Raw genomic sequence first — 57,671 nt, 5'->3', positions numbered from 1 at the left:
TAAGTGAGGCAAAAACTCGCGCCAGAACTGCTCAAGATCGGAAAGATTTTGAATGAAGCGCTGGCTGTTTAAGATCATTTTAAAATTTTACGCATCTTTCTGACCGACTGTTCAAGTCCTTCTTCAAGTGCATAACAAATCAATGAGTGACCGATGTTCACTTCTTGAAGATGCGGAAGCTTGTTGATCAAACGAGAGTGTTCGTAATCCAAACCGTGACCCGCGTGAACATTGAGACCCAAGTAGTTTGCCCACTCAGCGGCTTCAACCAAGCGTTTCCATTCTTTTTGCTTACGCGCACCTTTGAGCATCACCCATTTTCCCGTGTGAAGCTCAACAGCATCAGCCCCTACTTCATAAGATGCTTCAACTTGTTCAATAGAAGGCTCGATAAACATCGAAATCTCAATTCCGATCCTTTGGAGCTTATCCACCATCGGACTGATTTTCTTAAAGCCTTTCTTTACGTCAAGGCCGCCTTCAGTTGTTAGCTCCGCGCGCTTTTCAGGCACAAAACAACACCAATCAGGACGATATTTTTTAGCATACGCGACCATTTGAGAAGTCGCGGCCATTTCAAGATTGAGTGGCACTGAACATTCTTTAGAGAGCTTTTTCAAGTCATGTAATTGAATATGACGACGATCTTCACGCAAATGAATTGTGATTTGCTCAGCCCCACCTTTGATGGAAGCTTTGACCATTTTACCAAGATCTGGATAAGGCGTAGTTCCGCCGCGCACCTGACGAAGAGTCGCCACGTGATCGACGTTTACACCCAAACGAATTTTATGTTTCATTAACTTAGTTCTTTCTCTAGGAAGGACGCGATTTCTTCGGCGTATTGATTGATCGCTGTTTTATCCGGCCCCTCAACCAGAACACGAATCACCGGTTCTGTTCCAGAGAAACGAACAAACAAACGGCCATCGCCGTCTAATTTCTTTTCAATAGATTTAATCAACTCGTTGTAGCCTTTGATCTCATGCAAGTCTTTGCGATGGCGAACGCGGCAGTTGATCAACACTTGTGGCACGTCTTCAAAAACGTGATTGAGTTCACTCATTTTCTTTTTCGTTTGCTTCATCACCGCCAACACGCCAAGGGCAGCGATACAGCCGTCACCTGTCGTTGTGTGATCCAAGAAAATAATATGACCTGACTGCTCGCCACCTAAGTTGTAGCCATTTTTACGCATTTCATCGACAACGTACTTATCGCCAACCCCGGTTTTAATCACTTGAATGCCAGATTCGTTCATGCGTTTTTCAAGACCGAAATTCGACATTTGTGTCGCAACCAAAGTGTTTTTCTTAAGCAGCCCGCGCTCTTTCATATGAAGAGCACAGATCGCAAGAATTCTATCACCGTTTACGATCTCACCTTTTTCATCCACCATGATCACACGATCAGCGTCACCATCAAGACTGATTCCAACATCAGCACGATATTGCAAGACAGCTTCAGAAAGTTTTGCCGGATACAAAGCCCCGACTTTATCATTGATGTTCGTTCCGTTTGGATCATCACCCAATTGAATAACTTCCGCACCCAACTCTTGAAATACAGACGGAGCGACCTTGTAAGAAGCACCATTCGCTGTATCTAGTACAATGCGCATGCCATCAAGTGTGTACTCAAGTGGAAACGTTCCTTTGACATAAACGATGTAACGACCCTGAGCATCTTCAATACGACGAGTGCGACCGATTTCGCGACTTGGAGGCAAAAATTGCGTCAGGTCTTCATCGAGAACCAAACGCTCAATTTCTCGTTCCATATCTTCAGAAATTTTAAAACCATCTGGACCGAAAACTTTGATCCCGTTGTCATGAAATGGATTGTGCGAAGCCGAGATCACAATGCCGGCAGCCGCACGCATAGTACGTGTGAGGTAACCAATACCTGGAGTTGGAAGCGGACCTACAAGCTGAACGAAAATTCCCATCGAGTTCAAACCACTCGCCAAGGCTTGTTCAATCATATAACCAGACAAACGCGTGTCTTTACCGATAACGACTTTTCTTGCGCCAGCAGCACCCGCTTGCTTTTGCAAGATGTAACCGATGGCTTGACCGATTTTAACAACTGTTTCTGGAGTCATTGGCCACTGATTGGCAGTGCCACGAATACCATCTGTACCGAATAATTTACCTGATTTTTTCTCTGCCACTTTACTGACCTTTTTGTTCGTCATGACTCGGTTCCTTTACAGGCACTACTTCCGCTTGAATTTGGTTCGGGCGAATTCCCAAAACCTTCACCCCGAGGGGGACTTCAATCTTATTCAACGGAATGTCGACGTAAATAACGCCTTCGCCTCTCTGTGAAATATCAATTGTGATATTCTGCGAAAGAGAACTATCTATAAACTTTTTTAATGCTGAACGAGGACCTGAAACTTTTACTTTGATGTGGTCCGCCGTCTGTGCCACCACTTGTTTACCAGGGGCTGTTACCAAATCAATATCAATGTTTTTACTAAGTACAAAATCCCTACGACCGAGGATTGTAAGCCACAGTATCAGGGAGATAAAGAGAGCCACTACCTTGTAGCTGAAGTTCTCTGTGACCATATTGGACATACGGCGCTTCATGAAATTTCTCCCTGCTGAGAGAAGGCTTTATATTTAAGCCCGAAGGTCTCATACAAGGCTTTACGGATATCCCCCAGCTCCACATTTGTGCTGAGGTGTCCCCCTTGAACGATACCAATAGATTTATTTTCTTCAGAGATAACAAAAACCAAAGCGTCGGTTTCTTCCGTCAAGCCGATCGCAGCTCTGTGACGAGTACCTAAGTTTTTATCGAGCGCTGGGTTCTTACTGAGCGGCAAGAAACAGCCCGCTGAATGAATTTTACCGTTACGAATTAATACCGCTCCATCATGCATAGGGCTCTCAGGATGGAAGATCGAAGCTAACAATTCCGCAGAAACTTTGGAATCCATCTCCGTTCCGAATTCAATATGGTAGTCGATCACGATTTCGCGCTCGACAACCACCAAGGCACCAAAACCTTTTTGGGCAGTGAGGATAATACCCTTTGCAATTTCTTCGACCACTTGGGTTTCTTGAATAGCTGAAGCATCGCTAAAGAACGGATTCGAACCAATATGAGCCAAGGCACGGCGAATCTCACCCTGGAAGAGAACGACTACGATGACGAATAAATTTGAAAAGAATTTTTCAAGGATCCAGTTAAACGTAAAAAGTTCGAGCCAAATACTGAGGATGTATCCGATGGCCAGAACCCCAAGACCTGAGAGCATCTGGATGGTGCCTGTGCGCTTAATCAGCACAAGAATTCTATAAACCACCATCCAAACAAGCAGCATGTCGATCGCGTCTTGCACACGCAAGTGCTGAATAATGAAGACGAGATTATCGCCAAACTGCTGCAACATCGAGATGCCTCTACAAAGTTAAGTACAAACTAAAATTAAACAGTTACAGGACCCGTGTTTCCAACTGGGTCATTGCCTGAATCTTTCTTACCAACAGCTGCTAGGGCCGCAAGACCTGCGTCTTTTTTATTGCTGCGATATTTTTCAATCTCAGCAACTGCAGCACCGTTCACAAGCATATCTACCTCGTGACCGTCGATAGTTTCGTATTCAAGAAGCGCCAACGCCAAACGCTCAAGCGCATCTTTATGATCCGTCAAGATTCTCACAGCTTCTGTGTAACCATGGTCGATAATTTTCGAAACTTCGGCATCAATCTCTTGAGCTTTAGAATCAGAATAATCTTTACCTGTGTGACCATATTGCATTCCTAAGAACACTTCGCCTTGGCCTTTTTCAAACGCCAAAGGACCAAGCTTACTCATACCCCATTGAGTGACCATGCGACGAGCAAGGTCTGTCGCTCTTTCGATATCGTTACCAGCACCCGTCGTGATGTCTTTAAAGATCACTTCTTCTGCTGCACGACCACCGAACAAGAACGCAATCATGTTTTCAGCTTTTGTTTTCGACAAGCTCACAGATTCTTTTTCCGGCAACGTTTGAGTCACACCCAACGCCATACCACGAGGGATAATTGTCACTTTGTGGATTGGATCCAAGCCTTGTAGCTTTTTACCAACAAGCGTATGTCCCGCTTCATGGTAAGCAGTGACTTTTTTATCTTCGTCAGAAATGACCATTGATCTTCTTTCAGATCCCATGATGACTTTGTCTTTTGCTTTTTCGAAGTCTTCGTTTTCCAAATATTTTTTATCAGTACGAGCAGCGATCAACGCCGCTTCGTTCACCAAGTTCTCAAGGTCTGCACCAGAGAAGCCCGGAGTCCCACGAGCAATTTTTTGCACGTCCACATCAGGACCCAATGGAGTCTTACGCATATGAACGCCCAAGATTTGCTCACGGCCTTTTAGATCTGGCTTATTCACGATAACACGTCTGTCGAAACGACCTGGACGTAACAAAGCAGGATCCAGAACGTCAGGACGGTTCGTCGCTGCGATCATGATCACACCTTCAGAAGATTCAAAACCATCCATCTCAACTAGCAACTGATTCAGAGTTTGTTCACGTTCATCGTGACCACCACCCATACCAGCACCACGGTGACGACCGACAGCATCGATCTCATCGATAAAGATCAAGCATGGCGCATTTTTCTTACCTTGTTCAAACAAGTCACGAACACGGCTGGCACCGACACCGACGAACATTTCGACGAAGTCAGAACCTGAGATTGTAAAGAATGGAACGCCTGCTTCACCCGCTACTGCACGTGCAAGCAATGTTTTACCTGTACCAGGAGAACCTACTAGCAACACACCCTTTGGAATACGACCGCCGAGTTTTGTGTATTTTTTCGGATCTTTCAAGAAGCTCACGATTTCTTGCAAGTCTTCTTTTGCTTCATCAACACCCGCGACTTCTTTAAACGTCACACGATTTTTGTGTTCAGTTAAAAGGCGCGCACGTGATTTACCGAAAGACATTGCTTTGCCGCCACCCACTTGGATTTGGCGCATGATGAACATGAACATCGCAACGATCAGAATTAACGGCAACCAATTCACCAATAGTGATTGGAAGAATCCGCCATTGTCAGCGCGTTCATAGTTTGGAGTGATTCCGTTTGCTTGAAGGAATTTGTAACCCTCATCTTGAGTGTTACCCACGATTACGAAATGAGTTCCGTTATACTTTTTCTCGTACTCAGGTTTCATTTCACCGATCACTTCACTTGTGTCTTGACGGAAAGTAACAGTGGCTACTTCACCCGCTTTCACAGCTTCAGTGAATTTAGAGTAGTTAAAATCACCAATTACTTTTTGGTGCTTGCTCTCGTAGGCTTGGAATAAAAACACAGCCATGATGATCAGGAAGAACCAGAGAGCTAGCGTTTTTTGTGTGGACCGCATTGAGAATCCTTTCATTTACAGGTCTAGTCACCCTCAAGGGTAACACGATTGCCACGCGCTTTAAAAGGAACTTCGTAGAGGTTTTTTTCACTCTCAAATCAGGACTGGACCTTGATTTGCTCTGCGTTAATTTCCCAATGAAAACCGGCAACTTTAAATGTGATCACTTTTTTCGAGTTGTCCAGTCGCTTTTGAACTTCCTCGAGATGAGATTGGGTAAAATCTTTTTTCCCGAGGGAAAATAAGTACTGTGCGAGCATACGACGCTGTTCAATAGGGCTCAAAGTCAAATAAAAGGCCCTAGAGAGACCTTGTGTCTTATAGTCCTCATTCTGACTGAGAAGCTCGCCCCATACTGAGGACTCTAAATCTCTCGCAATTGTCTCTAGAGAGCGAGCAAAAACGCCACTTGCTCCAGCAGATTTTTTATCAAGGGCCTTTAGCCAGTCTTGGCGAATCCAATTACGCAGAGGGTCCAGAGAAGCATTCGAAGGATCCTCAAATGCTCGGATTTTTTCCTCTCGCAAATATTTTTTAAGTTCCTTCTTTGAAGTTTCTAAAAAAGGTCTAAAGAGAGGTGCCTTGTAAATATACATGGCATGAAGACCTTGCCCACCAGTTCCACGAATAAGGCGCATCAGACGAGTTTCCAAGAGATCATCTTGATGATGCCCAGTTGCGAGGCAGGTAAAACCTTGCTCCTCCATCAGACGTGAGAGAGCTGCATAGCGAAGGTCGCGATATTGCGCTTCTGATTTTGCGAGCTCGGAACTTTTCAGATGAAAATACGTGAGCCCCCATTTTTTTGCGAATTTTTCGGTGAAGACTTGTGCTTCTTTGCGATACTCGCGATTGCTGTCTTCGCCATGATGATAATAACAAAGCCCGAGAAGTTCTGGTTTGTGAATTTTAGAGAGCACGCGCACGAGCGCCGTTGAATCAACGCCGCCGGAAAAGGCAATCAAGATCTTTTGATCTTTGAGGTTATATTCTTTGATCAGCTTCCAAACCTCATGATCGAGATTGCGCTTTTCTGCCTTTTTTTCGCTCACTAACTTCCTCCGATAGCGACGGTTTTCACATTCACAAACTCATGAATACCAAAGGTTCCAAGCTCTCGACCGTAACCTGATTCTTTGATTCCGCCAAATGGAATTCGCGGATCTGATTTAACTTGATCGTTCAGAACGACGAATCCCGCCTGCATTTCGTAGGCCAGAAGCTTCTTTCCATTTTCAATATTTTTCGTAAAAAGCGCTCCACCCAGCCCATACGGAGAGGCATTAGCCACTTCTATAGCTTCTTGTTCATTTTTAACGACGATGATGCTTGCGACCGGCCCGAAAACTTCTTCGGCGTGCATGTCGGGATTATTTTTTTCAAAAACGACAACCGTTGGCGGATAGAACGCGGTTGGCCCTTGCGGAGCTGTTCCGCCGAGAATGACTTTACCACCCCAAGATTTTAACTTTTCAACTTGTTCGATGATTTGTTTTTTGAATTTTTCACTGGCCAGAGGTGCGATTTCAGATTTTCTCATTTCCTCGACGTAGTTTTTGATGAATTCCGACGCTACTTTTTCTACTACGATAAAGCGTTTAGCAGCAACACAGCTCTGCCCCGCATTTACCAATCTGGCTTTGACGCAAATTTTTGCGGCGTTAGCGATGTCAGCGTCTTCAAGAACGACGTAGGCGTCACTGCCACCCAATTCGAGAACTGTTTTTTTCAAGTTACCCGCAGCTGTTTTTGCAACTTCTTTTCCACCGCGAGTACTTCCTGTAAACGTCACGCCTCGAACGAACGGTGATGCCATCGCTTTCTCTGCAGTCTCGTGATCAACTTGGCAATTTCTTAGAAGCAACGGACTTGAGGACACTTCGGCGAAAATTTTTCCGATCCACTCCGCTGTTCCCGCCGTGAGGTCGGCGTGCTTAAGAACCACAACATTTCCTGCCATAATGGAAGGCGCAGCAAAACGAATGACCTGCCACAGAGGGAAATTCCACGGCATGATGCTAAAAATAACTCCAAGAGGTTCAAAAACCACTTCCGCTGATTTGTAGGGAGAATCTGAAGGCACAGGCTTTAACATTTTGGCACCTTCTTTGGCGTAGAACTCGCAAGTAACGGCGCATTTTTCAACTTCGGCTTTTCCCTCAGCAATGAGTTTACCCATTTCTTGTTGCATACTTTCGGCGATTTCGGTTTTGTGAGCTCTTAATTTTTCCGCGAGCTTCATGAGGAAACCAGCGCGTTCATCAAAACTGGTTTTACGCCACTTCAAAAAATCTTGATGTGCTTCTTTGATTGCTTGTTCGGTTTTTTCCCAACTGAGATGTTGGTAAGATTTAATCACGTCACCGGTCGCAGGATTGACGGTTTGAAAAGTAGCTGCCATGACAACCTCCTCATGCTGCAAGGACTAGGTTGCCACAAAGGCGCCATCAAAGCACCTTGGCATCACTCAAAGCGTCGTAAATACTTGATAGAAAGAGAAGGTCGTTCCCACAAGGAACATGCCGGTCATCACACCCCAGGCTGCGCTCTTATAAACCTTGCCAAGGCGCATTGCCCCACGAGCGTAAACTCGTTCGGTTTTTAAAAGTGGAATGGGCGCCAAAACCGCTTTGATAAATTGATCGCAGCAGAGGCAGAAGAAAATGACTGATAGAAGTGTGAGAATCATTTGTTCCATGCACTTCTTATCGGTGGAATTTGTGTCAACTTGAGACGAGGGGCGCTTAACTGGATGTTGGTTTTGGCCCATCTTGGAAAGGCCTACTTGCTGACCATCGTGGTCAGCAAGGTAAGTTACTGTGGCCTTTAGGTGTCTTCGGAGTTTTTCTTTTTAACTATATCGATTTCGGCTGTGATTTTGAACTTGTGAGTTTCTGCGAACTTTGAGAACTCTTTTACGAAATCGATTTTTTGGATAATCCCAACGGCTTCTTTCGTGACTCGTTGAGTGATTTCATCTTTGCTCTTGTTGGCACTTTGAATAAGTAAATTAAGTGCTTCTTTCGGAAGCTTTAATTCAGAAAGATACGCGCGCAGACTTTCTTCAGTCATGAAAGCCGCACTAACCCCTGCTGTGAAAACCTTTTTCACAGTGTCGCCCAGCAGACCTTTTAGATCTGCCGATTCTTTTTCGTCTTTTTTCGAAGACTCATCAGACGCCATAAAGTTGTTTTACTCTTTTGTGATAGCTACTAATCATATTCGGAAGATTCACACTGACCAACGCATTTGCGATGGGACCTGGAACAAACATACTGAAAGTCGCCTCAACCGTGTAAGTCGCACGCACTTTGCCAGCTTCGTCTTCTAATTTCCAAGAGCCAACAGAAGTTTTAAAGATATCACCGGAAGCAAATTCCCAAGTGATAGATTTCGGCGCGGTCTCTGTCATCCAAAGTTGATATTTGAAAGTTTTCATAACTTGCACGTTGTATTCGACAAGTTTTTTATTACCTTCAGATTTAACAACTTTGCATTGTTTCACTTCAGCCAAGAACTCATGATATTTCTCATAATCCGAAATGATTTTCCAAAATTGATCGACGCTACAGTTGAATACTTCAGTGGTTGATGCTTTTGCCATATAGGTCGAGTGTGACTTTTAGTTTGCAGAGAGTCAATCCTGGACCAATGTCGGTATTGTTTCATTCGATAGATGCGCTTTCAGTTCAAGAATCCATTTTTGCAATTCTTCGCGCGCACGTTCTCAGCATAAGCATTTCAATTATAAGTTTTTACAACAACCAACCTCGCTACGAGGGCGCGTTGTGTTGAAATAATATTGTAATGAAATTGTGCTTGCGATGAAAATCGTCTTCACTACTTGCAGCCTATTGGGTTTTCAAATCATATGCACGATTCACCTCAAAGTAAAAAAAATCTCTTTACTATGAAGCTCTAATGAACAACTCAGGTTTATAACTTCCAATTTAGAGCCTCCGTTTCAATTGCTAAATTCCTCAAAAATTAAATCTAAAAAACCGTGATATAAGAATCCATCAGGAGGTTTCGATGGAAAATCTTAAAAGCGTTTCGAACAGTGACTTAATTTCTCGAATGGAAAAATTGGTTCGCACGGAACGCAAGATTACTCATTTGGTTTTGCTTCATATTGCGGAAATTGAAGAGCGTCGGATTTATGCGGAATTGGGATTTGATGGGATGTATACTTATCTTACTCGTGGACTTGGATATTCCGAAGGCGCGGCTTATCGTCGACTTCAATCTGCTCGACTTCTTAAACAGGTTCCTTCTGTTGCTGCAAAAATTGAAGATGGCAGCTTGAACCTAACACAACTGACTCAGGTTCAGAAGTGTGTTTCTGAATCTATCAAAAATGGCGCAGCAATCTCTCAAACCCAAACACTTCAAGTTTTAGAGAAGCTTGAGAATAAGAATTCGTTCGAAACCCAGAAAACGTTGGCTATTGAGATGGACTTACCTGTACAAACTCACGACAAAATCAAACCTCAACAAGACGACTCTGTTCGTATTGAAGTTACTTTAACAGCCGAGCAATTCGCAGAACTTCAGCAAGCGCAAAGTCTTATGTCACACAGTTGTCCGAACGGATCTTGGGCAGACGTGATTTCGGCTTTGGCGGCAAACTTTAATAAGAAGAAACTTGTAGGGCGATCAACTCAACCCGTCATCGCTACGAGGGTTCATTCTCAGAAATCAGAAAAACACAAAAATCGCAGAGAATATATTTCCGTTCATACAAAAAGATTTTTGCTAAATAAAGCACAACACTGCTGTGAATACGAAAATCCGCAAACAGGTCATAAATGCGGAACTAAATTTCAGCTTCAAACCGATCATATTCAGGCGGTTGCATTAGGTGGAACAAATGAAATTGGGAATCTTAGAGTATACTGCCGAACGCATAACCTTATGGCAGCTGAAAAGGCCGGACTCAAAAAAAAGAAGCGGCAGCTGATTTAGGTTACTGCTTGAAATCCAAAAATCTTATTCCTAAAGTCCGTTACAAATCTCAATTTTTCCGAAATTCGGCGGACCCATACGATGAGTCGCAGAAAAGTCACCAGGCACCTTTAAGGCACCTTTTAAGGCACCCATGCCGGGTTAATCCGAGGTTCGGCGGACCGGCGCGATGCGTCCCCGAAAAGTCACCGGGCACCTTTTAGGATTTTAAAAAACAAGACATTATTAATATTAGCTCAAATGCTTGTTTATGGAATTTTAGGACTTCTTAAACAATGCTTCGGCCGCAGCACGCAATGCCGCCGCTTTATCGATGGTGCCGGGGCCGCCTTTTCTTGGAGAGAAATAGTCGCAGAAATTGGCGCGGTCTTTTTCGCGGACGACGTCTGCTTGGGTTTCGCGGCATTCGTTGTAGACTTTGGAATCGTAGTGCTCGCAGTTTTTGCAAACGTGAACATCGGCACGGCAATGTGGACACTCTTCACGGCGTCCAATCAATCCCGTAAACGTCAGTTCTTTATTGCAGCTAAAACAAACGAGCTTTGTATCCACGATTAAATTCCTATTTCATCAAATTCGGCTTACGGCCCAAATCATGATGGGCTTCAATAGTACGAATTGTACCAGTCGCAGATCTCATCACAATAGAATGTGTTTTTGCCTGGCCGTTGGACAAGAAACGAACTCCGCGAAGTAACGGACCGTCCGTCACGCCGGTCGCGATAAACATCACAGAACCTGAAGCCAATTCATCAATCGTGAATTTTTGTTCCGGATTTTTAAGGCCCATTTTCACGGCGCGCGCTTTTTCTTCTTCATTTCTGAATTTCAAACGACCTTGGAAGTCCCCACCCAAGCATTGCATTGCTGCTGCTGAGATTACACCTTCTGGTGCGCCACCGATACCGATTAACAAATCAATACCAGAATCAGGCCAAGCTGCAGAAACCGCCGCCGACACGTCACCATCACCAATCAAGTTGATACGAGCGCCCGTGCGACGAACTTCTTCAATCAATTCTTTGTGACGAGGGCGATTCAAAATCACAACTGTCATGTCGCTCACTGGTTTATTTAAAGCCGCTGCCACACGTTTGATGTTTTCAGTTGGCGACAAGTCGATATCGATTTGACCACGAGCCGCAGGACCACACGCAATTTTATCCATATAAGTATCAGGCGCATGTAGGAAATTACCTTTTTCAGCAACCGCAATCACAGAGATCGAACCCACACCACCTGTTGCACAGATCGTTGTTCCCTCTAGAGGATCCAAAGCGATATCCAAGGAAGGAGCGTCGTCAGATTTTGCTCCCACTTTTTCTCCGATGTACAACATCGGAGCTTCGTCACGTTCACCTTCACCGATCACAACAGTGCCATCCATACGGATGATATCGAAAGCTTTTCTCATGGCATCGACGGCGGCGGCGTCAGCCGGTTTTTCTTCACCACGACCCACCCAACGAGCGGATGCAAGAGCTGCTGCTTCGGTCACGCGTACAAATTCTAAAGCCAGGTTTCTGTCCATTGTTCTTTCTCCGTTGCGACCTTTACTTCGGCCGGCATTCTCAATAATTTTAATTCTCGACTCAATGAAACGTGCACGGTTTTACCAAGTGCACAGACCTCTCCGCCACGACCGCGCAAACGATATTGGAAAACCAATCGGTTTCCTTCCACCCGCCCCTGCACGTCGATCTCGAGGTCATCGCCAAAAAAAGTGGGTTTTATGTGCTTCACTTGCGTTTCATAAACAGCAAACTGACTAGCCGACTCCGGTTTTTGATAGTCGATTAAACCTCGGTCATGGGCCCACCCCACCCTCGCTTCTTCAAAGAAACGGAGGTAATTGCTGTGATGGACAATACCCATTAAGTCGGTTTCGTAAAACTGCACTTTATGACGATGAATAAACATTGATTCCTTCTAACCTAAATTGATAGGGTAAGACCAGATGAATTTAAAAGGAGCTTCCTTTGCAGGCAACTGAGTTTCAGAAATCTCTCGCTATGAAATTCACCATGAGTCGAATTTTTATGGTTCCAGTTGTCGTTGGCTTAATGTGGCCCAATACACTGCCTTGGAATATTGCTGCGGCCGTCTGCTTCCTGCTTGCTTCTGTAACCGACTACTACGATGGACACTTTGCCCGCAAATACGGCTCTGTCAGCAATTTCGGGAAATTCATGGACCCGATCGCTGACAAAATTTTAGTCACAAGTGTGCTGGCCATGCTGCTGGCGCAAGGTAAAATTGATGCCTGGATGGTGATTATTATTCTAGCAAGGGACAACTTTATCGGGGGGATCCGCTCCGTTGCTGCGGCTGATCAAATTATTATTGCCGCCAAGCCTGCCGGTAAATGGAAGACGGCTATGCAGATGGTCGCCATTCCTATTGTAATTATTGGAAATATGGAACCCTACCTGCCCTATTTAGACAAAATTGGCTACGGGGTCTTGTGGGTGAGCGTCATTTTGAGTATAACAAGCGGTATTGAATACTACTACGGTTACTTAAAAAGCCGAAAAGGCTAAGGGCTTTATGTTGCTCCATTTGTCTCCAAGCAATTGGTTCTTTATCTTCCTAGCGCTTCTTTTGAGCAGCTATTTGAAGATTGCTTCTGTAAAGCATCAGAAGGCGCCCGCATTTTTCTCAGCGCCTGCCCAAATCACACAACTTTTCCCTTAAAGTTTATTGATACTGAACCAGCTGTTGTCCAGTGCTCAGTTCGAGGTTGGCAAGTGCTTCGATAGCCCCCATTTGTGCATTTACGGCACCGGCTTTGGCGCGATAAAGTTCGGCTTCGGCATCCAGCACGTCGGTGTTAGTACGAGAGCCTGCTTTTTGTCCCTGACGAGCTAATCGCACACTTTCTTCGGATTTTGAAACATCACCTAGGCGCGCTTCATAGACACTGCAGAAGTACAAAAATTTTCTTTTCCACACATCGTAATCACGTTTCGCTTTAAGTTCTGCCTGATAAAGAGTTTTTTCTGTTTGAAAGCGCTGCTCAATAGACTGTTTGGAGCGCGCAATCGAAGTCATGCCATCAAAAATATTCCAGGTCAGAGCAATACCAACTTGATAGGCATCGCGGAAAGAATCCCATTGGGCAATTTCGTCATTACGATTGTTGTAATACTGATACTGACCAAATAAATAAAACCGCGGCACCCAGTATCGTTCGGCCGAGTCTTCTTGATATTTAAATCCTTCAGTACGTTCACGAAGGGCGACTAAGTCCTTACGATTGGAAAGATCTGTTTTCGCAAGAGCTGCAATCACATCTTTATTCGGCTTAGGAAGTGCACCTTGAACTTCCTCGATATCAGCTTCTCTTCCAAGAGCTTCACTGAGGCGCCCCTTTGACACTTCCACATTATCGATTGAATTTAGTAACTCAGAACGAGCTTCGCTGACCTGCACTTCAACACGCAAAACATCAAAGTTCGTTGAAACTCCGACCTTTTTAAAGAGACGAACATCTTTAAGATGATCTTCGAGTGCTTTGACGTTTTGTTCTGCGACGGTTTTTAATTCCTTAGCGGCAATGGCCTTATAAAAAAGAATTGCAATTTCACGCTCGGATTGAAAACGACTCCAATCGTATTCGTTTTTTGCTGCCTTTTCCATTGAACTTGCGCTGTCGAAACGATTGGTACTGGCAAATCCATCAAAGATCGACCACTGGCCGGTAATATAGGCTGTTGTTGTGGGAACAACTTGATCAATGGTAAAAACATTTCCCATAAAAACAGCGTCGCTGGTCACGTATTTCTTGTCGAAGAGATAACTGGCCGTTGCTGTCAATGTGGGTAGAAATCCTGAGTAGGTTTCTTTCTTTTTCCACTCCGATTCTTTCCATTGAGATTCTGATTTTTGCACGCGCGGTGAGTTTTTAAGTCCCTCATCAAGAGCGTCACTTAATCGCAATGATTCCGCATGAACAGAGGGGCCTAGGCTGAGAAATAAGGCCGCCATAACCAAGAATCGTTTCATAGATTTCCCTAACCTTCACCTTAGTTTTATTCCGAAATTGCCGCTTGAACAAACAATTTGTCCTTGCTCAGCTTTTCCTTTTTGTCTCTTGTGAAGAGGCATTTTTTAGACGCAGTGTCGCTATAGTTTGCACTTTTATCCCCCGCCCTTACAATTGACCTCAGACACCTATTCAAGGGGAAAACCATGTTGCGAATTGTAATGACTCTTGTCCTTTTATACCTACCTGCTCTGGCTTATGCAGGAGATTCATGCATTCGCATCGCCCATAACACGAAAACCTTTTGCCAAGCCCGCGATATTTGCGCGCGCGTGGGAAGCGACTCTTGTTTTAGCAAGGCTTACCAATCCTTGACCGTGGAAAAAGCAGCCGATGCCTGTCGCGGAGTTATCAGCGATGCTTGTTTTAACAAAGCACGCGAAACGCAAAGCTTGGAAAAAGCAGCAAGCCTTTGCCAGGGCGTCAGCAGCGATGAATGTTTCAAAACGGCTTTCAATCGTTATTACAATCTGGAAGACAGCACCAAGGTTTGTCGCGACTTTACAGTCACAGCTCCCGCTCCGGTCGCCGACGATCCTTGTAAGACGAATCCGCATTAGGATTAGGATTTGGAGTTGAAGGATTTGAGACCGTCGGCTCTGGCTTCGCGACCGAGGTTTCATCTTCGATGATATCTGGCATTTCCTTAAATGTAAGCGTGGTGGCATTACCCACCACTTCAAAGGCGTGTTCCACTTGTTTTCGCCTGACATCTTGATGGCGGAAGCGCTCTAAAAGCGAATAAACCACAGGCACCACATACAACGTCAGAAGTGTCGAAACAAAAACACCACCAATCAAAGTAATGGCCATGGGTTTAAATGTTTCTGAGCCCGCACCCGTCGCAATTGCTGACGGAATCGCAGCAGCAATCGTTGCAAACGAAGTCATGATGATGGGACGAAGACGAATGGGGCAGGCTTCTTTAAGCGCTTCATCTGCTTTGACATCTTTTCGTTTTCGCACGGAGTTCGTAAAATCAATCAAAAGAATAGAATTCTTTTTTACGATACCCATTAAAAGCAAAATACCAATCATCGAGTACATATTGACTGTCTGTCCCGTTAACACCAAGGCAAAGAAAGCGCCGCTAAAACTAAACGGCAAGGCCATGAGTACTGTGATCGGATCTAAGAAGGAGTTAAATTGGCTCGCCAAAACCATATAGGCGACGATGATTCCCAGAACTAAAGCAAAGATCAAACTATTGAAAGACTCTTGAAAGGTTTTTGCAGCACCCGACTGAGAAATAAAATACGTCGGAGGAAGAACTTTTGCTTTTTCTTGAATTAAGGAAAGGGCTTTTTCCTGAGATGCTCCGTGGGCGAGATTCGCAAACATCGTGATCGCTCGCTGGCGATTCACGCGTGTGACCTGCTGCAGACTTGGTTTTTGCTCAATTTGCGTGATCTGAGATAGCGGAATCAAGTTACTCATATCGTTCGCGACATACAAAGAATTAAATTCCTTTCGCGGATCTGTGGTTTTTTCTAATTGTACGTAAATATCGTAACGATGCCCACCCTTGGTGTATTGACCATTTTTCACGCCACCAATAAGAGCCTGAATGGTATTTCCAATATCCTGGACATTCACTCCGCGAAGAGCTGCGGGATCACGTTTTGGCACGATTTGAATTTCCGGCATTCCTTCGAGATAGTCGGAATCCACATCCACCATCATTCCAGAATTGCGCATTTCCTTTTTTAACATCTCATTGTATTCCGCAAGCTTCTCCCAATCCGGCCCTTGTAAGATAAATTCAATTGGATACCCCCGACCTGTCGAAAATCCCCGGCTGGATAAATCCATCATAAAGACTTTTACGTCTTTCAGGCGACTGAGCTCCTTTCTGGCGACAGCCATAAATTCTTGCTGAGAAAGTTCTTTTCCAGATGCTTTATCAATACCTCTCTCGCCGCGGTCTTTCATCGTCACAAACATCAAGCCCGTGTTGGCATCACTTCCTCCCCCGGAGCCTGTCCCACCGACCGCCACATACAAATGACTCAACTCGGAGCGACTGCGCAGCCATTTTTCAATTTCCATCGCTTTTTGATTAGTCACCGCTAAGGAGCTTCCCACGGGCAGCATATAGCGAAGAATAAAAAGACTCTGGTCCTGAACAGGTGTCATTTCGCGGTTTAAAAAACTTAAAGAATAAAAGGAAGCCGCGACAAAAATAATAGAACCAATAAAAACTTTCCAGCGATGATGAAGAGTCCAGTTTAAACTTCGCGAATAAAACTCTCTCCAGCGTTCCATGAAAGTCTCAAATGCCTGACCGATTTTTGAAGTCCGATGACCCTGATGAACAAATGTCGAGCAACGCATGGGCGTAATAGTCAGGGACTCTAACAGAGAAAGAGCTACCGCAAGAGAAATCGTCACACCATATTGTAAAAAGAATTTACCGATAACGCCTTTCATAAATGCAACAGGTAAGAAAATAGCCAGAACCGCCACACTGGCAGCTAAGGCCGCAAACGTGATTTCTCTGGCTCCAACAATAGAGGACTCGATGGAATCATAACCTTTTTCGTTATAGCGAAAAATATTTTCAAGTACCATGATCGCATCATCGACCACGATACCAATCGCCAAAGTCAAACCCAGCAAAGTAAAAGTATTAAGTGTAAAACCGAAAAAATAAATTCCGATAAACGCACCCATGATCGAAGTCGGTATTGCCAACAACACATTAAGCGTCGCAGTCCAACTGCCCAGAAACATCCAACACACCAACGACGTCAAGATCACAGCTAAGGTGAGATGCTTCACCATTTCATTAATGGACTGTTTAATAAAGCGTGAAGAATCAAAATTGATATTTAGTTTCATCCCAGGAGGAAGTTGTTGTTGCACTTCCTTCATACGCTCTTTCACTGCGGTGGCGACGGCCACCGCATTTGAGCCCAATTGTTTTTTAATTCCGAGCCCCAGAGCTTGTGTTCCATCAAATCTGGAGATGCGATAAACTTCAGCTAAACCTTCTTCGGCAAAACCCAGATCCTTTAACCGAACGATGTTGAAGGGATCTTGAACGACCTTCCCCGCACGACGATTGATCACAAGCTGATCAAAACCCTTGGCGTCTTTAAATTCCCCCAAGGTTCGCACATTAAATGCATTTTGCGGGTTTTGAATAAACCCACCGGGAATTTCAGAATGTTGTGTATTAATCGACTCCAGCACGTCACCGACTGAAATATTATTTTTATTCAGCTTATCTGAGCGAAGCCAAACACGCATGGCAGGATCTGTGTATCCACCTAAAATTATATCACCTACTCCCGGAACCAGAGTGAATTGGTCTTTGAGATAATCCTTGGCATAACTCATCAAGAAATAAGCATCATTTTTTTCGTAAGTCAGAGCGAGCCAAATAATCGGTTGATCGTCAGGATTGGTTTTGGAAATAACTGGCGGATCCACGTTCGTTGGCAAAAGTCTTTGTGCTTGAGCGACTTTGGTTTGCACTTCTTGAAGTGCCGAATCGATACTTCGATCCAGCTCAAATTCAATTGTGATATTGGCAATCCCTGTTTTGCTTGTGGAGCTGATGCGTTCAACGCCTTCCACCGACGACAAGGCGTCTTCAATCGGATCGACAACACTGGTTTCCATGATTTCAGGGGCCGCACCCTGCAAGGTCACAGCAACGTTGACCACTGGAAAATCCACATCCGGTAATTGGCTGACGCCCAAACGGTAAAATGAAATACCGCCAAAGATTATAAATGCAAAGAAGAGCATCCACGCAAAGACTGCATTGCGGATGGAAACATCAGAAATACGCATAAGGATTATTGTGACTGAGACAGACACAAAGGAGAAAAGCGGACTCCTCTCCTTGATAAGACACAGATCTGACTTCTAGCAGTTTTTAAAGAACAATATAATAAACGCCATCTTCAGGTGCGACACAGGTTTCTTTAAACAAGCGGCTGTGCGCTGGAACAAGATAGATTCTCTTCCATTGGTATCCATCTTTTGTAATCACCTTCGCTGGTCGAGGATCCACATACACCACATCGCCTGACTGGACTTGCCCGCACACCTTCGCGGCTGTTCCTGCTTGCTGGCGAACATTGCGCTTATCGGTCATCTTAACGCGAGAATATGACTCCGCAACGTCGTCAGGAATACTTTGAATCCAATCCGCGAGAATTTTATTGAGGCGTTCGCCTTCAGATGTTCCAAAGAATTGTTCTTTGTCAGCAGGAGGCATCGGCGTGTAACCTTCAACGCGTGCAACAGCTCCATACATTTTACTTTTCTCTAAATTCTTAGCCACAATCCATTCGTTTTTCACAACGAAGTCCAACTGACTAAAGCGATCTTGGGCAATATCTTGAGCCTGCAAATTCCCATGACAGCCTGTGCAGTGCTTTTGAATCAGCTCACTTTGCACACGTCGATAGCCCTCATCGAGAATAGGATTGTCCTTCACCAACGAACGCCAAGCTAACAACGTCACTTGCGGGTCGATAGCATCATTCGCACGACGATCACAGTTTTCGCGATAGTTTGCCGTTTGCGTTCTTGCCAGACGTAGGATCGTGCGATTCTCACGATCTTCCACAATCCATAAGGAGCCATCCTGCGCCTCGGTAAACGCCACGGGCGCTCCTTTAGGACGAACACCTTTAACTTCATTCCATTTCGAAATCACCTCAAGGTAAGAGCCATGACGATCCATTCCGCCATGCGGTTGAAAAGATTTTTGTGTGGGACATCCACCCGCTTGATTAAAATTAAAAACTGAATTGGATTCTTTTGCGAGAGGACGTCCTTTTTCATCCACCGTATATGCCACCAGGCGCTGACCCGAGGGTTGATACCCGTGCCACGTCACCAAAAGCTTTCCACCTAAAATATCACCAAACATCTGGCCTTTATAATAAGCCATATGCAGTGGCGCCACATGGGGTGGCATGAGTAACCACGGAGCTTGATATTCGCCTGGCGCTTGCGGGTTGACTTGCGCACAGTTCACAGGTTTTGAGAATTGCTTATGTAACGGCAAGTTTTTATTTTCAGGGAACAACCACTCAGGCGATGTCGCATGAAAATCATAACAATACGGCCAGCCGTAGTGAAAACCCCGACCGTAATCTAAATCAATCACGTTGATTTCTTCATAAGGTTCTTCCAATTCCGGAAAGTCGCGACTGTTTTCACCTTGAATTAAAAACCCTGCATCTGAAACAGCCATCGCCATGGAGTTGCGTAAACCCATTGCTGCGACCTCGTAGTATTTCAATCCACCTTTGGGAATATTTTTAAGTTTCTCTCCAGGAATGCGATAAATCGCCCCGTTTCCTTGGGCGGCTTCCTCGGGGCACGCTTTATAAGCTCCAGTTCCCGCAACCACGCAGTGATCACTGGGTGAGCCTGAGTTGATATAGAGATCGCCATTACGTGGATCAAATACAAATTGAGAGAGCGGATGCATGTAACCTTCTTTGCGCGGAAGATCACCTATCACCAATTGCCAATCCTGAATTTTGCCATCAACGAAATGAAATTTCGAAATACGCGTACGTTCGCCGATATAATAAAATCCGTCAGGTCCCAACGCCAAACCGTGGGGATTTTCAAGGGCTGCTTTGATCAATTTAATTTCATAAGCACCCGAGACAGACGGCTTTAACAAAAATAAACGGCCATTTTGCGGGCTCCATCCGCCCATATCAACAACAAGAAATTGCTTACTCGTACCTAACTGAAGAATCGTGCGAGGTTTGATAAATCCTTTTTGAGTTTCAACATCAAGAGCGCGATCACGGGGGAGCACCATTCCCAAACAAGTTCCTGGCATCGTTTCAACCTGCACACGAGGAAACCCATCACAAGAACGATCTTGCGGGTCATATTGATATCCACTTTTATCGAGAACAAGTCTTGTCGCGGCGGTTTCACGGCGAGGAGATTTCGATGAAAAAAGCGAACACTGAACTAGAGTTATTGAAAGCAGAAATAATAAGATACGCACGAAAATCCCCCTTTCGATATTATGGGAGATTTTTTAAAAAATCTCTAGCGAGTTCTTTCGTTTATGATCTCTTTTGCAAGCGCATCTAAATACCTAAGCTGAGCCCGTGCATCGTTATAGAGTTCAGTGGGATTCTCAAGAAACTTGCCATCAAGGTCTTCTTTGCGATATTGCGCAGCCACACTGTCCGCATACTCTTTTACAAGAGCGCGACTTTCAGGCTTCAGAGGATGCGCCATCATAAATTTTACGAAGAAATCATACGGAGACTTCTGGCGATGAAACAAAAAATCAATCGACTCCTGGACCTCATGCATGACATCACCGATTTTTTCATTGTCGGAGCGAATCGTGACCTTAAAGAGATTTCCCGTCGCAATATCAATGCTTTCCACCATATTGTGGACGACAGCCTCGTTCACATGTTGCTTGAACGAACCTGTTTGCGCGGCAGGATGTTTCTCGACGAATTTAATAAAGCCCAGCAATAGCTCTGCGCGATCTCGGATGGCTTTTAAAACATAGGGTGGCAACACCAGACCCGAGTACACATGATAATTTAAATCGTGTTCAAAAAGATGCCCCTGCCCCGCTAAAGGCATTTCACCGTTTTTAGCAATTCCTTCTAAATAAGACTTTCCACTTAAGACCGCATTGCTGGTTTCATAAAAGTTCATCAAATCATACTCAGCATTTCGCTCTTTAAACTTTTTAGAAAGAAGCTCCATCACCTTCCGGATTGTCGCCGGCGTCGGCACTTGTACATAGTGAATATCGCCGTCATGCAGAGAAATTTTTTGTCCTTGTTGATTTAAAAACTCAAGTCCCATCAAAGTACGAAGTGATTCAGGAAGAAACTGAACTCCCCAACGAATATCACCGGGCTTATCCGGATTGATTTTAAAATCAGACCACTCATAAGTTTCCAAACGAGCTTTACGCAGAAATTGTTTTTTCTGAAAAGTTTTGCGCTCAAGAAGAATCACGTCCCAAGACAAAAGATTCGTGCGCAGACCCGCTTCACGCAGATGATGACTTTCAAAAATATCGCGACCAAAAAGTTCACCACATAGACCTTGCGCCCGAGCCAGAGGGCCCATAAGCGTAATCGACAATAAAGTGGCAAAGATGAACTTCATCATAACTCTTAAGAACTGCAGGATGCGTTCCAGAAATCCGCAAATCTAAAGGCTTTTAAGGATTTAAGATTCTCTCAAGCGACAAATTAGGGCTTGAATCAGAGACATGCGCCCATTGATTGCACATGTCTCATTTTGAGATTAACGACAGTTTGTAAGAGTGTAGTACTGACGGCGAGAGTCTTCTTTCAAAAGACTTTTACAGCTGTAGAGGCCTGACTTTGAATTCATATCTAACTTAATTTTTGCGTCTGAAAAATTGCGCCAGATATTTGCTCCGCTTTCGCGCTGACACGCTCCCCACCAATTGATTTCGTTTTTTGATTGCGTGAGTTCCGCCTGACAGGAAAGCGCACGTAGATCCGCCTGATCTTCCCCGCAGATCACATTGCGCCCGTGTTCCATTGCGATCGTTCCGCGGGAACCTTGAATGCTGATAAAATTAGTTCCGACCTCAAAAGCAAGAACACCTTGCTCGGAGGTGAAGGAGGCTTCGTAGTCACATTGAATAACTTTTGCGAATGAGGTTTGCGTGACGATCAAAGAGAGCAAAACACCGACAACAGAAAGATGCTTCATAGAGACCTCCGTGAGTTGGCCTTACGGCCTCTTTGATTTCCTCGCGAGTCGATCCGGAAGTCACATTTTTTCTGGTGTGGGATGATTTATTTGTTCCCTGGAATGGCAAAAAACCCCACTACATCTGCGCAATGCATTAAAAAATCATGCACGCTAAGTAGGCTATTTTCCTGAGATATCTTCTTGAATGCTGGGAACTTGAGCAGAATTTTCGGGGTTCAACTTGAGTTGTCCCCAAATGTAGCCCGCAAAATAAGCAGAACAGCCTATAAGGGCAAATATCATCCATTTTTTCAGTCGGCCGGTCACTTGTTGTCGCATTTTTATAACTTTACCCGTTGACAAGAATGCCATGCAACTGTAATTTCGTCTTCTCTTCGAGTGCGGGAGTAGCTCAGTTGATAGAGCGATGCCTTGCCAAGGCATAGGTCGCGGGTTTGAGCCCCGTCTCCCGCTCCAAATTTTTCTCAGAGAATTTTGGAGAAACCGCACTGAAGATACAGTTTAAAAAATTAAAAAACCCCTAGCGAGAAATCACTAGGGGTTTTGTTTTTTCAACTCCTCAGCTCCGACGAATCAAGGACTCGCTTCAGCTGTGAATCCAATCAGCTATTTACATGTGTTAAAGTTTTCCACTGGAGTATTTGCAATATCTCTGAGCGCTTTCATTTTTGGAGTATTCAGATTGTTAATATTGTCTGTCGCTCCCCAAGCTCCGTATTGGCCGTAAGTTCCGGCTAAATTAAAGAACATAAATAAATCGTTCTTACAGCCAAACCATTGCTGCAAGAGACCACTCACCTGTGTGTAACTTCGCGGATCAAAGTTCGATTGATATTTCGCAACCAAACTCGCAGAGTTCTGCAAATAGTCTGGACCGCCTTCGTAAGCGAAGCTCTTGATACCGTAATACTTCGCCAGAGCCAGCTGAGTCGCACCCGACCAATCACTGCCATTGTAAGGGATATCCGCTCTAAAGTAAGGATTTAACTCCAACAGTGATTTATCGAATGAGGCAAAGATTTGCTCCAAAGTCAGATTGATCGAATTCGAAATTGAATTTTCCAACTGATAGTATGGAGCTCCCGCAATGGCATAGATGAAGCGGCTTGGAGCGCCATGGTAGGTATTCATATATTTCAACTGCTGCTCGCCGATGGCTTTGTAAGCGAATTGCGTCGCTAACACCGGACGGATCGTCGTATTGATTGCGGCACTTCCGTAGACTTGCGCAAAAATATTACTAATTTGCACAGTTCTTTTAGCGACGCGACGATATCCTGCCCAATATTGATTACAATTTCCCGTACTAGAAGCAAACATGGCAGCAGTACATTGAGTACCCAGAGTCAACGAAGTGTCTCCAGCAATCACTTCAGCAACAGCCATGTCAAAGTTGTCGTGAGTTTGCTGAAACATCGAGTTCCAGATTTCATTACTATATTCGATATACACATGAATATTCGGAGATAACGTATTTTTCAGCAGTGTTGCCAACTGAGCAACATAGTTATCATCTGCTCCGAGTGGAATATTCAACCAGATGTCTTTACCCGTAAGGTTTGCTAAGGCTATAGCACCTTCGTAAGGCCCACCGTTCGATCCCGCATAAGTTGCAGAATTTGGTGTCGTTCGCTGGCTCCATGTTTTGTGAGTACTATCGTTAACGGATAAGTACTCCATGAAACGCAAAGTACTAAAAGGAGCGATGGCCGCTAAAAATTCATCAGTAAAGACTTTACCTGTTCCTTGATAACCAGGACGCATGAGCACAACATTTTTAACGCCACCCACGGTTCCAGTAAAGTTAAGCATCAACATACTGATTTTATCTGGAACAACAACATCGGCTGTTGAAGTATTCGTTGCTGAGTTATAAATATAATTCGTAACAGTCACCGGATCCGAAGAGAATGGTGAGACCGTCGCTTTCCCAACGAAGGAAAGTTTATAAATACCAGATTTTAAGTAAGCCGCTGTTGGATCTTCAGTGCTCGGACCGAGGCCCGCAGCCACCAATACGCCAGCATCTTGAGTCGGCCAGCCATTGCTGTCGACTGATGCTTGTCCTTCCCAAGGCGCAGTGACAGTTCCCCAATGACGAGAAGTTTTCATCAGATCAGTAAACATGTTACTGGCAGCCCAATCATTTAATCCTTCTAAATTAACACCCAGATTTGCATTCTGACCGGATGTTGGCGGTACTGGATCAGGGTTTGATGGAGTAGGACTTGGTGTCGGGCTTGGCGAAGGTGTTGGTGTAGGTGTGGGTGTCTGTCCAATTTGAATTAATTCAACACGATCTAACATGGCCCCTGATTCGTCGCCATATATAGTCAGGCTTTGAACACCTGCATTTAAACTGATGACATTTTGAAATTGAACGATCTGCAGAACATTTTTCACCGGCAATTGCCAGGCAACTAAGCTTCCATTGTTAACTTGAACAAGAAAGCTGTTGGACTTATTTGAAGGTGCATAGACCTGCGCACGAAGAGTATAAGAAGAAGCTGCTTGAACCGAAAGACTAAAAACAGCCTTGCCACGCCCCCTGCTTCCCTTTGACTTAACGACGACCTTCCCATTCGAGGCACTGGAGCTTGTCATCACCGTAAACGGCGAAACAATTTGTTGAGCGTTTTCAGCTTCAATGATGAAATCCGCTCGAGCAGATGTCACAGTCAACAACACGGTCAAAAACGCAAATAGAAGATTCCCATTCATAGACATTCCCCCGGAGTCTTAAATTGATGCAATCGCTATGAACTGTAGATGCAGACCTTGTGCCGTCTATTTTCTGGGAACGCTATTCAGTTATCTTTTAAATTTATTCACGTGGAAGTTTCTCTAGAATTTGTAACTTCCTTTAAAAGAATTCGAAAAAATACCTTCAAGTACTTAATATGTTTTTCCAATTTAGTTTTTGTCGATATTTTGATGAGCGACAAGAACCTAGTCATCGCTTTTGTTTCTTTCTGCTTCGTTGCATTTTTGCAGCGAATGCTTCATCAATCAGCAATAGAGAAATTACGAATTTTTTTACATCACATGGAGTGATCGAACACTAAAGTTGCGGGGCCTTTTTCGCTTGTGAGAACTAATTCACCCTTTTGTCGTCCAAGGCGAATCACAAGATGTGACTGCGACCAATCCGCAAAGAATTCAATTTCTAACGTTTGACCATCTGCTGATTTGCGAGCGTTACAGTACTCTCCTGGATGACCTTCACAAACGCCGTAGTTCGCGGACCAAGTCATTCCATCTGAATCTTGGAGGCCAACGTAGAGATTATTGCTGTCTTTCTCAAGAGTGACTTCTTGAAGCTTACTAACATCAGGACGCGCCCAAAAGTTTTTCCATGAACCTGTTGTCGATGTCACCCGTTGGACTTTGTACGTGCCTTCAAAACCACTTCCTGGATTTTGCGCGAAAACTGCAGAGTGAGCGAACAACAATACGATTGATAGAATAATAAAGCGCATAAATCCCCCGTCGATGTCTAAGCGCACACCCACTGCGAAAACTTGTCAAGACACTTATCCACGACGTTGTGCATTTAGTTTATCTTAATCTCAACTATTAAAATTTAACGGAGTTGAAGAATGATAAATCTTATTCTTTCGTGCTGTTTTCTGTTCGCGAGCCCGTCGTTTGCGATGGACGACGCAGATCATGTGATGATGAGACCCAAAGAAATAAAATGGGCGGATGCTCCTCCCTCTCTACCTGCAGGAGCGAAAGCGGCGATCTTGTACGGCGATCCAACTGCAGCAGGACCGTTTTCGATGCGCCTTAAACTTCCAGCAAAATATAAAATCGGCCCGCATTTTCATCCGCAGGATGAAAACGTCACGGTGATTTCAGGGACTTTTATGATGGGAATTGGCGACGATGCCAAAGCCAAAGCAACAGCACTTGAGGCCGGAAGCTTTGCTCGCATGAAGGCTGGCACGCACCACTTTGCACGTGCTGATAAAGAAGCGATCGTACAAATAAACGGAATTGGTCCGTGGGGGATTACATATATCAATCCTTCTGACGATCCTAGAACGGCAAAATAACCAAAGAACGGCGCCGAACACAGTTTGGTGTCCGTCTAACCCAGAGCGTTTCTTATTGACCCCTTCCTCTCTCTAAAAGACGCTAGCATCCTTCAAAGAAGTGAGAGGTCTATATGAAAACGCTTGTCGCATTATTAGCTTTTTTATTCTCTGTCTGTGCTTATGCTGAAGATTCCTGCTTAGACCTCAACGGTGTGTATCGCATTGATGGAGTCAGAGCCGTTCGTATCACCCAGTTCGCTTGCAAAACCCTCAAAATTTCCAACGGCGAGATTCAAGATGTAGGACGAATCGATTGGTACAAAGCAAACGTCAGCACAACTCTGGACGGAGCTCCAACCTGCGATAAAGCTTCTTGTGTGACAGGAAAAATATACCCTGACGAAATCGAAATTTCTCGCGACCAAGCATGGACGACCACCAATGAGCATGGCTCGTGCGAATATCGCCAAGAAAGCCTTCTGCTTGATGCGGGAAGAAATCTCATCAGAAAACAGACAATTTACAATTGCCAGGATGGTTTCTCTGGAATGTTTGAGACTGTGTTGCTACGGATGAACTAGAGTATATTCGGAACTGTTGTGAATACTCCTCCCGTCAGAGAGAAAAATGGCTATCGATAGTCTAGAAAGATAGCCAGACGGGTTTCCTATCGAGTGTTTGTTACTTAACACTCGATCCAATGACAAAACAAACGTCTACCAACCAAATTATTCGCGCAGAAGAATCAACTCATTTCTCTTTCTTCTCTCGAGCTTTCTCAATCGCAGTTCTAGCACTTCTCACGTCGACACTGATCAACTGCGCCCAAGCTTCGGGAGATGGAGAGTGGGCTTCAGGAGAGCCCGATAGCACCCAAGGAGACAACAATAACCAAGTCGAAACACCACCGGTTATCGACGAAACCCCAAGCCCCGTTCCGCCAACAGCCCCCTCACCCGATATTCATTTTTCGATGTTATCTAAAATCACACAGCTCGCTCACGGCCCGGGCCAAACCTGGAACGGCTGCGATAAAGAAGCCACGGTTATGGGAGGCTATGGCAGTACCACAAAGTGCGGTAACGGAACTCTGCATCCCGCCTTTGCCGTTCACTTGAATAAATATTTCTTTGGCTGCGTTGAGACTGCTGCACGCGCCGCTGACATGCGACAACCTGATCGCGTCTTTCTGACTCACTGGGGAACTTATGTGAATCGAAACGCACGAGGCTCTTCGAGTTTAAGTATGCATGCTTTAGCGCGTGCCATTGATATCGTGAAATTCGTTGTCTATGATCGTGACGGAAAGAGTGTGCAGATCAGTACGAACGTGAAAGACTTTAAAGGTTCCACTGTGAAGTTCTACAATTCATTCCGCCAGTGTTGGAAAGAAACCATGCCTTCACGCTGTCGACCAGGCCAACGCGAATATACCGGCTCCATTGGCATTCCGAAGTCAGCCTTGGGTGGAAACAGCCTGCACAACGATCACATCCATCTTTCTTTTCCGACGTGTGCGGGGTAACTTTTATGAAAGTAAAAACTATGCTTAAATATCTTTTAATTGCTTCATTATTTATTATCACGATCCCTGTTGCGGCCAGCACCGATATCGTCGGCGAAAAGCAAATCACCTTTTCTAAGGGTGAAGCTTTGGTCACAACTCGCAAAGAAGAAGAGAAGTTAGGCTTTCCTTATACGCTCGAATTGAAAGTCAGCTGTACAAAGGGAAAAGCAAATTGGCAAAAGATCGCCATCTCCGAATCCGAATCTGTGTGTGACGTCAAACCGCAATCAGCCAAACTCACAGCCGACGGAAAGAATATTTCCGTGATGATTCGCGAAACGGATGCAGATGCATTTAATGAGAAATCTCAAACTGCAGATGCCAATGAACTTGGCAATCTTCGTCCGACTTGTAAAAAAGCCGCCAAAGAATTTCTTTTTTCTCTCGAAAACTATTGTCAGTAATTTTAGAAGCGTGAGGTTCGCCTCACGCTTTATTCCACAAAACGTGGCAACTCCCCACCCATCTCATGGGCAGCATCCAGAATAAATTCTTTAAAGAACTTGGTGTTAGTAAACTCTGTATAAGAATGACAGTTGGATGATTTGTTATGAGCACCACGAGTCAGTGCTGATAAGACCAGGCCGCTTTCAGTTTCTAAATAAGCAGGACCACCCGAGTCGCCATGACAAACACCTGATTTGGAAGTTTGATCGAGGACATACAAACTGCGCCATAGCTTGCTGACGGGCACGCGTGCGTAGTTGAGACCTTTTGCACGTACCGTATTCACGTCGCTGATATGACCGTATCCGGCAACCAACAAGTTATCGCCGATCTTCACAGGCAATCCAAGATTGATACTAACCGGAGCAAATCCTTTCGGTGCTGGTGTCTTTAAATAAAGAACGGCGATATCATTGAGTTCAGTTTCAGGAAAATCATCGGCATAAACCGGGCTGAACTCAGCATGTGTGATAAAGTCAGCAACTTGAGTCAGTTGGTTGAGATAATAGGGCTTTGGCAATGTAGCCCCAAAATGAACCCACACGTTGGTCGGACGAAGTTTCTCTAAGCAATGCGCCGCTGTTATAACGAGATTCGAAGAAATCAGAGTTCCTGTGCATTGCTCTTTTAAGATATCACTCTTAGCCATCACCAGCGCTACAGTAGACTGGGTGACTGCATCCGTAGACGTCGCAGCCGTCCCCCCGATAATCGCAGAGCTATCGCCGTCCTGAACTGAATTCTCAGCACCTTGCGAACACGCAGCTAGAAAACACAAAAGCGTTAAACTTTTTGAGAATCCTAGAAAATATTCAAGATAGCGTTTGGTTTGCGACACTAACCCCCCCAGAACGATGGATAAACAGCAACACCCAGCTTAAGCAAGCCGGGTGCCATGTGAGCGGAGGATGTATCTCAGGAATTAGTTGCGGATCACGCAAGAAAGAGAAGAAATTTTGCTGGCCTTGAACTCAAGCACTGAATAGGCACTGGAGTCTTTCGAAGCGACCAAAGTTCCAACTTGAACATCGCCCTCAAAAAGCCCAACGACCAATGAATTCTCATTAGAATCCACAACACTTGCCTGCCCTTTGGCGATTTGAATAATACCAGGAGCTGACTTCGAAAGATGATCACGAGAAATACGGCCAGGTGATTGTTTTGAAAAAGAGAACTCTTGTTTTTCAAGGTTCACTTGTACATAGCGCGGAACCGGAGCCGACATCTCTGCACAAGTCACCGTCGTACCTGCATGAGCAAACAATCCAACCGAAGCCACTGCGAATAAAATTACTGATTTCAACATTTCCAACTCCTCAGTTGAATACTTAATAAATTAATTTGCGCCTTCAGGAAAAATCTTAGCCCACTCGCTGACTTTTACAGGCTCGTGACCAAGAATCGCTCTTTCAATTGGAAGTCTTTCCTTCCAGAAGTTTTCAAGAATCTCTTGGGCTTTATTGGTATTTTCAATCCACTTGTTAAAGCCTGGCCCCTGTTTCGAGAATTTTTTGTGGATCAAGAAGCCGTAATAAACCTTCAACCCATTTCTATGAAGATTCAGGAACATACTTGGCGTCAACGGAACACCGACATCATGATGAGTATAAAAATGATAGTGTTTTACAGAAGCCTGCAAATCCGGATCTTGAATGGATTTACGAAGTTCCAAAAATTCACTTTGCCATTTGTGCATGTAAAGCTTCATTGTCGACCATTGTTCTTCGGTCATCTTTTGCGCTTCTACGTAGCCGCGCACTTTCATGTAACGGTCTGCTTCGTGACGCACATCATGTGACCAGAATAAGCCACCTGGTCTGTTAAAACCATCAGCAGCAATAGGTGTATTTGTCGCACCAAAAATATGAATATTGTGCGGGAGCACGTGCATGAATGCCGACTCGCCCATCGCGTGGACAGATGGAATCACAACATACTCAAGGTAGTCTTTGCGCTCGAAAGCATTTTTAAATGGAACTTCAGCAATACGGAATTCAGTTGCGATCTTGCCGCTACGGACTTGCACAATGGCACCCTCGGCCTTTTTGTACATTTCAAGCTCTTGATCCATGCTCTTTTTACGGTATCCATGCATGACCATATCAAGGTACTTCGCAATGGTGTAGTACGTATTCAACTCAGCAAACTGGAAATAACCTCTGATACGTGAATAGAAATATGTCGCATTCACCGTATCAATATAAGGATACTTATTCGACTCGATCATTTTCGTGATATCACCTTGCAAGCGATTCACAAATGAAAGAGCTTTTGTGATGTTCTCAACTTTTTTAGATCGCTCGTTAAATACCGCATGCGAAAGGCGATTTGAAAGAGTGCGTTTTTCTTTTTGCAAGTCTTTGATCAATTCTTCGCGGAACGTTGCTAAATCGTCCACGATAAATTTTAAAGACTCTGCAGCTTCTGGGAAGTCAAACTGTCTTGGATCTTCAGGGGTGATCGCTTTTTGTTTTTCAAAGCGAGATCTCATCTCTGCAACGAAAGCCTCGGGATCTTTAAACGCAAAAGCAAATTTTGGATAGCGTTCTGCGAGTTTTTTGTTATTGGCATCGTAATTGTCGCGAAGCTCTTTAAGGGTGGATTCTTTCGCAGTTTCCTTTGCCGCTTTTTCGGACGACTTCTTGTCAGACGCCTTTTCTGAAATTTTAGGTATTTTAACGGAGGCAACTGAATCACTGAATTGATCAGCACAGATCTCAGCTGCATGAGCTCTTTGCGTTACACCGGCTGAAAGCACCAGCGCCAAAAGAGACATCGCAATCATGTTTTTACTCACCGCTAGACGGCTACCTAACAATTTACGCTCCACAAGATCCTCCACACGAGCACTTTGCTATGCAAACTAAATGCAACCACAGACTCAATAGGTTGCATTTCAGAACAGAAATCTGTCGGGGCATTCGACAGTTGCCCCTAATTGACCCTAGAACATTCCTTCACAGCTTCGAACCTGATAAGGTTTCACTTGCGTAGTCGTATTGATGAGTGTTCCCGGGATCTTACGACGTTCAATCAAGTCGTATTGCAAACCCCGTTTTTCTGCCGTATTTGCTCTTTCCTCAAATTCAAAACGAGTTTTTTCAGCCCAGGCATCACGCTCAGTGAGAGGCTCAGTCGGTACGATTTGAGGCTCGAGAACTTGAAGTTTTAACGGCACAGAGGCTTCAGACGTAATACTTTTTAAGAAGTTGGAGTGAACTTCGATATAATAAACCGGACGCTCGGCCTTTAAAGCCACGGCTGCCTTACGAGCAATAATAAACGCGCCAAATTTCGCATACAGTGGGAACTGAGTTCCCCAAAATGGCAATTGCCCTTCTGGATAGATCGTAAAAGCAATCGGACGTGCGCCTTTATGATCTTTCATATTTTGCACCACTTTTTGCGCAAGACCTTTTTCTTGGATGTACATGATGTTGGGATCATGGTTTTTCATAAACTTCGCTTGAGGCCAGGCATCCGTTGTTGTGAGAACCATGTTGCGGTCGATACCCATTTTCTCTGCTAGAATTTGGATACTCTTAAGATCCAAAATAGCGTGGTCATGGTTCATGGCAAATATCACGGCCGCATTGTTTGGCAGATTCAAACCTGGCAAAACTTGACCCGTTTTGGAGACCACTTCAATTTTCATATCCTGAAGAGATTCACGGGAAAACGCAGATTCAGGAATTTCACGAAGCACCTTGCTGACATTTTGATTCATACAAAGACGAGTAACAACCGAGCAAAGAGTTCGCACCAAACCTTTTTTAACCGGAGCTAAATTCTTAAGAAGATCCATGGGAGTTGTCGACATGCGCTCATTTGCGTCTAAACGGCGTGTGACTTCGACAATAAGATCTTGGTATTTTTTGGTTTTTGCGACAGGCTTGCCATCCGCAAGAGTATCTAAAAGCTGAACCATGGCGTTTAAAGTTTTCTCAACGGCCCACTTGATATCTGACTCCGCATTCATCAAACGCTCTTTCGCACCGTCGACTTTTTCAAGAGTGATAAATTCACTTCTATAGTCAGCTTTATACTGGAGCAGTTGGCGATCCAAAGCGCGCAAGAACTCAGTTGCCATATTTTTGAGCGATTCTTTATCACTCTCTGAAATTTGGCTTTCTTGCACGATCGGATTAAAAACTTGGAGAACTTGAATTGCTATAGAGCCACGAAAAGATTCTACACGCTCCAAAAAGGCATTATCTTGAACGACTGCACTGATCCCTGCCGAAGTGCCTTCTGTACGGTCCTGAGTATGACCCGCACTTGAAATAACTAATGATAATGCGAGACCCGCAGTCAAAATCGAACGCGGAACGGCCCGAATATAGTTACGTGCTTTCATTAAACCTCTCCAATTGGGCATGTAGAATTTACTACCCTCGGCGGTCCTTGCAACGGCTATTCCCGACTTAAATACGCTTATACTCGTTTTGACTGTTTAAGGCCTGTATCAGAGGGCCCTATTACGGCACTTACTTAAGAACAGAGGCGAGAAACTGGCGAATGGCGAACGCACATTTTTGCCCGCCGGGCCCGTTCAAATTCACATCAAAACCATGTGATTCAAACGGCAGCTGCAGCAAATAATGAGGCGTTTTGTTCGCGACTAAGGCTTGGCGGAAAATCCAACTATGCTCGATAGAAACCACCGAGTCACGATCTCCATGCACAAGGAAAATCGGCGGCGCTTTATCATGCAAATAGCGGATCGGATTAATGTCAGCATAGATTGCCGGGTTCTCATCAGGTTTTGCTTTTAATAATTGCATCACTCGGTTAGGCGTATCCAAAATATCGCCCGCAAAACCTTTGCGATAGAAGACTTCAAAATCAATGAGAGGATAAAAAGAAATAATTCCGGCAATTCGTGGATCCTGCAAACGAAGACCCGCAAGCAATGCCAGATGTCCTCCCGCTGAACGCCCCGAAAAAACGATACGCGATGTATTCACGCCAAATTCACTCGCGCGTTCCAAAAGAATATTATAAACATCCAGGACATCTTCAATCTGTGCCGGCCACGCATGATCAGGAATAAAACGATAGCTCGTGGTCACAACCGTATAACCCAGCTTATTTAAAAAACGATTGTAGTTATTGAGTTGTTCAAAATCTCCGCGAGAATATCCGCCACCATGAATTTGAAAGACACAGGGAGCTTGGGGATCTTGCGCATGGTGAATTTGAATTTTAAGATCATGACCATGACGGTTCTGCACCACATGCTGCGGCCCTGACGAGCGCGACCAATTTTGCAAACCGAAAAGTTTTAAAAATTGAGGTTGAAAGCGCTTTGCCTCTGGAACCGGAAACACACTTTGTAAGTCTTGATCAAAAGTGGATGGCGAAAAAAGAAAATATACAACCGGGCGCAGAAGTAAAGCTGCGGAAAACAAATTCATCGCCAGAAAAAACGGCCTTAATACCGGAGGCCCTTGCATGACTTCCCAAAAGCTCAAAAGTCCTGAAACCAAAACACAGTAAAGTGGAAAAACCGAACCAAAAAGAGAGCTGGTCCAAGCAAAACCCAATTGTGGCTGGCGATACACCCACACGCTGATCAGCAGAAGATAGCATGACAAAAGATAAGCAATTAAAATCATCATGAATCAGTTATGGCAGTGAAATGGACCCGACGTCAACTTGGATGCGAATTGTTCATAAAGCCCAGCGTTCTTTGCAGGTCCTCTAGTTTTAAGGGTTTTTGCAAATATCCATCAAATCCGGCGCGCAGACACTTTTCCTTATCCCCCTTCATTGCATGGGCCGTCAGAGCGACAATCGCACCTTGATAATGGCGGCGTTTCAACTCAGCCAGTGCTTGATAACCATCCATCTCGGGCATTTGAATATCCATTAAAATAATTCCGTATGCCTCGCGAGATGCTTTTTCCACAGCCTCTTTGCCAGTTTCAGCGGTATCAATTTGTTGATCAGAAATACCCGCCCTTTTGAGGAAGTGACGGAACAATTCTCTATTATCTGCAGCATCATCCACAATCAGCACGCGAGATCCTTTGGTCAGCGCCAATGGCACTGGTTCACGGGAATGCTCCCTTACGCATTCAATCACCTCTTTTGATGCTTTCGTATATTCAGTTGTTACCACGAAAGTACTCCCCTCACCCAGCGTACTGGATTCAAGAATGACATCACCACCTAAAAGGCGCGCAAGCTTTCTTGATAAAAATAAGCCCAATCCTGTTCCGCCAAACCGTCGTGTGGTGGAGCTATCGGCCTGCACAAAGGCTTGAAACAGTTGCAACCGATGCTCAGGGGAAATTCCCACGCCCGTGTCGCAGATACGAAACTCCAATCGACCTTTTTGTAAATCATCTGGTGAACTCATTTGACTAGCTTCCACTGAGATTCGCCCGTGATCCGTAAACTTAATCGCATTACCAATGACATTAATCAATATTTGGCGCAATCTTGTTGGATCCGAAACAATGATTTCCGGAAGCTGCTCACAATGCAGTTCAAGATCCACACCTTTTTCTTCAGCCCGACCGCGGAGCAATTGAGAAATATCTTTTAATAACAAAGGAAGAGAAAAAGGAATTTGTTCAATTAATATATGCTGCGATTCAACTTTTGAAATATCCAAAATTTCATCGACAATTCTTAAGAGCTGTTGCCCATTTCGCGCGACGGTTTCTACTGCTTCTTTTTGCTCACAACTTAAATTTGTATCCGAGCAGAGGATTTCAGCAAAACCCAACATCGCACCTAAAGGGGTCCGAATCTCGTGGCTCATGTTAGCCAGGAAAGATGTCTTTGCATGACTCGCCTCTTGGGCTTTCAAGTAAAGATTGGCATTTTCCAACGCGACCGCTAGACGACGGACGATTTCTTCTGCCACGAATTTATCATTATCCGAAAATTGATATCCTGATTTACGCGAAACAAAGACGACCACGCCATCCGGCTTTTTTTCGCCTATTTTGAGTGGAACGAGCAACAACGAGGATACTGAGAGCGGATTGGATTCCAAATCAGAAATGTCTGCGCCAAAGGTGTTCGCGACATACTCCCTCAATTCAGCTTGATTGATAATTGTGGAAACGCCTTTTTGCAGAACCTGAGCAGATCCAGTCGGTGAATCCCAACGCATGGGGTGAGCCTGTCGCCAGCGCTTGATGATTTCCACGTCTTCGACTTTTGCTGCCGCAACTTCTGCGAGCACAATATCAAGAGCTTCTTCATCTAAAATTTCAATCACACAGACATCGGCAAAAGAAGAAATCACACGTTGAGCAAAAAGCTTCATCAATTCTTTGCGATCAAACGAAGATGATAACAAAAAACTCATGTCTGAAAGAAAACTCATTTGTCGTGCGCGAATCTCAGCCTCTTCCCGCATAATTTGCTCTTGTAAAAGAGCTAAACTTTGCTCCTCAGCCTGCTTCATTTCTGTGACATCATGGATAACTCCCAAAAGATATTCGGGCTTTCCGTCTTTATTTAGAATAGGAATTTTCATAGTATGAATGCAACGAAGTCCTCGCTCGGTTTCAAGCTCTTCCAACGGCGTCTCAATGGCCCTTCCCGTCATCAAGGCCCTGCGATCTTCAGCTTCATATCGTTGTGAGCGTGAGAAAGAAAAAGCTTCGTAATCAGTTTTTCCAATCAATTCAGTTCGAGAAATCGACAATAGTTTTTCCATGGCCCGGTTCACGCGAACATAGCGCAAGTCGCGGGCACGCTTTACAAAAATCATACTGGGAATATTTTCGATAATGGCACCAAGAAAAGCTTCAGACTGCTGCAACTCCATGGTTCTTTGTGAAACCATATCTTCCAGCTTCAGATTGACCTCTTCGAGTTGTCGTTCAACGGCTTTGCGATGAGAAATATCCATGACCAAACCAATCACAGTTCCATCTTGAAACAGCGTCAGAGTGATCAAAACTTGAATGCGATGACCGTCTTTATGAAAATATTCTTTCTCAAAGGTTTGGACCGATCCCGACCGTAAGATGGTTTTTTGCGCTTCCCGGCTGGCTTCTGCAGCTTCAGGTGTGGTGAGCTTTTGCCAGTTCAAATCACCACGCAGCAGTTCTTCGCGGCTGTAACCGAGCATTTTGAGGAAATAATCATTAGCATCATAAATCGAACCATCTTCTAAGTTTGTCGACACAATCCCAATCATATTGGATTCGTAGATGGTACGGTAACGAAGCTCGGCCTGAGAGTTGGAGCTTAAGGGTTCTGACATATTTTCTCCAATGATATGACTTTAAATCATTCGAGAATTCTGCGAACTAAGGATTTCAATGTGATCTAACAAAGTCGTGGGAAACCTGAGCCAGCTTGTGAGGCCAGTCATTTTTGCAGCTACAAGACCTGTTCCAGACTCTTCATAAGGCGATAATTAAGAGCCTGAACGTCGGCTTCACTTAACGAATCTTGAGAGAATTCTAGCATTCGCTCCACCTCTTGACTCAAGATGGGGAAAACACGTTCAATAATTTGTTTCTGATAGGAAGCAGAGGAAATTTTGTTTCGCACAAGACCCCAAAACTTCCAACGCGCCGGAAGAAGTAAAAAATAAGGATGCTGTTTGGATTCGGTTTGTTTAAGCAGAGACGACCAACTCTTTAGCGCACCTGGATGAGCTCCAAGAGTCATGCTTCGATAATTAAGTTCTTCGAAAGTAAACTCGCGGTGAGAATCTTGGACGCCAAGCTCAAAAGATTTCAATGCTTCTGGCGAAGCAGCTAACAATTCCGGAAAGGTGTCTGGATTTTTCGTCGTCACCACAGTCACAATATCTGCGAAGAGTTCATGAAGGGCCGTATACAAAATCACCGCGGGATCATTCTCTCGGGCGCGAGCGTCAATGGCCGCATATTGATCACGAAACTGTGGAATCGACGCAAGCAGATTTTTCTCAAAGATCGCATGAGCGTACTCATGGTTAAGCGTATCAAGATCCACTTTGCTTCTTTTCCAGGAAGCCGTTTGCGGTTGAATACCTACATAAACGCTAAAATCGTTTCGATCAAACACACTGAAAATCGTCAGGTGGCCCACGGTTACACGGGTCTCCGTGGGACGCTTTAGATTTCCAAGCAGGGACTCTACTAGCATCAAACGTTCTTGATATTCCTGGAGACGAGGGCCTCGCTGGGCTTTTTCTTCGACGATAATACGACCGTTAAAATCAAAAGTATCATCCAAAACCTGAGCGCAAATGTCAGAACTGGCAATAGATATCGACGGCCCCAAAATGGCCATTGATGATAAGATCATCGACATCCAAATAGCTCTCATTGCAAACTCCACGCACTTGGCAGTGCTCTAAGAAATCCGGAAATTCTCTCTGCAAATCAAAGACCGATTTGTCTAAATTTAACAAGATCCTTGGCCTCCCTTATGCAAACCAAAAAGGTATGAAAACGACAAGAGTTCATAAAGATTTTATGAGGAAATGGTTAGGACTGACCCTTATTCTGTGTCTATCTTTTGGACAGATGGGCGCCGAAGTAGCGCAGGCCCAGATTGCTCCATCCCGTTCAACTCTCAGTTATGATTACGACAAGCTTTTAAATATCGCCACGCAAATTCAAACCAATAAATTGCTTTATGACTATCTCAATATTGAGCTGGCTCCGCTCTTAGAAATTAGCCCCGCCCAACAAGCCCTTTTCCAGTGGGGACCTAAGAGTAAAGGTCTGTCTGAGAGTCAGCTTGTCGCCATTTTGCAAAATGCTCCCGAGCTTCTGACTCGCGTGGAATCTTACATGGCACAAGTATCTTACACCAACTCCAGCGAACCTGCTGTCGTTGAACTTCGTGCGCAAATGAAAAAAGAATTTGAATTTTTCGTGACAAATAATCCCGATCTTTTGGCGCGCTTAAAAGTTTTAAGTGATCCGACTCAAGCTTTCACTGTCACAACTCCCGGAAATAAGCCCGCAATGACTTCTGTTGAAACTTTTGTGAATCATCCGATTGTCTTAGGTTATGGGACACCTGAACAAAAGACACTTCCCGCGGCTGATCTAAAAGCCGAAGTGATTAAGTTTATCAACGGAGCTCAATCTCAAGTTTGGGCCAATTTTTATGATTTCGATTTGATGGACGTGGCCGAAACATTTGCTGCTAAGGCCAAAGAAAATGTCGATGTCAGTGTGGGTGTGGATTCTGCCGTCGTCGAAGCGCGACCAGAAGTAAAAGCAGTCGCTGAATTTCTTGAATCGCAAAAGTCTGCCGGTCTTGATTTTGTTCGTGTGAGTTCTGTGGGACTTAACCATATGAAAATGATCGTGCGGGATCCAAACGGACCCAATGCCGCGGTTATGTTTTTATCTGGAAACTTAACTCAGTCTTGTATCGGAAAAGAAGGCGATTTAAAAAACCTTCCGCCTGAGATTCGCCCAAAGGAATCAATTCCCAACGCCAATCACGCCATTATAGTAAAAGGAACTTATCCTGCCATCTTTGCCCGCCATCAATTGCATAAAGTTTTAAAGATGAAAATCCGTGGAACTGCGGCTTTCTTAAAAGGCAATGCAGGTTTTCCAATCGGCGGCGCTTATAAATTCTTTTCAGCTCCTACGCCGAACGGGAAGATCGTTAAAAATCCGTGGATGATTTTCTCATTTTCTCCAAATGGCGGCATGGGCGATATCAACACGGATATTTTAAAACAAGTCATCCTGACGACGACGGGACCCGTGCGGTTTTTGCAGTTTGCATTTTCATCTAAGGTCGTGACTGATGCTCTCGCTCTGCGCATTTCGAACGAGAAAAAACAGGCGGCCGCAGAAGGTCGATCTTATGTCGCTGACATTGGTGGCTTGGGTGATCAATCTTTCACGCATCGTGATTTTAGTTCTTTCTTAACTCTGGATGGACTGGTTCAGGATAAGGTCACGGGTCTTTTCTCAGTGGATCCAAACGGCGTTTATAATCAATTGTTAACGCCAGAGGAGCTGGAAAAGACTCGCGCTCAAACATACTCAGCACCTGCAATTTATGGCGAAAAAACCTTACGCGTAAACGGTGAAGCTCACCAAATTAGTTCGAAAATTCACCATAAGATAATGATCATTCCTGATTTCGCCATCACAACCCCGGGAACTTCGTTTAATTACTCCGTAAATGCGGAAAGTAATAACGAGCAAATCGTGATCATGCGAAATGAACAGGTCACAGACGTACTCATGGGGGCCTATGAGTACCTCCGCTCGAATTCGCGCGGAACTGTCTATGACATCGCGATGAAGAGAAACTCCATTCCTCGCCCACCACCAAAACCACTCGATCTGAATGCTATTTTAACCTGCGAAGGCCTCTTTTAAGAGGCTAAGATGTTCCATTGGTTCACGTGAACACTAGCGCTGGGTATATTCGGTGCTGTTCAGAGTATTAAGTTTCTGTCAGATTGACCAAATCTCGATGAATCCTTACATTTTCGCTCGCATGTTGTGTAGCAGACTGCTAAAAGCCTCTCTCACAAAAGCACTGAGAAAGATACTTCGCTATGAACCTACAGAAAGTCAGCATTGGACTTATTCAGACAGTCAGTCTGCTTCTCGTACTCTTTTTAAGTAAGCTTTTACCGCTTGAAGGCTTTATGGTCCTTGTCGCGGCCATGACTCTTACACATTACATATGCTCTTTGTACTATTCCGCCCCCGCTCTCTTAGGGATGTTTCAATCCCGCCGAGGTCTTTTAAATATTCTCGGCATGATTCTTTTGGTTTATTTTAGCTTCCGCTTTCAACAACCAGGGCTGCTGTTTTATTTTGGTTTGCATCACAGTCTTTCCGAAACTTGGGTTTTACAAAAACAACTTCCCCACTATTCGATTTCATCCACACGCAGCCTCTTTATGATCCGCTTTGCGTTTCATTCGGTGGTCTATGCTCACTTAAGTAAAACTTCTGGGATGATGGACTTTATTTCTCACGAAGATATTTTTATCGCTCTGTGTGCGATGTCGGTTTTGTATTTGGCAGTTGTGATGTTCAGTCGCCTTCCGGACCGTAGCAAAGACAATCTCTTTATCAGCGACGGGCTTTTTATTTTCCTGGCACTGATGGCTTATTACGATGTTTTGAAATTCGACTTTTTTATGTTGGATCTCTATCACTGTATTTACTGGATTTTACTTCCCGTGGTGGGACTGCACTGGCGTGAAGGAACAAAGGCTTCAACGCGCTTTTTCGGCATGAATGTCGTACTCGCATTAGGTTCCGGAATGTTTTTCTATATATTGAACAGACTGGTTCCAAGCCCGATGCAGGATGGAATGTCTTCACTGGTTCGCGATTTTTTAACAATGGGTGGATACATTCATATTGGAATGGGATTTTTCCTTTTGAACGTCAATCATTTCCGTTGGCGAAAGAATCCCGAGGCGCCCCTGGAGCGCCCCATCCGTTTGCCTATTTAGCGACGGCACATATACATATTTTCTAAACGATAATAGCCTGAGCCATTGACGAAAAGAACCATCCATCCGCCCATACCACCGTCTGACAACGCTGCACCACCCGCGAGAAGCTCCGGCTTGATGTACAATCTGACAAGGCGCTCAGGATACCAAGATTCCAACTCACCTTTGTAAGCCAAATAGTTTACCAGATAACCATAGTGATTGTTTTTAGTTTTCTCTCCAGCTTTCAAGGTTTCAAGACTTTGCCCGACACGAATGGATTCACCTTCCACTTGTAAAATATAAGGCACGCGATCTGGATTGCTCATACTAGGTTCACAGACGTAAGAAAAAGACTCGGCCTTTGCCACAAATGAAAATGCCAGAGATAGAAAAAGGGTCACAACAGAAGCTTTCATAAAATCTCCTCGTAAAGCACACCAACCCTATTCGCTTTTCATAGAGAGTCAAGGAAACTGATCCCGAATTGTGTGCGCAGCCCAACTCCTAAGATATCCGGGCACCAGTAGTAGAGAGGCCGCTAGAATTGTGGGCTGCAACTATAAAACAGCCTACACCCGATGGGTTTGGCTCGGCACTCTTGCTAAGACCGATGTCTTAAGTAAGGCTTTTCCCAAAGCTCAACACTTAACATTCTTAGCTGACGATAAAAAAGAAAAGACGAGAGAACAAAGATATCTCAACCACAACAAACGTAAATTCGATCCACTATTTAAAATCAATCACACCTGCGCCAAACTACGATATCACATCAAACGACTTACAAGAAGAAATTGGTGCACGACTAAAAAGCCCGAGCACTTAGAGCTAGGTCTTTATCTATATATTGCGAAGAGTAACAACTTTGCGTTTTTAAAATAGAAAATTGTATCCGAGCTTTGAGGTTCGGCAAATTTGGGGGCTGGGTTTTGGAGATTTTCAAGACGTAGCGACCTCTGTTGGTGCCTGGATGGCACGAACCCACCGAAGGTGGGCAACAGCAGAGGCCGGATGCCGTGTCGCGAAGCCTTGGAAATTTCCAAAACCCAGCCCCCAAACCTCGCCCGAAGCACACACTCGTGGATCAGTTTCTGTTGAAAACTAAAGAGTTGTGCGGAAGCGACGCCAACTGATCGTAATAAAAAGAGCGGCCATCGCGGCAAGAATCAAATTATTTTGTAAAATCAATCGCACATCTCCGCCTTTAAGCATTATGTTGCGAAGCAGCTCGATAAAATAAGTCAGTGGGTTGATGTAGGCAAATATCCGCAGTGCCCACGGCATATTTTCAATCGGGAAAACCAAACCGCTGAGCAAGACAGAGGGAAAAAGATAAAGAAATCCGCCCATCATGGATTGCTGTTGATTTTTCGCGAGGGTCGAAATCAGAAGTCCAATTCCGACTGTACAACATACGAAAATCAAAGCTGACAACATCAAAACAAGCGCCGAGCCTCGTAGTGGCATTCCGAACAAGAACATCGCCACTCCCACAATAAGGGGGATATTGCTGACACCTAAAAGAACAAAAGGCAGAGTCTTTCCAAGAATCACCTCAGAGGGCATGATCGGAGCAGAAATCAAAGTCTCAAAAGTCCCCTGTTCTTTTTCCTTGGTGATCGACATACTGGTCAGAAGAATTGTGATCAAACAGACCAGCATGCTCATCACACCAGGAATCAAAAAGAGAGCAGTTTCCATCGCCGGGTTGTAAAGCACGCGCACATCAAATTTAAGCGGCAGGTCACGCTCAAACTGAGAATACACGATATTCATAAAGTACCGCTCTATACTTTGCGCCCGATTCACATTCACAGCGTTAATTAACAACTGCACTTTGCCATCATCGCGCCCCAGGGCCTTATCCAGACCGCCTGTAGGTAAAAGAACAACCGCATCAGCTTCACCTTTTTGTATTTGCTCAAATGGATCTGAGCTTGTGACCTTAGCCGGAATAAACCATTTTGAAGCCAGACTCTGACGATAGACATCTTGAATAAAGGTCTCTGTCGGCGCCCCCACAATACTCAGTCGAATGCGTTTCGCTTCCGTAGAAAGAGCTGTTCCAAAAATCGTCAGCTGAATACAAGGCGCAAGAAACAATAAAATCCGCATTCGTGGATCACGCAATGTCTGAAGAAGTTCTTTTTTCATAAAACCCATCAGCGTCTTCACGGTTCCACGTCCTTTTTAAATTTCTTGGTCGCCAAAAGCAGCATCATAAAACACAGAACGATCAACATGAAAAGCTCTGGCAAAATATCCCGAAGGCCGGCACCTTGTAAATACAGCTCACGACTAATCTGAATAAACCAACGAGCCGGCAAAATCATTGTCAGATAGTAAAAAAAATTCGGCATATGTTCATTTGGAAAAACGAAACCCGAAAGTAAAATCGTCGGTAAAAGGCCTGAAATCATCGCAAACTGCATACTCATTTGCTGTTTGCGAGTCACCACTGAAATCAGCAAACCTTGCGCCAAATAAGTCAGCAGAAATACGAGACATGAGAAAAAATAAAGCAGGAGTGATCCTTTAAACGGAATCATAAAAACGATCTGTGACATCAGAAAGACAAATATCACGGCACAAAATCCCAGCACACAGTAAGGCAGCAATTTACCAATGATGATTTCGATTGGACTTACAGGTGTTGAAAGCAATAACTCCATCGAGCCATTTTCCCACTCCCGTGCGACGGTCAGAGAAGTTAGTAAAATTGAAAGAATCGCAATAATCACGGCGGCCAAGCCAGGCACGACGAACCATTGGCTATTTAGCTCCGGATTAAAAAGAAACCTTGTAACGATCTCAACCGGCTCTTTGATATTTTCTTTACCGAATTTCTTCTCAAGACTCATACGTTGAATGCCGTTGAGATAGCCCATGATCGAACCCGCTGAAGAGTTATCCGCCCCATCCACCAAAACTTGAACCGTCGCCTCAGATCCTTGGCGAAAATGAGCCTCAAAACGGGGCGGTATGACGAGAGCGGCATGCGCCTTCCCCTCATCCAAAGCCTGCAACGCCTGAGACGGACTTTTCACATTCAACGGACGAAAATAACTGGAACTGGTAAAAACTCTCGCTAAAGAGCGCGAACTTTCCGTATGATCCGCATCAAAAACCGCAAGTCCAATATTGTTCATGTTAAATTCAATTGCGTAACCAAAGATAAATACCATGATCACAGGCATCGCCAAAGCCAAGGCCATTGTGAATGGATCGCGCACAATATGGAAAATTTCTTTTTTGGCAATCGCCCAAATTGTGGAGCGTTTTTTCACGGTTTTCCCTCCACTTGCGCGATAAATACTTCTTCCAAAGAAACTGTTTTGGGATCCCGATCTGGCAGACTGTGTTTTTTCAAATTCAACGGACTATCTAGAGCAATCAGCTCACCAGAGCGCATCAAGGCAATACGACCGCATTGTTCTGCCTCATCCATATAATGAGTCGTCACAAACATGGTTTTACCTTTGGCCGCTAAATCCCGAATCAGATTCCAAAAACGTTGACGGTAGGCTGGACTCACACCCGCGGTTGGTTCATCCAGGAAAACAATTTCCGGATCGTGCAACATCGAAGCCACGAGGCTGACCTGTTGCTTAATACCTCCCGGCAAATCCTTGACCATGGTTTTTAAACTTTGTTGGAATTTAATAAATTGTAAAAGCTCATCTTGTCTCTGCCGATATTTATTTTTATCCATTTTTCGCAGAGAGGCCGTAAAAGCTAAATTTTCGCCCACCGACAAATCTTCATAGAGAGTGAACTTCTGCGACATATAGCCGACTTGACTTTTTACTTCAAAAGCCTGAGTCAGAACATCTCGCCCGACGACTTCTGCTCGTCCCGTTGACGGCAATAACAATCCACACAACACACGAATAGTCGTCGTCTTCCCCGCTCCATTCGCGCCGAGAAAACCAAAGATCTCTCCTTTTTCAACACTGAAACTGACATCGCGAACGGCAAAAAAATCACCAAACTGCACCGAGAGATTTTCTACAATCACGGACTTCATACCAAGCCCTCCTGATCGTAGCGCAAAAACACAGCTTCAAAATTTTCAGCATTGTGATCTTCTAAAACTTTTTTAGGTGTGCCTTCTTCAAGAGTTCGTCCATCAAATAAAAGATGAACTTCTTGGCATTTCAGTGCTTCATCCATATAGGAGGTGGTGATCAAAATCAAAATGTCTTCTTTTTCCTGCAGCTCATAAAGCAAAGACCAGAAATCGCGACGACTCAAGGGATCCACGCCATTTGTCGGCTCATCTAAAAGTAAAACCCTCGGTGAAGCCAAGAGGGAGCAAATAAGACCCAGCTTTTTGTACATTCCTCCAGAGAGTTGCCCTGCTAAACGCTCGGTGAATTGCTCGAGTCGGGCCATTTTTAAAAGCTCTTCACGACGTTTGCGATATGCATCTTCGTTTAACCCGTAAAGAGTTTTAAAAAATTCCAGATGCTCGTGAATGCTCAACTCAGCGTAAAGACTTTGTGATTGCGGCATGTACGCCATATAAGGTCGAACATCCGCAAAGGCCTGCTCTTGCCCTTCACTGAAATAAGAAATACGACCTGCGTCTGCCTTCAGAAGTCCCATCAGGTGTCGTAAAAACGTGGTTTTCCCCGCCCCTTCCGGTCCAATAATCCCATGCAAAGTTCTTGCACGAAAAGACATCGACAGACCCTTTAGCGCCTCGGTGCTCTTAAGTTTCTTCTTCAGATCCTGAACTTGAAGAGAAAGCTCTTGCATGGCGCTAATCCTTATCAGCCCACTCCAGTGTCATTCCTGGTTTTAAAATACCGTCTTGGTTTTGAAAACGAACTTTCACTCCGTATACAAGCCTTGTGCGCTCTTCGCGAGTTTGCACATTCTTGGGTGTGAACTCTGCTTCCGGGTCAATATACTCAATAGCTCCTTCGAAAACTTTTCCATCTAATTCAGGCAAGCGTGCTTTGACATTCTGGCGCAGTTGCAAACCAGCCAAGCGATCATGCGGGAGATAAAAATAAACATAAGGTCTTTCGATATCTCCGATGGTCATCAGTTTCACTCCAGGGCCGACCATCTCACCGACCTCATGATACTTACTCAGAATGGTTCCCTTTAATGGAGACCGTACATCACACCAGGAGATGCGCACTTCAAGATCGTCTTTTTTGGCTTTTGATTGATCGTAAACTTCTTGTGAGACTCCATCGCCACGCAAAAGTTTTCCCGTTCGTCCGTAATTCTTTTTCGCTAAATCATAGGCCACTTGAATGTCTTCACAAGCCAGCGTCACAAGGTTTTGATCTTTTTCAACCGTCATACCTTCATCAGCTGAGATGCTTTTAATCACCGAAGCCACACGTGCGGGAACATCGACTTTTGTGACTTCAACTGTGCCAGCATAATAAAACGTGCTGGGAAAAAAGATGCGCTTAATAACAAGACCAAGAGTGATAAGGATAACAATTGCAACAGGGATGATAAGACGACGACGATTGCTCATCATTAAAGCCTAGACCCGTCAGTCGGAAAGTGGAAATAAAAAAGGAGGCTTAGCGCCTCCTTTTTTATTTTGATCTTGTGATCTTAGTTTGTTGGTGGTGCGAACCAGCAACGTGGTCTTACGCCTGCAGTGTCGCGTGGCGCATAGCAAGAACCTTGTTTGTAATCAGAGTTACTTGGTTCTTCGCTTTCTTTAGCTACACATAGCATACCAGCAAAGTATGTATCCAAGCGGCATTGAGTCGCTGGATGATTGTCATTTGTGCGACGAACTTCTGATTTATCAGGAGTTCCGAAAGTTGGAGGTGTTGTTTCCTTTTTCAAAGCTTGGAAAAGGTTTGCAACAGATTGACCTGCCAAAGATGAACGAAGGCACAGCAATTGATCTTGTCTGTTTGTGAATTGCGCTTCGCAAGCTGCAGATGCAACTGGATCCAAATCCAAACCTTTCAAGATTGCTTCGTTATCGTCTTCAGCAAAGAAACGACGAAGACATTTCAAAGTCGCGAAGTAGTCAGAGCCACCTTCGTTAGTTGCCCAACCGCCGCCGAACCAGCCAGCAGTTTTCGGAGCTCCACCGTTGTGGTGACCGAATTCATGGCAGGCAACAAGAGCAAAGCCCTCGATGTTCGTAGCCGGATGACGAGCAAGACCACCGTACATATTAAGTACTTGAGTGTTACCCATTCTTTGCGCAGATGCATTTACAGTACCGTCTGACCAAAGACGATTGATACGAAGTGTATCGCCTTTTCTTTCAACATCAGCTTTATAGATCTTTTCGATACGATCCAAAACATCGTTAAATTGTTGTTCAGAGATACCACCTGTAGAGAACAACCCCACTGGAATGTTCATATTGTTTGGCGGAAGAAATCCCGCACAAAGTGTTTTTTCAGATGCTGTATGGTGCGTGAAACCAAGCGTTGCGATCAATGCAAGCCCCGTTACCGCACGACGAATTGTCGTAAGAGTCATGACTACCCCTCCTTGAGTCTAGACGTTCCAAAAATCGTATCAATATGATGCGGCCAAATTCAAACATTAATCATTTATCTGTGAAACAATGCATCGAAGTAATGTTTAACACTTCCTAGCATTAAGAAATTGAAAGAATGCGTCGAAATAAGAACTAGTTTATGAAAACTTCTCACGTGAAAGGATCGGTATGAAATTTGGATCATGGTTTAAAGGTTTACGGGGAAAACTTCTTCTTTCAGCGTGTCTCCCACTTATCGCATTTTCTGTCCTCACTTGGCTGTCGATTTCCACGATGAATCAGCTCGGTAGCTATCTTAATGAAGCCTACACACACGTGATTCCAAATACCGATTCTCTAGGTCAAATCACAACCGAGCGCGCCAGTGTTGGTTACTTTATGTGGGCTGCAATCGGCGTTAAAGATGCAAATGAAAACGCGGAGTTCGTTGATAAAGCTCAACAAGCTTTTGACCGTTTTAAAGTTGCGCAAGACGCCTATGAAGGCAGCTCAACAACTCCAGAGGCTGAAAAAAATTACGCCGATGTGAAAGAGAAAAAAGCACGTTTTTATGAACTGACTTCTTTGATGATCAAGCATCTGGGCAAGAACACTCCCGAGGACGATGCTGAAGTTTTAAAGTACCTCAATGGTGGTGAATGGCACAAGATGTCGATTGGAATTCGTAAAGCCGTTCAAGCCAATACAAAAATTTATCAAGAGCTTGCTAAAGCAAAAAACGAAACTCAAGCGTCGGAGCGCAAATTTAAAACTCAGTTGGTTCTTTTGACAGCACTGGCTTCTGGCATTGGTCTCTTCGCTATTCTTATGTGGATTGCTTTCAAAGTTTCAAACTCAATCCGCCTGATCACTGAACAACTCACAGGTGCAGGAAACCAAGTTGCAGGCGCGATCAACCAATTGACGAGTGCCGGACAAACTCTTTCACAAGCTTCAACAGAGTCAGCCGCTTCTCTTGAAGAAACAGTCGCTTCTCTTGAAGAAATGTCATCGATGGTGCGCATGAACTCGGATAACGCCCATCAGGCAGCCACGCTGTCGCAAACCTCAAAAGACGCTGCTGAAAAGGGCCAGGTTGAAATCAAAAACTTGATTGATTCGATGACTGATATTTCTAAATCATCTCATCAAATTGAAGAAATCATCAGCGTGATTGATGATATCGCCTTCCAAACGAACTTGTTGGCATTAAATGCTGCCGTTGAAGCGGCCCGCGCTGGCGAACAAGGAAAAGGCTTTGCCGTGGTTGCAGAAGCTGTTCGCGCACTTGCTCAACGATCCGCGTCAGCAGCCAAAGATATCACCGGCCTGATTCGCGATAGCTCGGAAAAAGTAGAACGAGGTTCAACAACAGCCGATCGCTCTGGCGAAGTTCTTCTGAATATCGTGACGTCGGTTAAAAAAGTTTCTGATCTTAACAGCGAAATTTCGTCTGCAAGCTCAGAACAAACAAACGGCATTCAACAGATTAGCAAGGCGATGAACCAACTGGATCAAAGTGCGCAAGCCAATGCCGCCTCCTCTGAGGAAATCGCCGCTTCTGCGGAAGAAATCAACGCCCAGGCGTTCCAAATGAAAAAGCTGGTTTCTGAGCTTAATTCACTGGTTCTGGGTGCGGGATCAAACGAAGAAGCAGCCCCTGCTCCAGAAGCAAAACCTGCTCGCGTTATCGAACTTAAAAAGCCAACAAAAGCAGCACCAGCTCCGCGTCGAGTGGAGAAAAAAGCACAGGGATCCAGCTCTGAAGTCATTCCGTTTGATGACGACGTTCCTCACCGTAAAGTTGGGACAACAGACGGCTTTTAATCCATTGCCGAAAAGCTTTCTTCTCTGCTAGTCTGGGGTGGATGAAAATCCCATTTAATATTCCGCCCCATATCCAAAAAGAAGAGGCATATATTGCCCAAGCCATCGCCAATAAAAAATTATCTGGCGAAGGTGCTTTCAATAAAAAATGCGTAGAGTGGTTTAAAGAAAATCTTCGTTGTCCTCTCGCTGTTATCACTCCTTCTTGCACATCTGCTCTTGAAATGGCGATGGTTCTTGCTGACATTGGTCCCGGTGATGAAGTTATCATGCCTTCGTTCACTTTTACTTCAACAGCGAACGTTGTCGCGTTGTATGGGGCAACTCCTGTTTTCGTGGATGTTGATCCAGCGACCATGAATATTTCTGTGAGCGCCATTGAAAAAGCAATCACGTCAAAAACGAAAGTTATCATGCCAGTTCATTATGCGGGCGTGGGCTGCGAAATGGATAAGATCATGGATCTTGCCAACCCTCGCGGTATTTTAGTTGTCGAAGATGCCGCTCAAGGTATTTTTGCTTCTTATAAAAACAAAGCTTTGGGCGCGTGGGGCCATATGGCGGCTTTTAGCTTTCACGAAACGAAAAACATCGTTTGCGGCGAAGGCGGCGCTTTAATTATTAACGATGCAAAACTAGTGGCGCGTGCAGAAATCGTTCGCGACAAAGGAACGAATCGTCAGCAGTTTTTAAACGGCCAAGTGGATAAATACACATGGCAGGATAAAGGCTCTTCGTACTTGCAATCAGAACTTGCAACAGCATTTTTGTATGCACAGCTTGAAAACGGTCAGATGATCACACAAAAGCGTCTAGATCGTTGGAAACAATATCATCAGGCTTTTGCGGGTCTTGAAAAGTCAGGCCAACTCACTCGCATGACAATCCCTGCTGATTGCAAAGCGAATGCGCATATTTATTACTTCCTCACAAATACGGCCGATGAAAGATCTATTTTGTGGGGCTATTTGAAAGAAAAAGGCATTCAAGCGACTTTCCACTACGTTCCCCTCCACTCTGCTCCTGCGGGACAGAAATTTTCGCGCACAGCGGGACCGATGACGGTTACTGATGACCAATCCGCACGCTTGCTGCGTATGCCACTATATTATTCACTCTCTGAGCAAGAAGCTCAGTACGTTATTGACACTGTTAACGAGTTTTATCGAGGTCGTTCATGAAGGGTATTATTCTAGCTGGAGGCGCAGGTTCTCGCCTTTATCCAATGACAAGAGTCATGACCAAACAATTGCAATCGGTCTATGACAAACCAATGATTTACTACCCTTTGAGTATTTTGATGCTCGGTGGAATCAAAGATGTTTTGATGATCACAACTCGTGAAGATCAACCCACGTTTCAAAAGCTTTTGGGTGATGGTTCACAATTTGGTATTTCTTTGTCTTACGTGATTCAAGATAAACCAAACGGACTGCCAGAAGCTTTCGTTTTGGGTGAAAAATTCATTGGCAACGATGACGTGTGCTTGATCTTGGGTGATAACTTGTTCTACGGCGATTTGACGTTTTTCAGAACAGCAATTGAAGATCAGTTGAATAAGAAAAACAACATGAATGCGCGCGTGTTTGCGTATCACGTTGCCGACCCTTCTGCTTACGGTGTTGTGGAGTTCGATAAAGAAACTAAAAAAGTAAAATCCATCGAAGAAAAACCAAAACAACCGAAGTCGTCTTATGCGATTCCAGGTCTTTACCTCTTCGACAAAACAGTTTCAGCTCGTGCGAAGGCTTTAAAACCTTCTCCTCGTGGTGAAACTGAAATTGTGGATTTGATCTTATCTTACCACAACGAAGATAAACTTGGTGTGCAAACAATGTACCGTGGTGTGGCTTGGCTCGACACCGGAACGCCTCGGTCTTTACTGGACGCATCTTCTTTCATCGGAGCCATTGAAGAGCGCCAAGGAACGAAAGTGGCTTGCCTTGAAGAAGTCGCTTACCGCATGAAATTTATCACACTGACACAGCTACGCGGCATCACCGAAGGTTTGCCGAAATGCTCTTACCGCTCTTATCTTGAAAAAGTGATCTCTGAGGAAGTATGAAAAAAGTATTAATGATGACCGGTTCTGCCGGCTTTATCGGTTCTAATTTTGTTAAAACGATTTGCTGCCGCGAAGATGTGAAAGCTCAATACGATTTCGTATTCGTAGATGCTCTGACTTACGCAGGTCGAAAAGAAAACATTCAAAAAGAACTCGATACACATTCGCACCTGACTTTTATTCATGCCGATATTCGTGATTCCCAAAAAATGCATGAGCTCTTTAAAAAGTACAACTTTGATGGCGTTTTGAACTTCGCCGCGGAATCACATGTGGATCGCTCCATCGAAAGCCCGAATATTTTCGTTGAAACAAATGTTTTGGGAACTTTGAATCTTTTGAAAGAAAGCCTGGCAATTTTCGAGAAAAAACCTTCGTTTAAGTATCTCCAAGTCAGCACAGACGAGGTTTATGGAACTTTGGGCATGGAAGATGCTCCTTTCACGGAACAAACTCCGATCGCACCCAACAGCCCTTACAGTGCTTCAAAAGCCAGTGCAGATCTTTTGTGTCGCTCTTACTTTGAAACATTTAAGCTTCCTGTCGTGATCACTCGATGCTCCAATAACTATGGTCCCCTGCAGGTTGAGGAAAAATTTATTCCTTTGATGATCAAGCGTGCTCTCGCAAACGAGCCACTTCCAGTTTATGGAACAGGTTTGAATATTCGCGATTGGATCTTTGTTGATGATCACAATGAAGGTGTCTGGGCGGCATTTACTCAAGGTCATGCGGGCGAAGTCTATAACTTTGGTGGCAATTCTGAGAGACAAAACTTGGATGTGGCAAAATTGCTTTTAAAACATCTTGGTAAACCAGAAAGTCTGATTCAATTCGTCACAGACCGCAAAGGCCACGACTTCCGCTATGCGATTGATTATTCAAAAGCGCAAAAGGAACTGAAGTGGTCTCCAAAAGTTCGCTTTGAAGAAGACGGACTTCTTCGCACGATTGAGTACTATCGCAATCTATGGGCGAAATAAAAGTCCTACACTGCCTGAACGCCCCTTCCTGGGGCGGGCTTGAGATCTATAGCGTTGAATTGATGATCGAGCTTCAGAGAAATGGTCTGAAGCAAGCAGCCCTTTGCATTCCTGGGTCTCGCGCGGCAGATGAATTAAAAAGAGCGTCAGTTGAGGTTTTTGAACTTCCGGCAGGAATATCAAAGTTCGCTCACGCGCGTCTGATTCGCCGATTTATCAAAGAAAAGGGTTTTACTCACCTCCACTCTCACACACGTCTTGATATGTGGGCCTGTGCTCTTGCAAAGTGGAACAAAGGCGGAATCAAGCACATTTACAATCTCTATATGAATGCTCTTCCGAAACAGGATTTCGTTCATAAGTGGTTGTTTTCTAAAGTCGACGCTCTTTGCACGTCTTCGCAAAATATTCTAGATGATGCGAAAAAGAATTTTCCAATCGCACCAAAAAAACTGCATCTAATCCGCTATGGTCGTAAAACCGATCAATACGTGCACGCGCCTGAAAAACGCGAACACATTCGTTCCAAATACAATGCCGAAGGTAAAATCGTCTTTGGAACTCTTTGCCGTATTGATCCAGGCAAAGGTGTGCGCGAACTCGTTTCCGCACTCGATCATTTAACAGACGAAGAAATCGGAAAAATCCAACTATGGATCGTTGGTGATCTTACCATCGTCGGTAAAAATCCTGACGGCAGCATTCACTACGAAGGCCCTTCCAAGGAATTGTCCGACTGGATTGATCGCAAGATCGCGGAACCTCGTCTAAAAGGTCATCTTGTGCGCATTCCATTCCAAAAGGAATATATTCCCTATATTGATGCCTTGGATGTGTTTGCATTGGCTTCTTATAACGAGACCTACTCACTGAGCATCCTCGATGCCATGCTCATGGAAAAACCCGTTATTGGTACAAATGCAGGCGGCACGCCCGAACAAATTGGCCATAACGAACGCGGAACATTGGTAGAAGCAAAAAACGCGAAAGCCCTTGCGGAAGGCATGCGAATTTATATTCAAAATCCTTCATTGACAGAGACTCAAGGGAAAATCGGTCGCACATGGGTGCTAAGCCAACACAACTGGCCGACGACACTCCAAAAAACCGTCGAAATTTATCAGAAATTATAGAATCAATTTCGCGAACTTTTCGCGATTCTCTAGCACGTACTTCGGTGCGTGCTCTTGAATATCCACCTTTTTAAAGACCATCGGTCTATTAAAGATGTCTTTACCCGTTTGCACTTGTTTTTCAATCCACTCATGGGTGAACATGTCTGGAGTCATATATTCGGTATGAGCGTAAGCCTTCATCTTTTTCAGAATCATGTCTGTTCCGCCCATAAATGAATAGTGCCACCCACCATCCATGACCATGGTATGTTCGCTGTCTTTGCGACTGCGATAAGTGCGCATATCATTCGGCGACTTTTTAAAGTACCGATATTCTGCCATCACCGAACCATGCCAAGGCTTGTAGCCCTTGTAGAATTCATTCGGCTCAGTATGATCGACAGCCAGATAATTCAAATAGTAGTAATAAAGCTCTTGATAGAAGGTTTTAATACCCGGCGTGTTTTTAAATTCCAGAACTTTTTCGGGACGAGGAATTTCATCCACGTCTGAGAAAATAATAATGTCATCCGGCTTACAATTTACCAGACCGCGGCTCAACGCATTTCTTTGAAAGTCTTCCAGATCCCAATTCCGTGTCGGACGAAGCTTCTTCCAGTTGAACTTTGGAAAATCATCGACGACGACGTGGATGATTTTATCCTGAAACTGACGGAAGCGTTCACGATTTTCATCGAAGAATAATTTTTTAGGAACTTTGGAAAAAGTCTCTGTTGCTTCAACGATGACGAAACGATCTACCACAGAATCGAGCACATTTAGGCGGATCTCAAGCAGATCCAATTCGTCATAGAATACAAAGCAATCGTAAATCATGAAACTCCCAGCATTCTTAAACCTTGCACCAACACCACGACTATCACGTAAGCGGCAAGATTAAAGGCGATCAGTTGGCCAACTGCAAACTTCCAAGATCCGCTTTCACGGATTTGAACAGCCACCGTCGACATACATTGAAGGGCTATCATAAAGAATATCATAAGCCCGATCACGCTGCTGGTTGTAAAGATCTTTTGTCCCAGGGAATTCACAGCTGTGCCCATTTGACTTAATAAAGACTGCTGTTGAGAATCTTCATCGGTATCTGTGATATTGAAAGTCACCGCCAACGAAGAAACGAACACCTCACGTGCGGCGAAAGCGGAGATCAACCCAACGCCCACACGCCAGTCAACGCCCATGGGCTGAACAACGGGTTCAATAATATGTCCCAATTGGCCCACGTAGCTTTGTTGCAACTTTTCAGTGGCATTTTCGTTGTGATAGTTCGGGAAGTTAGTCCCAACCCAGATCAAAACCGCGAAAATAAAAATTGGCGGACCGGCACGCTTTACGTAAGACATTGTACGAGTCAAACTTTGGCGCAAAAGAACGCGGAATTTAGGGCGACGATAAATCGGCAATTCCATCATAAAGAACGACTTGTCTTTTTCCGGAATAAACTTATTCACGATGCTCGCTGCAATGGCTCCCACGACTAAGGCACCAAGGTACAGGGCCGCAAGCGCCATACCTGGCTTCCACGCTGCTTCACCATGGAATAAGAAGGCCAACAGGATTGCATAAACGGGCAAACGTGCTGAGCACGCCATCAGAGGCACCACGAACGATGTGATCCAACGATCGCGCGCAGATGGGATATTACGAGTGGCGATAATCGCAGGCACCGCACAGGCGAAACCAGAGAGAATAGGAACAAAAGAACGACCACTCATACCAAGGGCTGAAAACGGACGATCAATCAAAGTCGCCGCACGAGCCAAGTATCCAGATCCTTCCAATAAACCAATACCAAAGAACAAGATAAAGATTTGCGGCACAAATACCAACACCGCACCGAAACTTGATACCACGCCGTTGGCTAAGAAATCAGCCCACAGAGTTCCAGGTCCCATGCCAGCTACAAGTTCGTTCAAACTTGTGAACCAACCATCGATATAATCCATGAACGGAGTCGCCAACCAAAAGATCGACGAAAACAATCCACCCATAATAACCAAGAACAAAACCATGCCCAGATAAGGATGCAACAAAACTCGATCCAACACCTCCGTGTTGCGAACGATTTTTTGCAATTTCTCTTCAGCTTTTTCAGTGCGGTGATTTAAGGCCTCTGTTGCGATCTTTTCGCATTCACGCATTTTTTGATCAAGTAAATCAAAACTCCAAACAACAGGCTTTAAAGGTTCTTTATCTGAATGAAGCTTTTGCGCTTCTGCAACAACTTCGCGAAGACCACCAGCAAGAACACCATCAAATTGCAAAACAGGACAACCAAACGTTTTGCGCAAGTAATCCATATCGATCTCGATACCTTGCTTGCGCAAAAGATCCGCCATCGTGATCACGATCATAAACGGAAAACCCGTTTCTTTCACTTGCATGGCCAACTGAAGATGACGAGACATTTGCGTGCCATCAACAACAACAACGATGCCATCAACACGACCGCCGATTTTTGGATTTTCGTAAATGGCTTTTAAGGTCACCACTTCATCAGCACTCTTGGGATGCAGACTGTAGGTACCTGGCGTGTCCATGGCAATCATGCCTTCGCCTAAATGAGACGCAAGCTTACCGATTGAAAACTCAACGGTAGCACCTGGATAGTTCACGGTTTTAAAACGCGATCCTGTCAGCCAATTGTAAAGAGTTGTCTTTCCACAGTTTGGCGCACCAACAAGAGCAAGGGATTTCAGTTTTACTTCGGTTTGATTAGCGTGCATGCCGCTTCCTCATTTCGCAAAGCCAGGAAGCTGGTATGAAAACGAACCAGCAACGGACCATTAAAGGGAGCTCGACCCAGAATTGTAAGAAGCATACCTTTACGCAGACCCATCTCGTGCAAACGCTCACGATAAAGCTCGTCGCCATCAAAACCAGTGATCTCAAAGGACTGGCCCGTCTTAACTGATGAATCGGTTAACTTCATAAACTCCCCTGAATCCTTCTGTGTTAAGGGGAAGTCCGCATAAAGGGAAGTCCCGGCGCCTCCTGTCGGGATGATGAAAACGAGTTGATAAGGACTCTCAGCTAAACTCGCTAAAATGCCTGAAAATATTGCAGATTTTGAGGATTCTTCACTCTTATTCCACCTTGAGGCGGAGACTTCAACAAACTTCACCAACGTCTAGTTTGCCAGGCCGTTCGTTAAGTCCATTTTCTAAATACCGATCTGAAGTCTGTATGGATTTAAGTATTAAGACTTCAATCGGGATTCTTATCACAGTTTTTACCAGCTTGCCGAGTTTTGCGGCAGAAGTTTTTCACAGTCCATCGTTGTGTGAACCAGAGAAACAAGTTTTGGTGATGCAAAATCTCACTCGCACTCCCCAACGCGCGTGGACTCAAGTAAGACTTGAAGGCTATGTCGATGAAATTCAGTGGGACGTCAAACCTCAAGAAAAACTTGAAATCAAATCATCCGAATTTTTAAGCGAGATGAAATATTTCTCCGTTAAGCCGTTGAATAATCAAGCGTTTCGTTTCACCGTGAAGTGTACTGAGGGTCTCACGTGGACACTTACAAGTTCGACGTCCCCACAAGTCAGTCACTATGTTCCGTCCCAAGCTCGCAGTTTCAAAATTTATCTGCAGAACCTTTTTCTTCAGTCACAAAAGGTGACTTTGCGCGCGTTCGATAAGGCTCAAAACGTGGTGGCAGAAAAAGAAATTACGATTGAAAAGTCTTATGATACAGAAAGCTTAAAGTGGAATTTATCTTCGGATGTTTCACGCATTGATGTCGTTGGAACCGAACGACTCCACTCGGATGTTTTCTATATTCAAAACAATCAGGAAATACAAAGCCCAGGATTATCTCAGGTCGCGAAACTCTCTCCGTCATCTGACAAAGTTTATTTCCTGGTATCAACAAAATCAGCTGCTGCTGATGAGGCCTTTGTAATCGCCCTTGATGAGCCTTCAAAAATTGCAACAGCCCGAGAACAAATTCAAAATCCACTCCTAGAAAAAATCATCGTAGCAGGAATCGAACTCGGTAACGGTGGGTTCAATCGCGCATTTAAAGCTCGCGATAAAGCGCCCTATTCATGGTCGGTTAGCAGAGTCGATGCATTTGCAGATTTCGCCCACATTGATTGCGACGGCTCCCCTGATTTGACCGAAGAGCGCCTTGAACAGAAACTTTCTGAAGGTGGCAGAATTTGCTTTTGGCGCTATCGAGTCATACGCGAACTCAGTCCAGAAGAAGTTCGCTCCGGAAAACTAAAATAATTTATTTAGGAGCGACGGTAGAGGCACCCTGTCCTGCGGTTTCTTCCACAGTCACTTGCACTTTGCGCACACCATATTGTTTGAAATTCGCATAGAATTCTTCTGCCAAAAGACGCGACAACTGCTCGACACTGGTGTTGGTGATCGGCAACAAAATCACTTCATTACGAGGGAAAACATAAAAGCGATCGCGGAATGTGACCTCTAGCCCCTTGTTGCTTTCTTTAAACTTCATATCTGGATGCTTCTCAGGCAACAGGACGATTTCATCCCATTGATCCAAGCGCGCCTTGATGGTTTTTTTAAAGACATTAAAGTCCATAAAGTAACCTTCACCGTGAAGTTCTTCCTCCGAAGGAGCCGTAATGTCGACTT

The 57,671-nt window shown here is 44.6% G+C and carries 56 protein-coding genes and 1 tRNA gene (2 of these 57 cut by a window edge); 17 read left to right on the top strand and 40 right to left on the bottom strand.

Annotation, left to right across the window (positions count from 1 at the left end):
* The 11 genes from tsaE to ACLWOR_RS11715 all read right to left on the bottom strand — a co-directional run.
* Positions 1–78, bottom strand: the beginning of a protein-coding gene (tsaE, locus tag ACLWOR_RS11765) for a tRNA (adenosine(37)-N6)-threonylcarbamoyltransferase complex ATPase subunit type 1 TsaE (RefSeq protein WP_413940931.1). The gene continues 369 nt to the left of window position 1, outside the view; 78 of the gene's 447 nt are visible here — the first part of the coding sequence; it begins with the start codon at positions 76–78; its stop codon lies off the left edge, out of view.
* Positions 75–800 carry a pyridoxine 5'-phosphate synthase gene (locus tag ACLWOR_RS11760; protein ID WP_413940930.1) on the bottom strand — a complete coding sequence of 242 codons (726 nt, stop codon included), beginning with the start codon at positions 798–800 and terminating at the stop codon, positions 75–77. The genes tsaE and ACLWOR_RS11760 overlap by 4 nt, the downstream gene beginning before the upstream one ends.
* Positions 800–2,197 carry a phosphoglucosamine mutase gene (glmM, locus tag ACLWOR_RS11755; protein WP_413940929.1) on the bottom strand — a complete coding sequence of 466 codons (1,398 nt, stop codon included), beginning with the start codon at positions 2,195–2,197 and terminating at the stop codon, positions 800–802. Before glmM ends, ACLWOR_RS11760 begins: the two co-directional genes overlap by 1 nt.
* The gene (locus ACLWOR_RS11750) at positions 2,175–2,597 is read right to left on the bottom strand and encodes a hypothetical protein (RefSeq protein ID WP_413940928.1); all 423 of its coding nucleotides are present in this window, start codon (positions 2,595–2,597) and stop codon (positions 2,175–2,177) included. Before ACLWOR_RS11750 ends, glmM begins: the two co-directional genes overlap by 23 nt.
* Positions 2,594–3,406, bottom strand: coding sequence for a diadenylate cyclase CdaA (gene cdaA / locus ACLWOR_RS11745; RefSeq protein ID WP_413940927.1), 813 nt, complete (start codon positions 3,404–3,406; stop codon positions 2,594–2,596). The genes ACLWOR_RS11750 and cdaA overlap by 4 nt, the downstream gene beginning before the upstream one ends.
* Before the next feature lie 35 nt (positions 3,407–3,441).
* Complete coding sequence (gene ftsH / locus ACLWOR_RS11740; protein WP_413940926.1) at positions 3,442–5,382, bottom strand: ATP-dependent zinc metalloprotease FtsH; 1,941 nt, start codon at positions 5,380–5,382, stop codon at positions 3,442–3,444.
* Positions 5,383–5,480: 98 nt separating this feature from the next.
* Positions 5,481–6,434, bottom strand: coding sequence for a tRNA lysidine(34) synthetase TilS (tilS, locus tag ACLWOR_RS11735; protein ID WP_413940925.1), 954 nt, complete (start codon positions 6,432–6,434; stop codon positions 5,481–5,483).
* A complete protein-coding gene (locus tag ACLWOR_RS11730) occupies positions 6,434–7,783 on the bottom strand; it encodes an NAD-dependent succinate-semialdehyde dehydrogenase (protein ID WP_413940924.1) in 1,350 nt (449 codons plus the stop codon). Before ACLWOR_RS11730 ends, tilS begins: the two co-directional genes overlap by 1 nt.
* A 66-nt stretch (positions 7,784–7,849) precedes the next feature.
* Positions 7,850–8,080, bottom strand: coding sequence for a hypothetical protein (locus ACLWOR_RS11725; protein ID WP_413940923.1), 231 nt, complete (start codon positions 8,078–8,080; stop codon positions 7,850–7,852).
* Positions 8,081–8,208: 128 nt separating this feature from the next.
* Positions 8,209–8,565 carry a hypothetical protein gene (locus tag ACLWOR_RS11720; protein ID WP_413940922.1) on the bottom strand — a complete coding sequence of 119 codons (357 nt, stop codon included), beginning with the start codon at positions 8,563–8,565 and terminating at the stop codon, positions 8,209–8,211.
* A complete protein-coding gene (locus ACLWOR_RS11715; protein WP_413940921.1) occupies positions 8,555–8,986 on the bottom strand; it encodes a type II toxin-antitoxin system RatA family toxin in 432 nt (143 codons plus the stop codon). The genes ACLWOR_RS11720 and ACLWOR_RS11715 overlap by 11 nt, the downstream gene beginning before the upstream one ends.
* Before the next feature lie 428 nt (positions 8,987–9,414).
* Between ACLWOR_RS11715 and ACLWOR_RS11710 the strand changes: the two genes are divergently transcribed.
* Entirely contained in the window at positions 9,415–10,347 is a 933-nt protein-coding gene (locus tag ACLWOR_RS11710) for an HNH endonuclease (RefSeq protein ID WP_413940920.1), read from the top strand.
* Positions 10,348–10,605: 258 nt separating this feature from the next.
* Here the strand turns inward: ACLWOR_RS11710 and ACLWOR_RS11705 are convergent, their stop codons facing one another.
* From ACLWOR_RS11705 to ACLWOR_RS11695, 3 genes are read right to left on the bottom strand one after another with little or no spacing between them, the layout of a single operon-like run.
* Positions 10,606–10,899, bottom strand: a complete 294-nt coding sequence (locus ACLWOR_RS11705) for a hypothetical protein (protein ID WP_413940919.1) — start codon at positions 10,897–10,899, stop codon at positions 10,606–10,608.
* Between the two features lie 10 nt (positions 10,900–10,909).
* Positions 10,910–11,878, bottom strand: coding sequence for a class II fructose-bisphosphatase (glpX, locus tag ACLWOR_RS11700; RefSeq protein ID WP_413940918.1), 969 nt, complete (start codon positions 11,876–11,878; stop codon positions 10,910–10,912).
* Positions 11,857–12,267, bottom strand: a complete 411-nt coding sequence (locus ACLWOR_RS11695; protein ID WP_413940917.1) for an acyl-CoA thioesterase — start codon at positions 12,265–12,267, stop codon at positions 11,857–11,859. Before ACLWOR_RS11695 ends, glpX begins: the two co-directional genes overlap by 22 nt.
* A gap of 92 nt (positions 12,268–12,359) precedes the next feature.
* Here ACLWOR_RS11695 and pgsA point away from each other — a divergent pair, with 92 nt between their 5' ends.
* Positions 12,360–12,887 (top strand): CDP-diacylglycerol--glycerol-3-phosphate 3-phosphatidyltransferase, encoded by a 528-nt coding sequence (gene pgsA / locus ACLWOR_RS11690; protein ID WP_413940916.1) that lies wholly within the window; start codon positions 12,360–12,362, stop codon positions 12,885–12,887.
* Between the two features lie 157 nt (positions 12,888–13,044).
* Here pgsA and ACLWOR_RS11685 read toward each other — a convergent pair whose 3' ends face one another.
* Positions 13,045–14,352 carry a TolC family protein gene (locus tag ACLWOR_RS11685; RefSeq protein WP_413940915.1) on the bottom strand — a complete coding sequence of 436 codons (1,308 nt, stop codon included), beginning with the start codon at positions 14,350–14,352 and terminating at the stop codon, positions 13,045–13,047.
* A gap of 186 nt (positions 14,353–14,538) precedes the next feature.
* Between ACLWOR_RS11685 and ACLWOR_RS11680 the strand changes: the two genes are divergently transcribed.
* A complete protein-coding gene (locus ACLWOR_RS11680; RefSeq protein WP_413940914.1) occupies positions 14,539–14,952 on the top strand; it encodes a hypothetical protein in 414 nt (137 codons plus the stop codon).
* On the opposite strand, the gene ACLWOR_RS11675 is transcribed toward ACLWOR_RS11680, so the two are convergent.
* From ACLWOR_RS11675 to ACLWOR_RS11655, 5 genes are all read right to left on the bottom strand, one after another.
* Positions 14,900–18,193 carry an efflux RND transporter permease subunit gene (locus ACLWOR_RS11675; RefSeq protein WP_413940913.1) on the bottom strand — a complete coding sequence of 1,098 codons (3,294 nt, stop codon included), beginning with the start codon at positions 18,191–18,193 and terminating at the stop codon, positions 14,900–14,902. The genes ACLWOR_RS11680 and ACLWOR_RS11675 overlap by 53 nt on opposite strands.
* 85 nt (positions 18,194–18,278) lie before the next feature.
* On the bottom strand, positions 18,279–20,390 hold the full coding sequence (locus ACLWOR_RS11670; protein WP_413940912.1) for a PQQ-dependent sugar dehydrogenase: 2,112 nt from the start codon (positions 20,388–20,390) through the stop codon (positions 18,279–18,281).
* A 44-nt stretch (positions 20,391–20,434) separates the two neighbouring features.
* A complete protein-coding gene (locus tag ACLWOR_RS11665; protein ID WP_413940911.1) occupies positions 20,435–21,532 on the bottom strand; it encodes a hypothetical protein in 1,098 nt (365 codons plus the stop codon).
* A 138-nt stretch (positions 21,533–21,670) separates the two neighbouring features.
* A complete protein-coding gene (locus ACLWOR_RS11660) occupies positions 21,671–22,108 on the bottom strand; it encodes a hypothetical protein (RefSeq protein ID WP_413940910.1) in 438 nt (145 codons plus the stop codon).
* A 162-nt stretch (positions 22,109–22,270) separates the two neighbouring features.
* Positions 22,271–22,462 carry a hypothetical protein gene (locus tag ACLWOR_RS11655; RefSeq protein WP_413940909.1) on the bottom strand — a complete coding sequence of 64 codons (192 nt, stop codon included), beginning with the start codon at positions 22,460–22,462 and terminating at the stop codon, positions 22,271–22,273.
* 29 nt (positions 22,463–22,491) lie between these two features.
* On the opposite strand from ACLWOR_RS11655, the gene ACLWOR_RS11650 reads away from it, so the two are divergent.
* Positions 22,492–22,567, top strand: a tRNA-Gly gene (locus ACLWOR_RS11650).
* Positions 22,568–22,717: 150 nt separating this feature from the next.
* Here the strand turns inward: ACLWOR_RS11650 and ACLWOR_RS11645 are convergent.
* Positions 22,718–24,832, bottom strand: a complete 2,115-nt coding sequence (locus ACLWOR_RS11645) for a hypothetical protein (protein WP_413940908.1) — start codon at positions 24,830–24,832, stop codon at positions 22,718–22,720.
* Between the two features lie 320 nt (positions 24,833–25,152).
* Entirely contained in the window at positions 25,153–25,590 is a 438-nt protein-coding gene (locus ACLWOR_RS11640) for a hypothetical protein (RefSeq protein WP_413940907.1), read from the bottom strand.
* A gap of 120 nt (positions 25,591–25,710) precedes the next feature.
* On the opposite strand from ACLWOR_RS11640, the gene ACLWOR_RS11635 reads away from it, so the two are divergent.
* The 4 genes from ACLWOR_RS11635 to ACLWOR_RS11620 all read left to right on the top strand — a co-directional run bounded on the left by ACLWOR_RS11635 (position 25,711) and on the right by ACLWOR_RS11620 (position 28,122).
* On the top strand, positions 25,711–26,169 hold the full coding sequence (locus tag ACLWOR_RS11635) for a cupin domain-containing protein (protein ID WP_413940906.1): 459 nt from the start codon (positions 25,711–25,713) through the stop codon (positions 26,167–26,169).
* A gap of 113 nt (positions 26,170–26,282) precedes the next feature.
* Positions 26,283–26,732: a hypothetical protein gene (locus tag ACLWOR_RS11630; RefSeq protein ID WP_413940905.1), complete on the top strand. Its 450-nt coding sequence runs from the start codon at positions 26,283–26,285 to the stop codon at positions 26,730–26,732.
* Between the two features lie 119 nt (positions 26,733–26,851).
* Complete coding sequence (locus ACLWOR_RS11625) at positions 26,852–27,676, top strand: extensin family protein (protein WP_413940904.1); 825 nt, start codon at positions 26,852–26,854, stop codon at positions 27,674–27,676.
* A 5-nt stretch (positions 27,677–27,681) separates the two neighbouring features.
* Entirely contained in the window at positions 27,682–28,122 is a 441-nt protein-coding gene (locus tag ACLWOR_RS11620) for a hypothetical protein (protein WP_413940903.1), read from the top strand.
* A 29-nt stretch (positions 28,123–28,151) separates the two neighbouring features.
* On the opposite strand, the gene ACLWOR_RS11615 is transcribed toward ACLWOR_RS11620, so the two are convergent.
* From ACLWOR_RS11615 to ACLWOR_RS11585, 7 genes are all read right to left on the bottom strand, one after another.
* Complete coding sequence (locus ACLWOR_RS11615; protein WP_413940902.1) at positions 28,152–29,003, bottom strand: S1 family peptidase; 852 nt, start codon at positions 29,001–29,003, stop codon at positions 28,152–28,154.
* Between the two features lie 84 nt (positions 29,004–29,087).
* Complete coding sequence (locus tag ACLWOR_RS11610) at positions 29,088–29,471, bottom strand: hypothetical protein (protein WP_413940901.1); 384 nt, start codon at positions 29,469–29,471, stop codon at positions 29,088–29,090.
* Between the two features lie 30 nt (positions 29,472–29,501).
* The gene (locus ACLWOR_RS11605; protein WP_413940900.1) at positions 29,502–30,995 is read right to left on the bottom strand and encodes a hypothetical protein; all 1,494 of its coding nucleotides are present in this window, start codon (positions 30,993–30,995) and stop codon (positions 29,502–29,504) included.
* A 114-nt stretch (positions 30,996–31,109) separates the two neighbouring features.
* Positions 31,110–32,522, bottom strand: coding sequence for a hypothetical protein (locus ACLWOR_RS11600; RefSeq protein ID WP_413940899.1), 1,413 nt, complete (start codon positions 32,520–32,522; stop codon positions 31,110–31,112).
* A 130-nt stretch (positions 32,523–32,652) separates the two neighbouring features.
* A complete protein-coding gene (locus tag ACLWOR_RS11595) occupies positions 32,653–33,786 on the bottom strand; it encodes an alpha/beta hydrolase (protein WP_413940898.1) in 1,134 nt (377 codons plus the stop codon).
* A gap of 32 nt (positions 33,787–33,818) precedes the next feature.
* A complete protein-coding gene (locus tag ACLWOR_RS11590) occupies positions 33,819–36,398 on the bottom strand; it encodes a PAS domain S-box protein (RefSeq protein ID WP_413940897.1) in 2,580 nt (859 codons plus the stop codon).
* Between the two features lie 119 nt (positions 36,399–36,517).
* On the bottom strand, positions 36,518–37,456 hold the full coding sequence (locus ACLWOR_RS11585) for a hypothetical protein (RefSeq protein WP_413940896.1): 939 nt from the start codon (positions 37,454–37,456) through the stop codon (positions 36,518–36,520).
* A 149-nt stretch (positions 37,457–37,605) separates the two neighbouring features.
* Between ACLWOR_RS11585 and ACLWOR_RS11580 the strand changes: the two genes are divergently transcribed.
* Positions 37,606–39,489: a hypothetical protein gene (locus ACLWOR_RS11580; protein WP_413940895.1), complete on the top strand. Its 1,884-nt coding sequence runs from the start codon at positions 37,606–37,608 to the stop codon at positions 39,487–39,489.
* A gap of 182 nt (positions 39,490–39,671) precedes the next feature.
* A complete protein-coding gene (locus ACLWOR_RS11575) occupies positions 39,672–40,586 on the top strand; it encodes a hypothetical protein (RefSeq protein ID WP_413940894.1) in 915 nt (304 codons plus the stop codon).
* Here the strand turns inward: ACLWOR_RS11575 and ACLWOR_RS11570 are convergent.
* The gene (locus ACLWOR_RS11570) at positions 40,583–40,987 is read right to left on the bottom strand and encodes a hypothetical protein (RefSeq protein ID WP_413940893.1); all 405 of its coding nucleotides are present in this window, start codon (positions 40,985–40,987) and stop codon (positions 40,583–40,585) included. The two genes, ACLWOR_RS11575 and ACLWOR_RS11570, sit on opposite strands and share 4 nt — an antisense overlap.
* A 130-nt stretch (positions 40,988–41,117) precedes the next feature.
* Between ACLWOR_RS11570 and ACLWOR_RS11565 the strand changes: the two genes are divergently transcribed.
* Positions 41,118–41,450 carry a hypothetical protein gene (locus ACLWOR_RS11565; RefSeq protein WP_413940892.1) on the top strand — a complete coding sequence of 111 codons (333 nt, stop codon included), beginning with the start codon at positions 41,118–41,120 and terminating at the stop codon, positions 41,448–41,450.
* Positions 41,451–41,669: 219 nt separating this feature from the next.
* Here ACLWOR_RS11565 and ACLWOR_RS11560 read toward each other — a convergent pair whose 3' ends face one another.
* From ACLWOR_RS11560 to ACLWOR_RS11535, 6 genes are all read right to left on the bottom strand, one after another.
* Positions 41,670–42,743, bottom strand: a complete 1,074-nt coding sequence (locus ACLWOR_RS11560) for an ABC transporter permease (RefSeq protein WP_413940891.1) — start codon at positions 42,741–42,743, stop codon at positions 41,670–41,672.
* Entirely contained in the window at positions 42,740–43,855 is a 1,116-nt protein-coding gene (locus ACLWOR_RS11555; RefSeq protein WP_413940890.1) for an ABC transporter permease, read from the bottom strand. Before ACLWOR_RS11555 ends, ACLWOR_RS11560 begins: the two co-directional genes overlap by 4 nt.
* Positions 43,852–44,595, bottom strand: coding sequence for an ABC transporter ATP-binding protein (locus tag ACLWOR_RS11550; RefSeq protein WP_413940889.1), 744 nt, complete (start codon positions 44,593–44,595; stop codon positions 43,852–43,854). The genes ACLWOR_RS11555 and ACLWOR_RS11550 overlap by 4 nt, the downstream gene beginning before the upstream one ends.
* Entirely contained in the window at positions 44,592–45,329 is a 738-nt protein-coding gene (locus tag ACLWOR_RS11545; protein WP_413940888.1) for an ABC transporter ATP-binding protein, read from the bottom strand. Before ACLWOR_RS11545 ends, ACLWOR_RS11550 begins: the two co-directional genes overlap by 4 nt.
* A 4-nt stretch (positions 45,330–45,333) precedes the next feature.
* Positions 45,334–46,071, bottom strand: a complete 738-nt coding sequence (locus ACLWOR_RS11540; RefSeq protein WP_413940887.1) for an efflux RND transporter periplasmic adaptor subunit — start codon at positions 46,069–46,071, stop codon at positions 45,334–45,336.
* Positions 46,072–46,154: 83 nt separating this feature from the next.
* Positions 46,155–47,048 (bottom strand): hypothetical protein, encoded by an 894-nt coding sequence (locus ACLWOR_RS11535; RefSeq protein ID WP_413940886.1) that lies wholly within the window; start codon positions 47,046–47,048, stop codon positions 46,155–46,157.
* A 190-nt stretch (positions 47,049–47,238) separates the two neighbouring features.
* Here ACLWOR_RS11535 and ACLWOR_RS11530 point away from each other — a divergent pair, with 190 nt between their 5' ends.
* The 5 genes from ACLWOR_RS11530 to ACLWOR_RS11510 are packed head-to-tail and all read left to right on the top strand — an operon-like array spanning position 47,239 to position 53,057.
* Entirely contained in the window at positions 47,239–48,876 is a 1,638-nt protein-coding gene (locus ACLWOR_RS11530) for a methyl-accepting chemotaxis protein (RefSeq protein WP_413940885.1), read from the top strand.
* 41 nt (positions 48,877–48,917) lie between these two features.
* On the top strand, positions 48,918–50,057 hold the full coding sequence (gene rffA, locus ACLWOR_RS11525) for a dTDP-4-amino-4,6-dideoxygalactose transaminase (protein WP_413940884.1): 1,140 nt from the start codon (positions 48,918–48,920) through the stop codon (positions 50,055–50,057).
* The gene (gene rfbA / locus ACLWOR_RS11520) at positions 50,054–50,941 is read left to right on the top strand and encodes a glucose-1-phosphate thymidylyltransferase RfbA (protein ID WP_413940883.1); all 888 of its coding nucleotides are present in this window, start codon (positions 50,054–50,056) and stop codon (positions 50,939–50,941) included. The genes rffA and rfbA overlap by 4 nt, the downstream gene beginning before the upstream one ends.
* Positions 50,938–51,924, top strand: a complete 987-nt coding sequence (gene rfbB / locus ACLWOR_RS11515; protein ID WP_413940882.1) for a dTDP-glucose 4,6-dehydratase — start codon at positions 50,938–50,940, stop codon at positions 51,922–51,924. Before rfbA ends, rfbB begins: the two co-directional genes overlap by 4 nt.
* The gene (locus tag ACLWOR_RS11510; RefSeq protein WP_413940881.1) at positions 51,912–53,057 is read left to right on the top strand and encodes a glycosyltransferase family 4 protein; all 1,146 of its coding nucleotides are present in this window, start codon (positions 51,912–51,914) and stop codon (positions 53,055–53,057) included. The genes rfbB and ACLWOR_RS11510 overlap by 13 nt, the downstream gene beginning before the upstream one ends.
* Here the strand turns inward: ACLWOR_RS11510 and ACLWOR_RS11505 are convergent.
* Genes ACLWOR_RS11505 through ACLWOR_RS11495 form a run of 3 tightly spaced genes read right to left on the bottom strand, consistent with a single transcriptional unit; the run spans position 53,052 to position 55,992 of the window.
* On the bottom strand, positions 53,052–53,876 hold the full coding sequence (locus ACLWOR_RS11505) for an N-acetylglucosaminyltransferase (protein WP_413940880.1): 825 nt from the start codon (positions 53,874–53,876) through the stop codon (positions 53,052–53,054). The genes ACLWOR_RS11510 and ACLWOR_RS11505 overlap by 6 nt on opposite strands.
* Positions 53,873–55,786, bottom strand: coding sequence for a ferrous iron transporter B (feoB, locus tag ACLWOR_RS11500; protein ID WP_413940879.1), 1,914 nt, complete (start codon positions 55,784–55,786; stop codon positions 53,873–53,875). Before feoB ends, ACLWOR_RS11505 begins: the two co-directional genes overlap by 4 nt.
* Complete coding sequence (locus ACLWOR_RS11495) at positions 55,762–55,992, bottom strand: FeoA family protein (protein WP_413940878.1); 231 nt, start codon at positions 55,990–55,992, stop codon at positions 55,762–55,764. Before ACLWOR_RS11495 ends, feoB begins: the two co-directional genes overlap by 25 nt.
* A 254-nt stretch (positions 55,993–56,246) precedes the next feature.
* Here ACLWOR_RS11495 and ACLWOR_RS11490 point away from each other — a divergent pair, with 254 nt between their 5' ends.
* Positions 56,247–57,296 (top strand): hypothetical protein, encoded by a 1,050-nt coding sequence (locus ACLWOR_RS11490; RefSeq protein WP_413940877.1) that lies wholly within the window; start codon positions 56,247–56,249, stop codon positions 57,294–57,296.
* A gap of 1 nt (position 57,297) precedes the next feature.
* On the opposite strand, the gene ACLWOR_RS11485 is transcribed toward ACLWOR_RS11490, so the two are convergent.
* Positions 57,298–57,671, bottom strand: partial view of a 6-pyruvoyl trahydropterin synthase family protein gene (locus ACLWOR_RS11485; protein WP_413940876.1) — the 3' portion only. The gene runs 115 nt beyond the window's last position; only the last 374 of its 489 coding nucleotides appear in the window; its start codon lies off the right edge, out of view — the gene reads right to left on this strand; the stop codon is at positions 57,298–57,300.

This window comes from Bdellovibrio sp. HCB2-146 (assembly GCF_047345725.1).
Classification (GTDB): Bacteria; Bdellovibrionota; Bdellovibrionia; order Bdellovibrionales; family Bdellovibrionaceae; genus Bdellovibrio.
This window is presented reverse-complemented; position numbering and strand designations above follow the sequence as displayed.

What these genes read in the sequence shown, in the direction of transcription:
- ACLWOR_RS11620 (WP_413940903.1), top strand. Translation starts at nt 27,682, where the DNA reads ATGAAAGTAAAAACTATGCTTAAATATCTTTTAATTGCTTCATTATTT.
- ACLWOR_RS11490 (WP_413940877.1), top strand. Translation starts at nt 56,247, where the DNA reads ATGGATTTAAGTATTAAGACTTCAATCGGGATTCTTATCACAGTTTTT.
- ACLWOR_RS11585 (WP_413940896.1), bottom strand. Translation starts at nt 37,456, where the DNA reads ATGAGAGCTATTTGGATGTCGATGATCTTATCATCAATGGCCATTTTG.
- ACLWOR_RS11540 (WP_413940887.1), bottom strand. Translation starts at nt 46,071, where the DNA reads ATGAGCAATCGTCGTCGTCTTATCATCCCTGTTGCAATTGTTATCCTT.
- pgsA (WP_413940916.1), top strand. Translation starts at nt 12,360, where the DNA reads ATGAAATTCACCATGAGTCGAATTTTTATGGTTCCAGTTGTCGTTGGC.
- rfbA (WP_413940883.1), top strand. Translation starts at nt 50,054, where the DNA reads ATGAAGGGTATTATTCTAGCTGGAGGCGCAGGTTCTCGCCTTTATCCA.
- ACLWOR_RS11610 (WP_413940901.1), bottom strand. Translation starts at nt 29,471, where the DNA reads ATGTTGAAATCAGTAATTTTATTCGCAGTGGCTTCGGTTGGATTGTTT.
- ACLWOR_RS11510 (WP_413940881.1), top strand. Translation starts at nt 51,912, where the DNA reads ATGGGCGAAATAAAAGTCCTACACTGCCTGAACGCCCCTTCCTGGGGC.
- ACLWOR_RS11535 (WP_413940886.1), bottom strand. Translation starts at nt 47,048, where the DNA reads ATGACTCTTACGACAATTCGTCGTGCGGTAACGGGGCTTGCATTGATC.
- ACLWOR_RS11760 (WP_413940930.1), bottom strand. Translation starts at nt 800, where the DNA reads ATGAAACATAAAATTCGTTTGGGTGTAAACGTCGATCACGTGGCGACT.
- ACLWOR_RS11640 (WP_413940907.1), bottom strand. Translation starts at nt 25,590, where the DNA reads ATGCGCTTTATTATTCTATCAATCGTATTGTTGTTCGCTCACTCTGCA.
- ACLWOR_RS11645 (WP_413940908.1), bottom strand. Translation starts at nt 24,832, where the DNA reads ATGAATGGGAATCTTCTATTTGCGTTTTTGACCGTGTTGTTGACTGTG.
- cdaA (WP_413940927.1), bottom strand. Translation starts at nt 3,406, where the DNA reads ATGTTGCAGCAGTTTGGCGATAATCTCGTCTTCATTATTCAGCACTTG.
- ACLWOR_RS11660 (WP_413940910.1), bottom strand. Translation starts at nt 22,108, where the DNA reads ATGAAGCATCTTTCTGTTGTCGGTGTTTTGCTCTCTTTGATCGTCACG.
- ACLWOR_RS11720 (WP_413940922.1), bottom strand. Translation starts at nt 8,565, where the DNA reads ATGGCGTCTGATGAGTCTTCGAAAAAAGACGAAAAAGAATCGGCAGAT.
- ACLWOR_RS11635 (WP_413940906.1), top strand. Translation starts at nt 25,711, where the DNA reads ATGATAAATCTTATTCTTTCGTGCTGTTTTCTGTTCGCGAGCCCGTCG.
- rfbB (WP_413940882.1), top strand. Translation starts at nt 50,938, where the DNA reads ATGAAAAAAGTATTAATGATGACCGGTTCTGCCGGCTTTATCGGTTCT.
- ftsH (WP_413940926.1), bottom strand. Translation starts at nt 5,382, where the DNA reads ATGCGGTCCACACAAAAAACGCTAGCTCTCTGGTTCTTCCTGATCATC.
- ACLWOR_RS11550 (WP_413940889.1), bottom strand. Translation starts at nt 44,595, where the DNA reads ATGAAGTCCGTGATTGTAGAAAATCTCTCGGTGCAGTTTGGTGATTTT.
- glpX (WP_413940918.1), bottom strand. Translation starts at nt 11,878, where the DNA reads ATGGACAGAAACCTGGCTTTAGAATTTGTACGCGTGACCGAAGCAGCA.
- ACLWOR_RS11530 (WP_413940885.1), top strand. Translation starts at nt 47,239, where the DNA reads ATGAAATTTGGATCATGGTTTAAAGGTTTACGGGGAAAACTTCTTCTT.
- glmM (WP_413940929.1), bottom strand. Translation starts at nt 2,197, where the DNA reads ATGACGAACAAAAAGGTCAGTAAAGTGGCAGAGAAAAAATCAGGTAAA.
- ACLWOR_RS11625 (WP_413940904.1), top strand. Translation starts at nt 26,852, where the DNA reads ATGACAAAACAAACGTCTACCAACCAAATTATTCGCGCAGAAGAATCA.
- ACLWOR_RS11575 (WP_413940894.1), top strand. Translation starts at nt 39,672, where the DNA reads ATGAACCTACAGAAAGTCAGCATTGGACTTATTCAGACAGTCAGTCTG.
- ACLWOR_RS11595 (WP_413940898.1), bottom strand. Translation starts at nt 33,786, where the DNA reads ATGATGATTTTAATTGCTTATCTTTTGTCATGCTATCTTCTGCTGATC.
- ACLWOR_RS11495 (WP_413940878.1), bottom strand. Translation starts at nt 55,992, where the DNA reads ATGAAGTTAACCGATTCATCAGTTAAGACGGGCCAGTCCTTTGAGATC.
- rffA (WP_413940884.1), top strand. Translation starts at nt 48,918, where the DNA reads ATGAAAATCCCATTTAATATTCCGCCCCATATCCAAAAAGAAGAGGCA.
- ACLWOR_RS11570 (WP_413940893.1), bottom strand. Translation starts at nt 40,987, where the DNA reads ATGAAAGCTTCTGTTGTGACCCTTTTTCTATCTCTGGCATTTTCATTT.
- ACLWOR_RS11730 (WP_413940924.1), bottom strand. Translation starts at nt 7,783, where the DNA reads ATGGCAGCTACTTTTCAAACCGTCAATCCTGCGACCGGTGACGTGATT.
- ACLWOR_RS11680 (WP_413940914.1), top strand. Translation starts at nt 14,539, where the DNA reads ATGTTGCGAATTGTAATGACTCTTGTCCTTTTATACCTACCTGCTCTG.
- ACLWOR_RS11600 (WP_413940899.1), bottom strand. Translation starts at nt 32,522, where the DNA reads ATGAAAGCACGTAACTATATTCGGGCCGTTCCGCGTTCGATTTTGACT.
- feoB (WP_413940879.1), bottom strand. Translation starts at nt 55,786, where the DNA reads ATGCACGCTAATCAAACCGAAGTAAAACTGAAATCCCTTGCTCTTGTT.
- ACLWOR_RS11685 (WP_413940915.1), bottom strand. Translation starts at nt 14,352, where the DNA reads ATGAAACGATTCTTGGTTATGGCGGCCTTATTTCTCAGCCTAGGCCCC.
- ACLWOR_RS11725 (WP_413940923.1), bottom strand. Translation starts at nt 8,080, where the DNA reads ATGGAACAAATGATTCTCACACTTCTATCAGTCATTTTCTTCTGCCTC.
- ACLWOR_RS11545 (WP_413940888.1), bottom strand. Translation starts at nt 45,329, where the DNA reads ATGCAAGAGCTTTCTCTTCAAGTTCAGGATCTGAAGAAGAAACTTAAG.
- ACLWOR_RS11665 (WP_413940911.1), bottom strand. Translation starts at nt 21,532, where the DNA reads ATGATGAAGTTCATCTTTGCCACTTTATTGTCGATTACGCTTATGGGC.
- ACLWOR_RS11715 (WP_413940921.1), bottom strand. Translation starts at nt 8,986, where the DNA reads ATGGCAAAAGCATCAACCACTGAAGTATTCAACTGTAGCGTCGATCAA.
- ACLWOR_RS11655 (WP_413940909.1), bottom strand. Translation starts at nt 22,462, where the DNA reads ATGGCATTCTTGTCAACGGGTAAAGTTATAAAAATGCGACAACAAGTG.
- ACLWOR_RS11630 (WP_413940905.1), top strand. Translation starts at nt 26,283, where the DNA reads ATGAAAACGCTTGTCGCATTATTAGCTTTTTTATTCTCTGTCTGTGCT.
- ACLWOR_RS11695 (WP_413940917.1), bottom strand. Translation starts at nt 12,267, where the DNA reads ATGTTTATTCATCGTCATAAAGTGCAGTTTTACGAAACCGACTTAATG.
- ACLWOR_RS11675 (WP_413940913.1), bottom strand. Translation starts at nt 18,193, where the DNA reads ATGCGTATTTCTGATGTTTCCATCCGCAATGCAGTCTTTGCGTGGATG.
- ACLWOR_RS11710 (WP_413940920.1), top strand. Translation starts at nt 9,415, where the DNA reads ATGGAAAATCTTAAAAGCGTTTCGAACAGTGACTTAATTTCTCGAATG.
- ACLWOR_RS11505 (WP_413940880.1), bottom strand. Translation starts at nt 53,876, where the DNA reads ATGATTTACGATTGCTTTGTATTCTATGACGAATTGGATCTGCTTGAG.
- ACLWOR_RS11580 (WP_413940895.1), top strand. Translation starts at nt 37,606, where the DNA reads ATGAGGAAATGGTTAGGACTGACCCTTATTCTGTGTCTATCTTTTGGA.
- ACLWOR_RS11750 (WP_413940928.1), bottom strand. Translation starts at nt 2,597, where the DNA reads ATGAAGCGCCGTATGTCCAATATGGTCACAGAGAACTTCAGCTACAAG.
- ACLWOR_RS11590 (WP_413940897.1), bottom strand. Translation starts at nt 36,398, where the DNA reads ATGTCAGAACCCTTAAGCTCCAACTCTCAGGCCGAGCTTCGTTACCGT.